At 63.6% G+C, this 56,761-nt stretch carries 52 protein-coding genes; 25 read left to right on the forward strand and 27 right to left on the reverse strand.

The genetic code is table 11. From position 1 onward, the window contains the following. Window positions 1-131 precede the first annotated feature (131 nt). Together FJ967_RS29420 and FJ967_RS29425 are read left to right on the forward strand one after the other, a co-directional pair. A complete protein-coding gene (locus FJ967_RS29420) occupies window positions 132-1,715 on the forward strand; it encodes a glycosyltransferase (protein ID WP_181176193.1) in 1,584 nt (527 codons plus the stop codon). Continuing rightward, complete coding sequence (locus tag FJ967_RS29425; protein WP_140735820.1) at window positions 1,712-3,220, forward strand: glycosyltransferase; 1,509 nt, start codon at window positions 1,712-1,714, stop codon at window positions 3,218-3,220. Before FJ967_RS29420 ends, FJ967_RS29425 begins: the two co-directional genes overlap by 4 nt. A 31-nt stretch (window positions 3,221-3,251) precedes the next feature. On the opposite strand, the gene FJ967_RS29430 is transcribed toward FJ967_RS29425, so the two are convergent. The 3 genes from FJ967_RS29430 to FJ967_RS29440 all read right to left on the reverse strand — a co-directional run bounded on the left by FJ967_RS29430 (window position 3,252) and on the right by FJ967_RS29440 (window position 4,784). Next, window positions 3,252-3,722 (reverse strand): VOC family protein, encoded by a 471-nt coding sequence (locus FJ967_RS29430; protein ID WP_140735821.1) that lies wholly within the window; start codon window positions 3,720-3,722, stop codon window positions 3,252-3,254. 90 nt (window positions 3,723-3,812) lie between these two features. Then, the gene (locus tag FJ967_RS29435) at window positions 3,813-4,340 is read right to left on the reverse strand and encodes an SRPBCC family protein (protein ID WP_246675432.1); all 528 of its coding nucleotides are present in this window, start codon (window positions 4,338-4,340) and stop codon (window positions 3,813-3,815) included. Between the two features lie 99 nt (window positions 4,341-4,439). Next, window positions 4,440-4,784 (reverse strand): metalloregulator ArsR/SmtB family transcription factor, encoded by a 345-nt coding sequence (locus FJ967_RS29440; RefSeq protein WP_140735823.1) that lies wholly within the window; start codon window positions 4,782-4,784, stop codon window positions 4,440-4,442. A gap of 197 nt (window positions 4,785-4,981) precedes the next feature. Here FJ967_RS29440 and ilvD point away from each other — a divergent pair, with 197 nt between their 5' ends. Further along, window positions 4,982-6,826 (forward strand): dihydroxy-acid dehydratase, encoded by a 1,845-nt coding sequence (ilvD, locus tag FJ967_RS29445; RefSeq protein ID WP_140735824.1) that lies wholly within the window; start codon window positions 4,982-4,984, stop codon window positions 6,824-6,826. A gap of 42 nt (window positions 6,827-6,868) precedes the next feature. Here the strand turns inward: ilvD and FJ967_RS29450 are convergent, their stop codons facing one another. Beyond that, a complete protein-coding gene (locus FJ967_RS29450; RefSeq protein WP_140735825.1) occupies window positions 6,869-8,623 on the reverse strand; it encodes an ABC transporter ATP-binding protein in 1,755 nt (584 codons plus the stop codon). Between the two features lie 151 nt (window positions 8,624-8,774). Between FJ967_RS29450 and FJ967_RS29455 the strand changes: the two genes are divergently transcribed. The 3 genes from FJ967_RS29455 to FJ967_RS29465 all read left to right on the forward strand — a co-directional run bounded on the left by FJ967_RS29455 (window position 8,775) and on the right by FJ967_RS29465 (window position 11,447). Then, window positions 8,775-10,055, forward strand: coding sequence for an amidohydrolase family protein (locus FJ967_RS29455; protein ID WP_140735826.1), 1,281 nt, complete (start codon window positions 8,775-8,777; stop codon window positions 10,053-10,055). A gap of 87 nt (window positions 10,056-10,142) precedes the next feature. Then, window positions 10,143-10,403, forward strand: a complete 261-nt coding sequence (locus FJ967_RS29460; RefSeq protein ID WP_140735827.1) for a hypothetical protein — start codon at window positions 10,143-10,145, stop codon at window positions 10,401-10,403. Between the two features lie 120 nt (window positions 10,404-10,523). Further along, window positions 10,524-11,447 (forward strand): DMT family transporter, encoded by a 924-nt coding sequence (locus FJ967_RS29465; protein WP_140735828.1) that lies wholly within the window; start codon window positions 10,524-10,526, stop codon window positions 11,445-11,447. A 24-nt stretch (window positions 11,448-11,471) separates the two neighbouring features. Here FJ967_RS29465 and FJ967_RS29470 read toward each other — a convergent pair whose 3' ends face one another. Continuing rightward, complete coding sequence (locus FJ967_RS29470; RefSeq protein ID WP_140735829.1) at window positions 11,472-12,380, reverse strand: LysR substrate-binding domain-containing protein; 909 nt, start codon at window positions 12,378-12,380, stop codon at window positions 11,472-11,474. A 126-nt stretch (window positions 12,381-12,506) separates the two neighbouring features. Here FJ967_RS29470 and FJ967_RS29475 point away from each other — a divergent pair, with 126 nt between their 5' ends. Further along, window positions 12,507-12,953 carry an ester cyclase gene (locus FJ967_RS29475; RefSeq protein ID WP_140735830.1) on the forward strand — a complete coding sequence of 149 codons (447 nt, stop codon included), beginning with the start codon at window positions 12,507-12,509 and terminating at the stop codon, window positions 12,951-12,953. Between the two features lie 44 nt (window positions 12,954-12,997). On the opposite strand, the gene FJ967_RS29480 is transcribed toward FJ967_RS29475, so the two are convergent. Then, window positions 12,998-13,900 (reverse strand): phosphotransferase family protein, encoded by a 903-nt coding sequence (locus FJ967_RS29480; RefSeq protein ID WP_140735831.1) that lies wholly within the window; start codon window positions 13,898-13,900, stop codon window positions 12,998-13,000. A 96-nt stretch (window positions 13,901-13,996) separates the two neighbouring features. Between FJ967_RS29480 and FJ967_RS29485 the strand changes: the two genes are divergently transcribed. Then, a complete protein-coding gene (locus FJ967_RS29485) occupies window positions 13,997-14,629 on the forward strand; it encodes a class I SAM-dependent methyltransferase (RefSeq protein WP_140735832.1) in 633 nt (210 codons plus the stop codon). On the opposite strand, the gene FJ967_RS29490 is transcribed toward FJ967_RS29485, so the two are convergent. After that, window positions 14,626-17,067 carry an FAD-dependent oxidoreductase gene (locus FJ967_RS29490; protein ID WP_140735833.1) on the reverse strand — a complete coding sequence of 814 codons (2,442 nt, stop codon included), beginning with the start codon at window positions 17,065-17,067 and terminating at the stop codon, window positions 14,626-14,628. The genes FJ967_RS29485 and FJ967_RS29490 overlap by 4 nt on opposite strands. Then, window positions 17,064-17,951 carry a phosphotransferase family protein gene (locus FJ967_RS29495; RefSeq protein WP_140735834.1) on the reverse strand — a complete coding sequence of 296 codons (888 nt, stop codon included), beginning with the start codon at window positions 17,949-17,951 and terminating at the stop codon, window positions 17,064-17,066. The genes FJ967_RS29490 and FJ967_RS29495 overlap by 4 nt, the downstream gene beginning before the upstream one ends. 416 nt (window positions 17,952-18,367) lie before the next feature. Here FJ967_RS29495 and FJ967_RS29500 point away from each other — a divergent pair, with 416 nt between their 5' ends. Beyond that, window positions 18,368-19,144, forward strand: a complete 777-nt coding sequence (locus tag FJ967_RS29500) for a DeoR/GlpR family DNA-binding transcription regulator (protein ID WP_140735835.1) — start codon at window positions 18,368-18,370, stop codon at window positions 19,142-19,144. Here FJ967_RS29500 and FJ967_RS29505 read toward each other — a convergent pair. The 4 genes from FJ967_RS29505 to FJ967_RS29520 form a co-directional block, all read right to left on the reverse strand. After that, window positions 19,141-20,055 carry an NAD(P)/FAD-dependent oxidoreductase gene (locus FJ967_RS29505; RefSeq protein ID WP_140735836.1) on the reverse strand — a complete coding sequence of 305 codons (915 nt, stop codon included), beginning with the start codon at window positions 20,053-20,055 and terminating at the stop codon, window positions 19,141-19,143. The genes FJ967_RS29500 and FJ967_RS29505 overlap by 4 nt on opposite strands. Continuing rightward, the gene (locus FJ967_RS29510) at window positions 20,045-20,494 is read right to left on the reverse strand and encodes an Rrf2 family transcriptional regulator (protein ID WP_140735837.1); all 450 of its coding nucleotides are present in this window, start codon (window positions 20,492-20,494) and stop codon (window positions 20,045-20,047) included. The genes FJ967_RS29505 and FJ967_RS29510 overlap by 11 nt, the downstream gene beginning before the upstream one ends. 65 nt (window positions 20,495-20,559) lie before the next feature. Then, window positions 20,560-21,921 carry a HAMP domain-containing sensor histidine kinase gene (locus FJ967_RS29515; protein WP_140735838.1) on the reverse strand — a complete coding sequence of 454 codons (1,362 nt, stop codon included), beginning with the start codon at window positions 21,919-21,921 and terminating at the stop codon, window positions 20,560-20,562. A 9-nt stretch (window positions 21,922-21,930) separates the two neighbouring features. Further along, a complete protein-coding gene (locus tag FJ967_RS29520) occupies window positions 21,931-22,605 on the reverse strand; it encodes a response regulator transcription factor (protein WP_140735839.1) in 675 nt (224 codons plus the stop codon). A 287-nt stretch (window positions 22,606-22,892) separates the two neighbouring features. On the opposite strand from FJ967_RS29520, the gene FJ967_RS29525 reads away from it, so the two are divergent. From FJ967_RS29525 to FJ967_RS29560, 8 genes are all read left to right on the forward strand, one after another. Then, window positions 22,893-23,492, forward strand: a complete 600-nt coding sequence (locus FJ967_RS29525) for a methyltransferase domain-containing protein (protein WP_140735840.1) — start codon at window positions 22,893-22,895, stop codon at window positions 23,490-23,492. Continuing rightward, window positions 23,489-24,106 (forward strand): DedA family protein, encoded by a 618-nt coding sequence (locus tag FJ967_RS29530; protein ID WP_140735841.1) that lies wholly within the window; start codon window positions 23,489-23,491, stop codon window positions 24,104-24,106. The genes FJ967_RS29525 and FJ967_RS29530 overlap by 4 nt, the downstream gene beginning before the upstream one ends. A gap of 70 nt (window positions 24,107-24,176) precedes the next feature. Beyond that, window positions 24,177-25,088 carry a LysR substrate-binding domain-containing protein gene (locus tag FJ967_RS29535; RefSeq protein ID WP_140735842.1) on the forward strand — a complete coding sequence of 304 codons (912 nt, stop codon included), beginning with the start codon at window positions 24,177-24,179 and terminating at the stop codon, window positions 25,086-25,088. Between the two features lie 214 nt (window positions 25,089-25,302). Then, on the forward strand, window positions 25,303-26,457 hold the full coding sequence (locus FJ967_RS29540) for an ABC transporter substrate-binding protein (protein WP_140735843.1): 1,155 nt from the start codon (window positions 25,303-25,305) through the stop codon (window positions 26,455-26,457). 125 nt (window positions 26,458-26,582) lie between these two features. After that, window positions 26,583-27,581: an ABC transporter ATP-binding protein gene (locus FJ967_RS29545; RefSeq protein WP_140735844.1), complete on the forward strand. Its 999-nt coding sequence runs from the start codon at window positions 26,583-26,585 to the stop codon at window positions 27,579-27,581. A gap of 58 nt (window positions 27,582-27,639) precedes the next feature. After that, the gene (locus tag FJ967_RS29550; RefSeq protein ID WP_140735845.1) at window positions 27,640-28,605 is read left to right on the forward strand and encodes an ABC transporter permease; all 966 of its coding nucleotides are present in this window, start codon (window positions 27,640-27,642) and stop codon (window positions 28,603-28,605) included. Beyond that, window positions 28,595-29,410, forward strand: a complete 816-nt coding sequence (locus FJ967_RS29555) for an ABC transporter permease (RefSeq protein WP_140735846.1) — start codon at window positions 28,595-28,597, stop codon at window positions 29,408-29,410. Before FJ967_RS29550 ends, FJ967_RS29555 begins: the two co-directional genes overlap by 11 nt. Before the next feature lie 107 nt (window positions 29,411-29,517). Next, window positions 29,518-30,945 (forward strand): gamma-aminobutyraldehyde dehydrogenase, encoded by a 1,428-nt coding sequence (locus FJ967_RS29560; protein WP_140735847.1) that lies wholly within the window; start codon window positions 29,518-29,520, stop codon window positions 30,943-30,945. Window positions 30,946-31,050: 105 nt separating this feature from the next. Here the strand turns inward: FJ967_RS29560 and FJ967_RS29565 are convergent, their stop codons facing one another. The 12 genes from FJ967_RS29565 to FJ967_RS29620 form a co-directional block, all read right to left on the reverse strand. Then, entirely contained in the window at window positions 31,051-31,365 is a 315-nt protein-coding gene (locus tag FJ967_RS29565) for a hypothetical protein (RefSeq protein WP_140735848.1), read from the reverse strand. Window positions 31,366-31,409: 44 nt separating this feature from the next. Next, window positions 31,410-31,772 (reverse strand): nuclear transport factor 2 family protein, encoded by a 363-nt coding sequence (locus tag FJ967_RS29570; protein ID WP_140735849.1) that lies wholly within the window; start codon window positions 31,770-31,772, stop codon window positions 31,410-31,412. Window positions 31,773-31,856: 84 nt separating this feature from the next. Beyond that, window positions 31,857-32,363: a carboxymuconolactone decarboxylase family protein gene (locus tag FJ967_RS29575; protein ID WP_246675433.1), complete on the reverse strand. Its 507-nt coding sequence runs from the start codon at window positions 32,361-32,363 to the stop codon at window positions 31,857-31,859. An 80-nt stretch (window positions 32,364-32,443) separates the two neighbouring features. Then, window positions 32,444-33,997: an alpha/beta fold hydrolase gene (locus tag FJ967_RS29580; RefSeq protein WP_140735850.1), complete on the reverse strand. Its 1,554-nt coding sequence runs from the start codon at window positions 33,995-33,997 to the stop codon at window positions 32,444-32,446. 103 nt (window positions 33,998-34,100) lie between these two features. Next, complete coding sequence (locus FJ967_RS29585) at window positions 34,101-34,412, reverse strand: formate dehydrogenase subunit delta (RefSeq protein ID WP_140735851.1); 312 nt, start codon at window positions 34,410-34,412, stop codon at window positions 34,101-34,103. Beyond that, window positions 34,402-35,229 carry a formate dehydrogenase accessory sulfurtransferase FdhD gene (gene fdhD / locus FJ967_RS29590; RefSeq protein WP_140735852.1) on the reverse strand — a complete coding sequence of 276 codons (828 nt, stop codon included), beginning with the start codon at window positions 35,227-35,229 and terminating at the stop codon, window positions 34,402-34,404. The genes FJ967_RS29585 and fdhD overlap by 11 nt, the downstream gene beginning before the upstream one ends. After that, on the reverse strand, window positions 35,229-35,453 hold the full coding sequence (locus FJ967_RS29595; RefSeq protein ID WP_140735853.1) for a hypothetical protein: 225 nt from the start codon (window positions 35,451-35,453) through the stop codon (window positions 35,229-35,231). The genes fdhD and FJ967_RS29595 overlap by 1 nt, the downstream gene beginning before the upstream one ends. A gap of 58 nt (window positions 35,454-35,511) precedes the next feature. Continuing rightward, window positions 35,512-38,388, reverse strand: a complete 2,877-nt coding sequence (gene fdhF / locus FJ967_RS29600) for a formate dehydrogenase subunit alpha (protein ID WP_140735854.1) — start codon at window positions 38,386-38,388, stop codon at window positions 35,512-35,514. A gap of 10 nt (window positions 38,389-38,398) precedes the next feature. Then, window positions 38,399-39,955, reverse strand: coding sequence for an NADH-quinone oxidoreductase subunit NuoF (locus tag FJ967_RS29605; protein WP_140735855.1), 1,557 nt, complete (start codon window positions 39,953-39,955; stop codon window positions 38,399-38,401). Continuing rightward, window positions 39,952-40,431, reverse strand: coding sequence for a formate dehydrogenase subunit gamma (locus FJ967_RS29610; RefSeq protein ID WP_140735856.1), 480 nt, complete (start codon window positions 40,429-40,431; stop codon window positions 39,952-39,954). Before FJ967_RS29610 ends, FJ967_RS29605 begins: the two co-directional genes overlap by 4 nt. 134 nt (window positions 40,432-40,565) lie before the next feature. Beyond that, window positions 40,566-41,465 carry a LysR family transcriptional regulator gene (locus FJ967_RS29615; RefSeq protein WP_140735857.1) on the reverse strand — a complete coding sequence of 300 codons (900 nt, stop codon included), beginning with the start codon at window positions 41,463-41,465 and terminating at the stop codon, window positions 40,566-40,568. Window positions 41,466-41,553: 88 nt separating this feature from the next. Continuing rightward, window positions 41,554-41,931, reverse strand: coding sequence for a VOC family protein (locus tag FJ967_RS29620; protein ID WP_140735858.1), 378 nt, complete (start codon window positions 41,929-41,931; stop codon window positions 41,554-41,556). Between the two features lie 138 nt (window positions 41,932-42,069). On the opposite strand from FJ967_RS29620, the gene FJ967_RS29625 reads away from it, so the two are divergent. Beyond that, window positions 42,070-43,239 carry an Mrp/NBP35 family ATP-binding protein gene (locus tag FJ967_RS29625; RefSeq protein WP_140735859.1) on the forward strand — a complete coding sequence of 390 codons (1,170 nt, stop codon included), beginning with the start codon at window positions 42,070-42,072 and terminating at the stop codon, window positions 43,237-43,239. Between the two features lie 25 nt (window positions 43,240-43,264). Here the strand turns inward: FJ967_RS29625 and FJ967_RS29630 are convergent, their stop codons facing one another. Continuing rightward, the gene (locus FJ967_RS29630) at window positions 43,265-43,714 is read right to left on the reverse strand and encodes a carbon monoxide dehydrogenase subunit G (RefSeq protein ID WP_140735860.1); all 450 of its coding nucleotides are present in this window, start codon (window positions 43,712-43,714) and stop codon (window positions 43,265-43,267) included. Between the two features lie 147 nt (window positions 43,715-43,861). On the opposite strand from FJ967_RS29630, the gene FJ967_RS29635 reads away from it, so the two are divergent. The 4 genes from FJ967_RS29635 to FJ967_RS29650 all read left to right on the forward strand — a co-directional run bounded on the left by FJ967_RS29635 (window position 43,862) and on the right by FJ967_RS29650 (window position 48,535). Then, the gene (locus FJ967_RS29635) at window positions 43,862-45,667 is read left to right on the forward strand and encodes an IlvD/Edd family dehydratase (RefSeq protein WP_140735861.1); all 1,806 of its coding nucleotides are present in this window, start codon (window positions 43,862-43,864) and stop codon (window positions 45,665-45,667) included. 208 nt (window positions 45,668-45,875) lie between these two features. Beyond that, window positions 45,876-46,694, forward strand: coding sequence for a chromate resistance protein ChrB domain-containing protein (locus FJ967_RS29640; RefSeq protein WP_140735862.1), 819 nt, complete (start codon window positions 45,876-45,878; stop codon window positions 46,692-46,694). Then, window positions 46,691-48,073, forward strand: coding sequence for a chromate efflux transporter (gene chrA, locus FJ967_RS29645; RefSeq protein ID WP_140735863.1), 1,383 nt, complete (start codon window positions 46,691-46,693; stop codon window positions 48,071-48,073). Before FJ967_RS29640 ends, chrA begins: the two co-directional genes overlap by 4 nt. Before the next feature lie 63 nt (window positions 48,074-48,136). Further along, window positions 48,137-48,535, forward strand: coding sequence for a hypothetical protein (locus FJ967_RS29650; RefSeq protein ID WP_140735864.1), 399 nt, complete (start codon window positions 48,137-48,139; stop codon window positions 48,533-48,535). A 21-nt stretch (window positions 48,536-48,556) separates the two neighbouring features. Here the strand turns inward: FJ967_RS29650 and FJ967_RS29655 are convergent, their stop codons facing one another. Next, window positions 48,557-50,143 (reverse strand): trimethylamine methyltransferase family protein, encoded by a 1,587-nt coding sequence (locus FJ967_RS29655; RefSeq protein WP_140735865.1) that lies wholly within the window; start codon window positions 50,141-50,143, stop codon window positions 48,557-48,559. A 190-nt stretch (window positions 50,144-50,333) separates the two neighbouring features. Then, a complete protein-coding gene (locus FJ967_RS29660) occupies window positions 50,334-51,827 on the reverse strand; it encodes a PLP-dependent aminotransferase family protein (RefSeq protein WP_006202854.1) in 1,494 nt (497 codons plus the stop codon). 324 nt (window positions 51,828-52,151) lie between these two features. Here FJ967_RS29660 and pgi point away from each other — a divergent pair, with 324 nt between their 5' ends. From pgi to FJ967_RS29675, 3 genes are all read left to right on the forward strand, one after another. After that, window positions 52,152-53,795 (forward strand): glucose-6-phosphate isomerase, encoded by a 1,644-nt coding sequence (gene pgi, locus FJ967_RS29665; protein ID WP_140735866.1) that lies wholly within the window; start codon window positions 52,152-52,154, stop codon window positions 53,793-53,795. Window positions 53,796-53,800: 5 nt separating this feature from the next. After that, window positions 53,801-54,523 (forward strand): HAD family hydrolase, encoded by a 723-nt coding sequence (locus FJ967_RS29670; protein WP_140735867.1) that lies wholly within the window; start codon window positions 53,801-53,803, stop codon window positions 54,521-54,523. Between the two features lie 467 nt (window positions 54,524-54,990). Then, window positions 54,991-56,406, forward strand: a complete 1,416-nt coding sequence (locus FJ967_RS29675) for a hypothetical protein (RefSeq protein ID WP_140735868.1) — start codon at window positions 54,991-54,993, stop codon at window positions 56,404-56,406. Window positions 56,407-56,761 lie beyond the last annotated feature (355 nt).

A 56,761-nucleotide genomic window follows, 5' to 3' on the forward strand; every position in this document is an offset into this window, starting at 1 on the left:
GGGATGGAGGGGACGCCTGACAAGGGGACTGATGGCGCCGTGGGCGGGCAGGCATCCCTGCGAATTCCGTTGAATGGATCGCATCATCATCGGCGGTCGAGCGAATGAGCGGGCGCCGGGACGATGCCCTCATGGCGGGCTACGAGGACTGGCGGCAATCCAGGCTGATCGAAAGGAAAAGGTCGCCTCGCGGGCGAGGCGCCTGGAACCACCTGATCACGGTTTTCGTCTACCCGGAAGCGTCGTCGTCCGCGACCGCCATGTCGCAAACCCTGTCGGCCTTGCTCGATCAGACTTACCGCAACATCGAGATCGTGGTGATTGGTGCCCGCGAACAGGACCTGCCGGATTCCAGCCGGTTTGTGGGCCTGCGGGGCCTGTTCGCCGAGCCGGCGCTCGATGTGCTCGACATCTTGTCGGATCCGGCGGCCGACCATGCCTGGCGCGGCAGTCATCTTGTCCTTGCGGCCGCGGGAACGACGTTCGATCCGGACACTTTCGATCTGCTGAACGAAATGCTCTCGCGATCGCCGGGAAAGCCGGCACTCGAGCTCGTCGTCTGCGATCACGACCGTGCCGCGGCGACCGGAACCGGACGGTCGCCCTGTTTTCTGCCTGGCTGGGATCCAGACCTGATCGTCGCGATGGATTACATCGGCACCGCATTCATGGCATCTCGCCGACTGGTCCTCGCCCGGCGGTCATCGCGTCCGGCGTCCCTGCATGACTGGCTCCGGTCTCTTGCCGGCGGCTCGCTGGTGACAGCTCATCTCACCGAGCCGGTCATGCATCTCCCGGCAATTCCACCGCATCCTTCGGCGGAGACGCTCATCAGCGAATTCCCGGCCGCAAAATCGGTGGCGATCATCATCCCCAACCGTGACAAGCCGGAACTGCTGAGACGCTGCGTCAGGTTTCTGGAGTTCACGGAAATCGCCGGACTTGAGCTGGTCATAGTCGACCACGCCAGTACCGACCCCGAGACATTGGCGCTCTACGCATGGCTGAAGCAGCGGTACAGCGCCCGCATCCTCAGGATCGACGGCCGCTTCAATTTCTCGCGCATGGTCAATCTGGGTGTTGCGGCAACCACCGCGCAGATGGTGCTGCTGCTCAACAATGACATCGAGGTGACGAAGCCGCACGAGATCGACATGATGGTGAGCCATGCCATGCGCCCCGAAGTGGGGGTGGCCGGCGCGCGCCTGCTCTACCCAGATGGCAGGGTTCAACACGCGGGCGTCATCCTGCGACCCGGCCCGGGCCAGGAGCAAACCGTGGTGTCGCAGCACGTTCTGCGCGGCGCCGCCAGCCATTCCGATGGGTATCTTCATGCGCTGCGCACGGTTCGCAATTATCAGGCGGTAACCGGCGCCATCATCGCGACCAGGCGAGACGTCTTTGACAAGGCTGGCGGATTTGACGAGGTCAACCTGCCGGTCGAGCACAGCGACATCGATTATTGCCTGCGTGTCCGCGCGGCCGGATTTCGCGTCATTTCGCTGCCGACGGCAGGGATCGTCCATTCCGAGTCCTCCACAAGAGGGCTGGACACCACGCCGGAGGTGTCGCGCATGCGCGTGGCAGCCGGGGAGTTGATGATCCGGCGTTGGCGGGATGCCGTGAACCATGATCCCTTCCGCAATCCGCATCTGGATTGGGGAGACCGCTCGCAAGCCCTGTTTCCCTGGACCAACTGGTCGGATGTGCAATGAAGGACGATCATTTCATTCGACGCACCTTGCGGCGTGCGCGCCGCGCCATCCCCTGGAGGGATCAGCTCAGGCGCGGACTGAGATCGACGTTCCGTCTCCAGTCGCGGCGCGACCCGCTTCGAGCCCTGGCGGAATTCGCCGGTGTCTTCGATGCCAGTTGGTATGCGCAAAAGTATGGGGACGTCGTGGCCAGCGGCCTCGATCCGTTTACCCACTACATGAAGCATGGCTGGCGGGCAAAGCGTGAGCCCGCGCCCGGCGTCGAAATCGAAAGCCGCGCGGCCATGGTCCCGGGCTTTCGGCCTGGCCAGGACAATCCGATGTCCTATCTGCTGCAAAACCTTGGACGGCTCGACACCCGGCAAGAGAAGCTGTCCGAGTCTGCTCCACTCGTTCGGATCCTGGATGACGGCCTGTGCGTGAGCGGATATTTTCGTTCGGAGGTCGGGCTCGGCCAGTCGGCGCGCAATATCGTTTATGCCTGTGACGCCGCCCGTCTGCCGGTCTCCGCCCGCGCCCAGGCTTTGCCGGGACGCGAAAATGACGACGAGTTTGCGAGCAAATGCAATTCAATCGTCGACCGTAAGGCCCAGCTCATCGTTCTGGGGTTGGCTTCCATCGACCGCTATCGTCTCGACATTGCTCCAGGCCGGCTCAACATCGTGTACCCGTTCTGGGAACTTCTGAAGATTCCCAAGGAGTGGCATGCCGGTATCCGGGATTTCGACGAAGTCTGGGCTCCTTCGCGATTTGTCGCCTCGGCCCTTGCTTCCGTGCCGGGTGTCACGCCGCGCTATGTGCCGCACCCCATTCGTCTTCCCGACCAGCAGCCAGGGCCGCGAGCCGATCGTACGAAATTGCGCTTCTTTACGTTTCTGGATTTTGACTCGTATGGCGAGCGGAAAAATCCGCAAGCCGCCGTCAATGCCTTCAGCGCCGCCTTCCAGCCAACGAAGCGCGACGTCGAACTCGTCATCAAGACGCGTGGCGAGCGGGACCGGGGACTGCGCGCCTGGCTCGGGGAGGCCGCGGCGCGGGACAATCGGATTCACGTCGTGGATCGTACTCTCGATCGTGCCGGCATGGATGCGCTGATGATGCAATGCGATGCATTCGTCTCGCTCCACCGTTCCGAAGGCCTTGGCCTTGGCGCCGCCGAGGCTCTCGCCGCCGGCAAGGCCGTCGTGGCCACCGACTATGGCGGCACGACCGACTTCATCAATGAATCGACCGGATATCCTGTCGCCTATGCGTTGCAGCCGGTTCAAGATGGCGCATATGTTCACACCGAGGGCCAGGTCTGGGCGACCGCGGACAAGGATGCCGCGGTCGAGGCGATGCGTGCGATCCATGCCTCGCCGCAAGACGCCGAGGCGCGTGCCCGAAATGGCTTCCTGCTGTTGAAGAAACAGCAATCATTGGCCGCGGTGGGCAACCGCATCGGACAAATCCTCGCGGAGCGCGGGGCGATGCCGCAGGGGTGGCAAAGCCGCGCCGACCCATAGCGCCAATGCCGGGGCCGCCGCCTGGCACAGATCAGCCTTTGGCGGCTTCCTCGATCTTGGCGATGTCGATCTTGCCCATCTGCATCATCGCCGACATCACTCGTCCGGCCTTGGCCTTGTCAGGGTCCTGAAGCAATCTCGGCAACTGCTCCGGCACGACCTGCCAGGAAACACCGAACTTGTCCTTCAGCCAGCTGCATCGGCCAGGCTCGCCGCCGCCTTCGGTGAGTTTGCTCCAGAAATGATCCACCTCGTCCTGCGTCTTGCAATCGATCGACAGCGACATGGCCTCGGTGAACTTGTATTGCGGGCCGCCATTGAGCGCCTGGAATTGCACGCCGTCGAGCTCGAACGATGCCACCAGGACCTTGCCCTCCGATGCATGGCCCTGCGGCCAGCGCGTGACGCTCAGCACCTTCGAATTCTTGAAGATGGAGACGTAATGGTTCATGGCCTCTTCGGCCTGGTCGTCGAACCACAGGAAGGTGGTGATCTTTTGCATTGTCGTGCTCCTCATTTTTCTCTCTTCGGATGAAGAAGTTCAGGGGGGAAGAAGGCTCGGGGGTGAAGAAGGCTTAGGGGGTGAAGAAGGTCAGGCCGCGCCCTTGGCGGCGTCCTGCAGGGAAGCGAGATAGGCATCGAGTTGGGCGTAGCTTTGGGCCATGCCGCTCGTCATGCCGGTGCCGAGCGCACCATCGCGGGCTGCCTGGGAGGCGTAGAGCACGGTCTGCGTCAGCAGTGTCTTTCCGCCTTGCTCGGTGAAGACCACGGTCCCGATCGTCTCGCCACCGGTCCAGTCCTCGTCGAACAGTTCGGTGGCAACGAGCCGGCTCGGGCGCACGATCTCACGATAGGCACCGCTCATGCCCATGATCTGGCCGTCCCGATGCTGCCAGACATAGCGAGTTGCGCCGCCGACCCTGAGGTCAATTTCGCAAACTGCCAGCCGCCACCCGTCGGGGCCATGCAGCCAGCCCTTCAACAGCTCCGGTATGGTCCAGCAGTCGAACACCATCGGGCGCGGCGCATCGAAGATCCGGGTGACCTGAACTTCGCGGTCGCTAGGCGTGCTTACAGTCAATGTCGCGACGGTCGAACCGGGCAATGTTGTGGTGCTCACGATGATCCTCCTGCTGTTTGTCCAAGGACGTTGCCGCAACCGGCGATCCGACACGGTTTCCTGATTTTTTCTCGTCGGGGCTGATACGCCGGGTTCCGGCTATTGTTCCGCGTCGCCGGCCGCTTTCGTGGCCTGCATGGCAGAGAGCAAGACGTCTAGACGTTGGAAATTGCCTTCCCAGATCTTGCGATAACGCTCCAGCCAGTCAGTCGCCTCGGCCAAAGGCTTTGCCTCCAGCCGGCAGGGCCGGCGCTGCGCGTCGCGTCCGCGAGAGATCAGGCCGGCGTTCTCAAGCACCTTGAGGTGCTTGGATATCGATGGCTGGCTCATGGCAAAGGGCTCAGCCAGTTCCATCACCGACGCCTCACCATCCATGAGCCGCGCAAGGATGGCGCGCCGCGTTGGATCGGCAAGCGCGGCGAAGGTGGCGTCTAGTTGAGTCATGCGCACTCCATAGCCAATAAGCTATATACCCATTTGGCTATATATAGCTCGGCCCCGTCCGTCAACCCGCGCGGGCAAATTTCTGGCGCATTGCAAAAATGTGGTCAGACCATACTTGCCGGTCTATAAACCCTGCGATCGAAATTCAGCGCCGCCGCGCTCCGCACCGAGCGCAGCCAGCCAGCCAAGGAATGCTCATGCCTGCCTATCGCTCCCGCACCACCACCCACGGCCGCAACATGGCCGGCGCCCGCGGCCTGTGGCGCGCCACCGGCATGAAGGATTCGGATTTCGGCAAGCCGATCATCGCGGTGGTCAACTCCTTCACCCAGTTCGTGCCCGGCCATGTCCACCTGAAGGACCTTGGCCAGCTCGTCGCGCGCGAGATCGAAAAGGCCGGCGGCGTCGCCAAGGAATTCAACACCATCGCCGTCGATGACGGCATCGCCATGGGCCATGACGGGATGCTCTATTCGCTGCCGTCGCGTGAATTGATCGCCGATTCCGTCGAATACATGGTCAACGCGCACTGCGCCGACGCCATGGTCTGCATCTCCAATTGCGACAAGATCACGCCCGGCATGCTGATGGCGTCGCTGCGCCTCAACATCCCGACCGTCTTCGTCTCCGGCGGGCCGATGGAAGCCGGCAAGGTCGTGCTGGCCGGCAAGACGCAGGCGCTCGATCTCGTCGACGCCATGGTCGCGGCCGCCGACGACAAGATTTCCGACGAGGACGTCAAGGTAATCGAGCGCTCCGCCTGCCCGACCTGCGGCTCCTGCTCGGGCATGTTCACCGCCAATTCGATGAACTGCCTGACCGAGGCGCTCGGTCTTTCCTTGCCGGGCAACGGCTCGACGCTCGCCACCCATGCCGACCGCAAGAGGCTGTTCGTCGAGGCCGGCCATCTCGTCGTCGATCTCGCCCAGCGCTATTACGAACAGGACGACGAGAGCGCGTTGCCGCGCAGCATCGCCTCCAAGGGCGCCTTCGAGAACGCCATGACGCTCGACATCGCCATGGGCGGCTCGACCAACACCGTGCTGCACATACTGGCGGCCGCGCATGAAGGCGAGGTCGATTTCACCATGGAGGATATCGACCGGCTGTCGCGCAGGGTGCCGGTTCTCTGCAAGGTGGCGCCGGCGAAGTCCGACGTGCACATGGAAGACGTCCACCGCGCCGGGGGCATCATGGCCATCCTGGGTCAGCTCGACAATGCCGGCCTGATCAACCGCGACCTGCCGACCGTGCACACGGCGAGCCTTGGCGAAGCGCTCGACCATTGGGATATTTCGCGCACCTCCAGCCAGAATGTCCGCGATTTCTTCCTCGCCGCTCCCGGTGGCGTGCCGACACAGGTCGCCTTCAGCCAGGACCGTCGCTGGGACGAGCTGGATGTGGACCGTGAAAAAGGCGTCATTCGTTCGGCCAAGACGCCTTTCTCGAAGGACGGCGGCCTCGCCGTGTTGAAGGGCAATCTGGCGCTCGACGGCTGCATCGTGAAGACCGCCGGCGTCGACGAGTCGATCCTGAAATTCACCGGCCCGGCCCGGGTGTTCGAAAGCCAGGATGCCTCGGTCAAGGCGATCCTGGCCAATGAGATCAAGGCCGGCGACGTCGTCGTCATCCGCTATGAGGGTCCGCGCGGCGGGCCCGGCATGCAGGAAATGCTCTACCCGACCAGCTATCTGAAATCGAAAGGGCTGGGCAAGGCTTGCGCGCTGGTCACTGACGGCCGCTTCTCCGGCGGCACGTCGGGCCTGTCGATCGGCCACGCTTCGCCGGAAGCTGCCGAGGGCGGCACGATCGGGCTGGTGCAGGAAGGTGACACGATCGAGATCGACATTCCCAACCGCACCATCCGCCTGGCTGTCAGCGACGCCGAACTGGACGCGCGCCGCGCGGCGATGGAGGCCAAGGGCACTTTGGCCTGGAAGCCCGAGGAAAAGCGCAAGCGCAAGGTGACGACCGCGTTGCGCGCCTACGCCGCCTTAGCCACCAGCGCGGACAAGGGCGCAGTGCGGCACGTGCCGGAGTAGCGGCGTTTTTCCCTTCTCCCCACAAGGGGAGAAGGGAGGAGCTCATGGCATCAGCTGATACTCATAAAGCTTCTGGTACAGCCCGCCCTGCTTGAGCAGGCTCCTGTGCGGGCCGCTTTCCACCACCTTGCCGGCCTCCAGAACCACGATCGTGTCGGCCTGGTGTACCGTCGAGAGCCGGTGCGCGATGACGATCGTCGTGCGCCCCTCGGTCAGCTGCTGCAGCGCGTCGCGGAACAAAGCCTCGGACTCGGCATCGAGCGCGCTGGTCGCTTCGTCGAGTAGCAGGATTTCGGCGTTGCGCAGCATGGCGCGCGCGATCGAGATGCGCTGGCGCTGGCCGCCTGACAAAAGGCCGCCATTCTCGCCGACATCGGTCTCGTAGCCCTTCGCCTGCGCGACGATGAAGTCATGGGCGTTGGCCGCCTTGGCGGCGGCGATCACCTCTTCATCGGTCGCGCCCTCGCGGCCAAGGCGGATATTGTGCATGATCGTGCCGGCAAACAGGAATGTGTCCTGGCTGACATAGGCGATCTTTTCCCTGAGCGAGGCCAGCGTTGCATGGGAAATATCCTGGCCGTCGAGCAGCACCTGACCGCTCTTGGGGTCATACATGCGCATGATCAGGTTCAGGATCGTCGACTTGCCGCCACCGGAAGGCCCGACCAGCGCCGTCATTTTGCCGGGCGCGAGCGTGAGGTCGAACCCCTCCAGCACCGGCGGGCCATTCTGGTAGGCGAAGCTGACGGCATCGAACCTTATCTCGCCAGGCCCGGCCAGAAGCGGCCTCGCATCCGGCTTCTCGGCCAGCGTCAGCGGCTCGTCGGCGAGCTGGAACATCATGCGCACGCCGACAATGCCGCTTTCCAGCGCGATGCGCACGCGCGCGAGGCGCTTGGCCGGCTCATAGGCAAGCAGCAGCGCGGCGATGAAAGCCATGATGTTGCCGGGCATCTGGCCGCCCTGCAGAACCAGCAGGCCGCTGACCATGACCGCACCGGCGATCGCCAGTCCGGCGAGCGTCTCCATCACCGGGCTGGTCACCGCCTCCAGCGCGGCGATGTTGTTGGCCCTGTCCTCGACGTCCGCCACCGCCCTGTACATGCGTTTGCGCATCAGGCCTTCCAGGTTGAAGGATTTGACCACGCGCACGCCGATCGCGGTTTCCTGCATCACCTGCACGATCTGGCCGACCGAGCGGAATTCCATGGCGGCGAACTTGCGCACGCGCTTCAGGATGCGGTTGACACCGTATATGGCCAGCGGGCCGACGACGAAGCAGATCAGCGACAGCGCCGGCTGCTGCCAGACCATGACCCCGATCAGCGCAACCAGCGTCACCAGGTCGCGTACGTAAGAGGTGACGATGAGGTCGAGCACGTTGCGCGCCGCCTGGGCATTGTTGGTCATGCGGGTTATCAGGTCCGATGACGAGGTCGAATGGTAGAACTCGATGCCTTGCGCCAGGATGCGATCGTAGATCTTGCGTTGCCGGTCGGCGATGATGGCGTTGCCGACCCGGCTCATGAAATAGGCCTGGACGAAATTGGCGATGCCCTTGACGATGAAGATTCCGGCGACCGCCAGGGCGATCTGGTTGACGCGGTCGATCCTCTTGTCGATCACGAATTCATTGGTGATTTCGCGCAGTATCCAGGCGCTGGCGGCCGTCATGCCGGCCACCACCAGCATCGAAAGGATGGCGGCGCCATAGCCGGCCCTGTGCTCCCGGAACGATTCCCTGAGCAGTCTTGCGACGAGGCGCTGGTTTTCCGTCGAGCGGAAGAAGCGGAACAACGGCTGATCCTTGATGCCGGGATGACGAAGGCGGCTTATAGAGTGAGTTGGCGCCGGAGGGAACCGTTCGCCGCCGCGGAAAGAAACCGCTGCGGCGGGCTGCCTTTTGCGACACGATGGAATTGTGATTCTTCAAGCGGGATGATGACAGATGGATTTCGACCTTATTGTTCGTGGCGGCACGCTTCCTGAGGGCGGCACCGCCGACATCGGCATCAGCGGCGAGACCATCGTGGCGATCGAGCCGAGGCTCGAGGGGGCCGCGCGGGCCGAAATCGATGCACGCGGCAATCTGGTGTCGGCGCCCTTCGTCGATCCGCATTTCCATATGGACGCCACACTCTCCTACGGCATTCCGCGCATCAACGCGTCGGGCACGCTGCTCGAAGGCATTGCGCTGTGGGGTGAGCTGAAGCCGCTCTTGACGCATGAGGCGGTGCGCGACCGGGCGCTCGCCTATTGCGACTGGGCGGTGTCGATGGGCCTGCTCGCCATCCGTACCCATGTCGATGTCTGCGACGACAGGCTGCTGGCGGTCGAGGCGCTGCTTGAGGTCAAGAAGATCGTCGCGCCCTATATCGATCTGCAGCTCGTGGCCTTCCCGCAGGACGGCCTATACCGCTCGCCGACAGCGCGCCAGAACACCATCCGCGCTCTCGACATGGGCGTCGACATCGTCGGCGGCATACCGCATTTCGAACGCACCATGGCCGACGGCACGCGCTCGGTGACAGAACTGTGCGAGATCGCGGCAAAACGTGGCTTGATGGTCGACCTGCATTGCGACGAGACCGACGATCCCTTGTCGCGCCACATCGAGCAGCTCGCCTTTGAAACGCATCGCCTCGGCCTGCAGGGCAGGGTGGCCGGCTCGCATCTCACCTCCATGCATTCGATGGACAATTACTATGTCTCGAAGCTTCTGCCGCTGATTGCCGAAGCCGGCGTTTCCGCTATCCCCAATCCGTTGATCAACATCATGCTGCAGGGCCGCCACGACACCTTCCCGAAGCGTCGCGGCATGACCCGGGTGAAGGAGATGCTGGCGCTCGGCATCCGTGTCGGCTGGGGTCAGGATTGCGTGCTCGATCCCTGGTATTCGCTGGGCACGGCCGACATGCTCGACGTCGCCTTCATGGGCCTGCATGTCGCCCAGATGTCGAGCCCCGCCGACATGGCGCGCTGTTTCGACATGGTCACCAACGTCAATGCCGCGATCATGGGCCTCGATCATCTCGGGCTCGCCGTCGGCAAGCGCGCCAGCCTTGTGATCCTCGACGCCGGTAACCCGATAGAGGCGATCAGGCTGCGTCCCGAGCGCATCTGCGTCATTGCCCGAGGCAAGGTCGTGGCGGAACGGACGAGGCAGGACACAAGGCTGTCCATCGACGGCAGGCCGGCGCTGGTGAACCGCAGGCATCAGGCCCAATAGCACGCTGGCACTGCATCAAGGCGCATGCTTCGCCTTCTCAGCGAATAAGTCTACGGTAAATCTCCACTTTAATCCGAGGAGGTTTTCATGTGGCGCAGGATTGTGATGGCGGTCGCATTGGCGGCGATAAGCGCGGGCTGCACGGCCGTGTCAGCTGAAGATCGGCGCGCCGCCGATGAAGCCAAATGCCGCTCCTACGGTTTCCTCAAGAAGAACGATGCCTTCGCCGAATGCCTGCAGCGCATCGATCTCGACCGGCGCGCGGAGCTGAGGAGCGCGCCGACCTTCGATCCCTGGGACCGGCCGGTGATCTATCGTCCGATCATCGTCAGGCCGCAGCCGAAGTAGCAAAACCGGTCAGAACCAGTCGATTTCTGACCCTGGTCTTGCGCTTTTCCGGATTTCTCCTCGTCAAAGCCGCCGCTTCCGTCTACGAGGCGGCTCGAACAAAGAGGAATCGGGATTGGCATGACGCAACCCGTGACGCGGTACTTCACAATCAGGAACGCGCTTCTGGCCGGCATCTTGCTGATGCTGGCTGGCGACTTCATGTTCGCGCTCAACGATGCGATGGGCAAATGGCTGGTCGCCAGCTTTTCCGTCGGCCAGGTGGTGCTGATCCGTTCGATCGGTGCCTTTATCGTACTCGGCCCGATGATCGCCAACCAGGGCGCCGGCAGGCTGTTCCGGATGGAACGGCCTGGGCTGCAGATCCTGCGCGTGGCGGCGACGACGCTGGACACCGCTTTGTTCTATGCCGCCGTTGTCTATCTACCGCTTGCCGACGTGATGAGTTTTTACATGGCCGGGCCGATCTATGTGGCCGCGCTGTCGCATTTCCTGCTGGGTGAAAAGGTCGGTTGGCGCCGCTGGCTGGCGATCCTGCTCGGTTTCTGCGGCGTACTCATCATGCTGAAGCCATCGTCCGCCGCACTCTCCCTGTCGTCGGGCTTTGCGCTGGTCGGCAGCATCGCCTTCGCCTTCGCCATCATCCTCAGCCGGCGCTTGCGTGGCACCAGTGACACCAATCTGGTGACTTGGCAGACGATCGGTACGCTGGTTGTCGGCGGCGTGCTGACCATCGGCGCCTGGCAGACGCCGTCAGCGCTCGATTTCGGCGCCATGCTGCTGCTCGGCATCGTCTCCTGCGGCGCGCACCTGATGATCACGCGGGCGCTGAAACTGGCGCCGGCCTCGACGCTGGCGCCGCTGCACTACACGCTGCTCCTGTGGGCCGTGGTGTTCGGGCTGGTGTTTTTCGGCGACGTGCCCAGCCCGCGCATCCTGATCGGCTCCGGCATCGTCGTGCTCGCCGGCCTGTTCATCTTCCATCGCCAGAAGGTGGTCGACACGACTGTGCCGCCCGAGAACGTGCCGAAGGGTGTCAACTGAGAACGGACGGCGACCGGGGCCTTCTTATCGTGCCTTCGCATCGCGCTGATGGTGTCGGATCGCGTCGATGAAGGCGCGCAGGGTCGAAGGCACGTGGCGATAGCCGGGATAGTACAGGGCCAGGCCCGGTATCGAGGGGCACCAGTCGGTGAGAACGGTCACGAGCTGGCCGTTGCGAAGTTCATCTTCGGCGAAGGATTGGGGCACATAGGCGATCCCCATGCCGTTTACCGCCGCCTGGACCATCAGGCTGTTATCGTCGAGCGACAGGACGCCCGGAACATCGACCGACAACTCCTGATCGCCCTTGCCGAACTCCCAGAGATATCTCTTGCCGCTGGGCAACCTCTGGCGGATGCAGACGTGACGCTTCAGATCCTCGGGCGTGACCGGCGGCTTGTTGGCGGCCAGATACGCCGGTGCGGCAACCGCGACAAAGCGCGTGGGGCCGCCGAGCGGCACCGCGATCATGTCTTGGGGTATGGCGTCGGCCAGCCTCACGCCGGCGTCGAACCCATCATGGACGATGTCGACGAGCCGTCCCTCCGACACCAGATCGAGCTCGATCCCGGGATGCCGTGACAGGAAGCCCGGCACGATGCGGCTCAACAGCCACATGGCCGCCGCCTTGTTCGCATTGATCCGCAACGTTCCATTCGGCGCACCGCGGTCCTCGGCAAGCTCATCCAGCGCCGCATCCAGGTCGTGCATGATCGGCTCCAGCAGCCGGAGCAGCCGCGCGCCCGCGTCGGTGGGAGAGACGCTGCGCGTCGTGCGGTTGAGAAGCCGCACGCCCAGCGTCTTCTCAAGCCCGATGATTGTGTGGCTGAGCGCCGAGCGCGATACGCCAATGGCGTCGGCGGCGTGGCGAAAGCTGCGGTGGGCGGCGACAGCGCGGAATGCTTCCAGCTCATTGAAAGTCGGCCGGGACATTGGTGAAAATCCTTCACGAACTCATGCCGGTTTATCCGCCTAATGAGACCAATAAGAAAGCCCTATCTCCCGTGAAGACACTTCGGACCGAAGCGTCGGATCCGGTCAAAACAGGAGGATATCGTCATGACCATCAAACTCACACGGGACGAACTCGTCGCGCGGCTCGTCAAGGCGGGAGAACTTGAAGTCGCCGGTGCGCCGGCCGATGAAATCGCCAGCTATTTCGATGTCGAAAACTTCCGCTTTCACGGACCGGATGGCTTTGAGAGTGATTTTGGCGGGTTGAGCAGCTATTTCGCGGCGATCCGCGCGGCATTCGAGAACCGCGCGATCCGGCGCGGCATCGTCGTCGTGGAAGGAAATACGGTCGCGTGCCAGACATGGATCACCGGACGCTTTGTCCATGAATTCTCGATGTCGCCGGCCGGGCCGCTGCCGCCCAACGGCGCCGACATCACCATGGACCTGATCAACATATTCCTGTTCGACGACGAAGGCCGCCTGGTCGAGGAGTTCGTCCGAACGGATTACCGGAGCTTTCTCAGGCAACTGGGCGCCAAGAGCCGATAGGGCGAGCTTGTCGCCGTGGGCATTGCCAACCAGGATTCCGGGGCCTAGCCTGCTCTCACCGCCGCAAGGTGCCTGGAGAACTCAGGCGTCTCCATCAGCGCCTTGCAGCGCGCGAAGCGGCCATCGGCATAGGCGCGGAAATCGTCGGCCGGATTGTCGTTGGCGAGCTGGATAAGCCCCCATAGCGTCCACAAAAGGTCGCACATCGCCTTGTAGATGACGACGCGTCCCCGTTGCGCCGGCCTCGCCTCGCCGCCGAAATAGGCGCGCATCAACTCCTCGTCCTGCGCGGCGTCGAACTTGCCTTCGACGCTGAGATCGCCGAGGTCCCAGAGCGGGTCGTTCATTCCGGAATATTCCCAGTCGACGATCCACATCCGCTCGCCTGTATCGAGGAAGTTCTCGCACAGCGGATCGCAATGGCAGGCAACGACCGGCAACGGATGCGCGACAAGGGCCGAGCGCACGGAGCCTGCCTCGCGCACCACATCGTGGTAGCCGGCGGGCAGGGCGACGTCCTTGGTCGAAAGCACCTTGAGATAGTCGTCGATCATCGCAAACAGCTCGAAGCGGAAGGGGAAGACCGCGCCGGACGCGTGCAGCTTGCGAAAGGCCTCGGCCGCACGGGCCGGACTTCCCTGCCGGTCCCGGAATTTTTCCGGCGACATCGTCTCTGCGCCGGCAATGTAGCGGGTCACCATCAGGCCGGTGGCCGCGTCCGCATGCAGCACCTGCGGGCTGACGCCGGCTCTTGCCGCCTCGCGCGACGCCACCGCTTCGTTGGCGCGGTTGATGTATTCCTCTGTGCCTTTGCCTGGAATGCGCAGGCAGAGATCGCCGGCTCGGAAAACGAGGTTGGTGAGGCCGCCGAGCCGATCCAGCGGTCCGGTGTAGCCGGCCAGCGCCGGAATGGCGGCAAGTTTTGCCCGCGCCTCGTCTGTCGCCATGCCCGCGCCCCCCACGCCGTTATTTCTTTGCCGCAACGGTTCCACAATTTTCCCCGTTTGGCTATCATCCCTATCAGACAGGCAACGGGTGGAACCGTGACGGACAGCAAACATCAGGGCGCGCTCGGCGCTGTCTACGCCGCCAAGCGCCCTGAAGAGGTGGCGGAACTCTACGATCGCTGGTCGCAGACCTACGATGCAGACATGTCGGCCGCCGGCTACCGCCACCCGACCATCTGCCTGGCCTTGCTCGCCCGCCACCTGCCACGCGGCTCGGTCCCCCTGCTCGACGCCGGCGCGGGCACAGGGCTGATCGGTGAATGGCTTCACATTGCAGGCTATCCCGAGGTCGAGGCGCTCGACATCTCGCAAGGCATGCTGGACCAGGCCGCGCGCAAGGGCGTCTATTCGGCGCTGCATTGCCTGGCGCTTGGCGGCGCCTTGCCTTTTGCCGACGACGCCTATGCCGGCATCATTTCCGCCGGTGTATTCACGTCTGGCCATGTCGGCGCCGAGGGACTGGACGAACTGATCCGCATCTGCCGGCCGGGCGGGGTGGTCGTGCTCACCGTCAAGAACACCCTATGGGATCAGGGTTTCGCCGCGCGCATCACGGAACTCGAAACGCAAGGCCGCATCGCTCGGGTCGAGGAGACACGGCCATACGTCTCCATGCCTGGCGAGGCCGACACGGTGCCGAGCCGTGGTCTCGCACTGCGGGTGCGCTAGGCCTTCACGCGCTGCATTGCCGGATCGTATAGCGGCTCGATATGGATTGTGGCCGGTGTCCGCTGTGTCGCGACCACCAGTTCATAGCGGCCCGAAGCGAGGAAATCATCGCTGACCCCGTCGGCGTTGCGCACATAGCCATAGCCGATATTCCTGCCTATCGTGTAGCCATAGCCGCCGCTGGTCAGATAGCCGACCGGCTCGCCATCGCGCAGGATGGTCTCGCGCCCGACCAGCACGATCTCCGGATCGTCGACCGTGAAGCCGGCAAAGCGTTTCTTCAGCGCCGCGCCGCCGGACATTTCCAAGGCCCGCCGTCCGACGAAATCCGTGTTCTTCCTGAGCTTGACAGCCCAGCCCAGTCCGGCTTCCAGCGGCGTGTCGTTGGGTGTGATGTCGGAGCCCCAGGCGCGATAGCCCTTTTCCAGCCGCAGCGATTCCAGCGCCCGGTAGCCGACCGGGCGGATATCGTGTGTCCCGCCGGCCGCCATCAGCGCGTCGAAGACTTCGCCGGTCACGGCAATCGGCACATGCAATTCCCAGCCGAGTTCGCCGACATAGGTGACGCGCAGCGCCCGGACCGCGTGCCCGGCGATGACGATCTCCCTGACATGGCCGAACGGGAAGCCGGCATTCGACACGTCGCTGCCGGTCACCGCGGACAGCACGTCGCGGGCGCGCGGCCCCATCAGCGACAGCGTGCCGAAATCCTCGGTGACGTCGGTCAGCCTGGCATCGAGGCCTTCCCCGATATGGTCGCCGATCCACGAGGCATCGTGGGTACGGAACCCAGTGCCGGTGACGATGTAGAATTTGTCCTCGGCCAGCCGCGACACGGTCAGGTCGGCCTCGATGCCGCCTCGGCTGTTGAGAAGCTGGGTATAGGTCAGCCTTCCCACGGGCTTGCTGACATCGTTGGCGCAGATCCAGTCTAGCGCCTTGGCCGCGTCGGGCCCGGTCAATTCGTATTTGGCGAAGGACGACTGGTCGAAAATGCCGACATGCTCGCGTACATGCCGGTGCTCGTCGCCGACGGCGTCGAACCAGTTCTGCCTGCCCATCGAATAGAGGTCCTTGGGCTCGACGCCCTCCGGCGCGAACCAGTTCGGGCGCTCCCATCCGAGCTTGGATCCGAATACGGCGCGGTGGCCCTTCAGCCTGTCATAGAGCGGCGAGACGATGCGCGGCCGGCCGCTGGTGTATTCCTCATGCGGGAAGCCGATCGTGTAATGCTTGCCATAGGCTTCCAGCGTACGCTCGCACACCCATTGCCGGTCGCGGTGCAGGTTGGAAAACCGTCTGATGTCGACCACCCACAGGTCGAGCGGCGCCTCGCCGTCGACCACCCATTGCGCCAGCACCCAGCCGGCGCCGCCGCCGGAGGCGATGCCGAAGGCGTTGAAGCCGGCGCCGACGAACATGTTGGCGCATTCGGGCGCCACGCCGAGGATGAAATTGCCGTCCGGCGTGAAGCTCTCCGGCCCGTTGATCATCTGCTTGACGCCGACCGTCTCCAGTGCCGGCACTCGGGCGATGGCCTGGCTCATATGCTGTTCGAAATGGTCGTAATCGTCGTCGAACAGCCGGAACTCCCAGTCATTGGGCACGTCCCCCGTCGTCCAGGCCTGTGGGTTCGGCTCATAGCCGCCCATCACCAGGCCGCCGACCTCTTCCTTGAAATAGGTGCGCCGGTCCGGATCGCGCAGCGTCGGCGCGTCGGTCGCCAACCCGTCGATCTTCTCGGTGATGATGTACTGGTGCTTGACCGGCTGCAGCGGCACGTTGATGCCGGCCATGGCGCCGACCTGCCGTGCCCATTGTCCGGCGCAGTTCACCACCTTGTCGCAGGCGATGTCGCCCTGGTCGGTCTTCACCGCCGTGATGCGGCCGCCCTTCATCTCGAAGCCGGTGACGCGCACGTTCTCGTAGAGCTTGGCGCCATGCATGCGCGCGCCCTTGGCCAGCGACTGGGTAATGTCGGACGGGCTTGCTTGGCCGTCGGTCGGCAGCCATGAGGCGCCGACGAGATCGCCAGTCTCCATCAGCGGCCACATCGCCTTCACCTCCGCCGGCGACAATAGATGCATGTCCATGCCGAAGCTTTTCGCCGTGGTCGCCAGCCTTTTGTACTCGGTCCAGCGGTCGGCATTGGTGGCGAGCCGCAGGCAGCCGGTCATCTTCCAGCCGGTGGCGAGCCCGGTCTCGGCCTCCAGCCCCTTGTAGAGGTCGACGGAGTATTTCAGCACTCGCGTGATCGAGGCCGACGAGCGCAATTGCCCGACCAGGCCCGCCGCATGCCAGGTCGAGCCCGACGTCAGCTTGCCCTGTTCGAGCAGAACCACGTCGGCTTTGTGGTCGCGCGCCAGATGATAGGCCGTCGAACAGCCGATGATGCCGCCGCCGATGACGACGATCGCGGCCTGGCTAGGCAAGGTCATGATTTCAGGATCCCGTACTTTGTCCGGTAGTTTTCCAGCGCCGCGCCGAGCCGCGCCAGGTTTTCTTCCGTATAGGCGACGTAGTCGATGCCCGGCGCATCGAGATAGAGCTCCGACACCATGCTCCACATCGCCTCGCGCAGCAGCGAGGCGCATTGCATGGCGGCGTGCGAGCGGCGGATGGCATCGTCCGGCTCCTTCATGAAATAGGCGGTCAGGAAGGCGAAGGATTCATCGTCGCTCATGCCGGCGTTCGAGGCGACGCCGGCCAGGTCGAACATCGCCGTGTTGAAGCCGGCATATTCGAAATCGATCAGCCACAGCCTGCTGCCGTCGTCGAGGATATTGGCCGGCAAAAGATCATTGTGGCCAAAGACGATCGGCAGCAGTTTCTGCGCCCGTTCCAGTTCGTCGGCCAGCGCCAGGAAACGCGGCAGCTCGTCGCGCTTGCGGCTGCCGCCTTCGTCCAGCGTGCGCGCATAGTCGCGGATGACGTGGAACACCCAGAACATGAAGCCGGCGCCGGAGACATGGTTGGGCATCTCGCGGTGGAAGCCGCGCATCAACGCCGCGACACGGCCGAGATTGGCGCGCACGTCCTGCGCCAGATAGGTCTTGGCGCCGAGAAACGCCGTCACCAGGATTCCCGGCTCGGCATAAAGGACCGCCGGCGCGAAGCCGGCGGCGTGGGCCGCCCGCGCCGTCATCACCTCGCGCTCGCGATAGACATGGTGGAACGGATAGTCCTGGCCGAAGCGCACGACATGTTTGCCGGCCGCGTCGGAGACCACATAATTGGCGTTGCTCAGGCCGCCCGGCAACGGCGCGATTTCGATGGCGCCGGTCCAGCAGGGCAGGGCGCGGATGCGGTCTTCGGCAGTCACGGAATCACACCTGCTGGCTGGTCTGGTTTGCGGGGCTTCGATAAGGCGCCGTGAGCGGCGCAACGACGGCGGGGAGAAGCGTGAATGATCTCGTCGGTGCGGGACGCCAGGATCGGTATCCCGCACCGCACCGACGAGCCCCTTGGCCAGGTTTTTGAGCCCGGCATCCGCCCCCGCGGATCTGAAAATCTCTTGCGCCAGACACCTCGCAGGTAAGCCTGGCCAGTGAGTTGCGGCTCTGCCATTGCCCTCCCGTTGCAGCTCCGAAACCCTGTTGCGGTGGGATTTCACGCCCTGGTTGCTCTCCTGTCAATGAAAAGATGTGACTTTTTCTGGGTATTTTGCCCGAAAGCATGGGCAATTCCTTTAAAAGCGTTAGGAATGCCCTAGAATCGGTCAATTTACTGGACGCCCCTATGATCCACTCGAAACGGCATGGCGAAATCCTGCGGCTGTTGCAGGAAGAGGGAACCGTCACCATCGCCAGCCTGGCCGATCGGCTCGGCGTTTCGCTCGAAACCGTGCGCCGTGACGTCAAGCCGCTGACCAGCGACGGGTCGGTTCTGAAGATGCATGGCGCCATCGGCCTGCCGTCGATGATCGGCGAGGCGCCTTTCGAGCGGCGCATGCGCGAGCATGCCGACGCCAAGCGCAGCATTGCGCGCTCGGTTGCGGCCACCATCCGTGACGGCGAGTCGATCATGCTCGATACCGGCACCACGACGTCATTCCTGGCGCGTGAACTGCTCGGCCACCGGCGCCTGACGGTCGTCACCAATTCGTCCGACATCGCCCGCACGCTGGCCACCATCAACGGCAATAAGGTCTATATGGCCGGGGGCGAGCTGCGCAGCGATTCAGGTGCGGCGTTCGGAGCTTCGGCCATCGAGTTCGTCAGCCGATTTTCGGTCAGCCATGCCATCATCTCCACCGGCGCCGTCGATGCCGTCACGGGCGTCATGGACTACGATCTGGACGAGGCCGAATTTGCCCGCATGGTGCTGTCGCGTGGCCAGCGTTCCCTCGTCATCACCGACCACACGAAGTTCGGCCGCCAGGGCCTGGTCCAGGTTTGCGGTTTCGACGGTTTTTCCGAGCTTGCCACCGACCGCGCGCCGCCGCACGACATCGAAGCGGCGCTGGCGCAAGCCGGAGCGCGGCTCAGCATCGCCGGCGGCGCAAGCGGTATCTAGCCGGACGACGTCTGGCCAAAGACCAGCGACTGATGGGCGCACACGCCCGCGAAGGTCCCGCCCGACACGGCGAAGGCGATGTTATGCATCGCGCGTGCCGCGTCGCCGGCGGCATAGACACCGGGAACCGTCGTCTGCTGCCTGTCGTCGACCGTGATGATCGGGCCCAGAAGCCCATCCGTGAAGCGGCAGCCGAGCTGTTCGGCAAGCGGGCTGGCCATGGTGTTGCGCGGCGCGGTGAAGATCGCCCTGACTCCGGCCTTTCGGTCGCCATCGAGACGGACCGTCAATCCGCCGGAACCGTCTTCCTCGAGCGCTTGGACCGTCGCAGGCTCAAAGCGGATATTCTTGCCATGAAGGGCGGCCATCTCCTCGGCGCCGGGCTCCAGCAGGCCGTTGCCGAACAGCGTGACGTCGCCCCAGTCGGAAATCAGTTGCGCCTGATGCAAGGACATCGGTCCGGTCGCCAGCACGCCGAGCGGTCCGCCGGAAACCTCGTAGCCATGGCAATAGGGGCAATGCAGCACGGTCCTGCCCCATTGTTCGGCAAGCCCGGGAACCTCCGGCAAGACATCGCGCACGCCGGTCGCAAGCACCAGGCGTGCCGCGCCGAATGTGTCGCCGCCATCGGTGGCGATTTCGAAATCGCTGCTGCTGTTGGCTCTAGCCCTCTCGGCACGCGCTTTGACGAGCCTTGCGTTCGGATAGGCAAGCAATTGCCGCCTTGCATCGTCCAGGATCGCTCCGGGCGTACGGCCGTCCTGGCCGAGAAAGCCGTGCGAATGCGCGGCGAAGCGGTTGCGCGGCAGTCCGGCGTCGATCACCAGCACCTTGCGCCGCGCGCGCGCCGCCTGGATTGCGGCGGACAGGCCGGCAAAGCTGCCGCCGACGACGGCAAGATCATACTGCATGACTTGAAACTCCAATGAGATCGTAACGGCGGCGGAAATCGGCGGTCAGGTCGGCCAGCGTGATGTGGCTGAGCTTCTCCGCCAGCAGCCTTTCTGCCGCGATGCGAAAATCGTCGAGCACGGCGATCACCGCTTGCTCGACGAGGCAGCCGGGGCTTTCCGGCTCGGTGCTGAACGGCAGCAGCGTCTCGCCAAGGGCGGCGCTGATCTCGGCCAGCGAGATGTCTTTGGGCGCACGTCCGAGCTGCCAGCCGCCGCCATGCCCGCGTGAGGAGGTGACGATGCCGGCATCGCGCAAGCCCGCGATAGTGCGGCGCACCACCACCGGATTGGTATGGACAAAGGTGGCAAGCTGCTCGGAGGTCAGCGCCTGCTCGGGCTTCTCGGCTATGTGGACGAGAATGTGCAGGATTGAGGACAGTCGACTGTTGCGTTTCATGTAACTTAATTAGTTACGATAAATGGCTATGTCAAACACCGCGTCGTCGATTTGTGGTGCAGGCGCTATGCCGGCAAGGCGCGAAAACTCATCCTGAAGCAGGCGCCGCTCGGCTTGCCGTCGAGGATATCGATGCGCCCGCCATGCAACTGCATGATTTCCTGCACGAGGTTGAGGCCGAGCCCCGCGCCGTGATCCTGCGGGCGCAGCCGGTAGAACGGCTCGAAGATGCGCTCCCGCTCGGCTGATGGCACGCCGTCGCCTTCGTCACGCACCTCGATGACAGCGGGCGTCGTGACGCTGACGGTGATCTTGCCGGCGCGGCCGCCATGCTCGATGGCGTTCTGCACGATGTTGGTTACCGCACGTTCGATCGCAGTTCGGTCGCCGGTGGCGAAGACGGTGTCTCCTTGCGGTTCGAACGCCATTTCGTATCCGGCCGAGAACGCCATCGGCGCGAGGTCGACGACGACGCCGCGCGTGATCGCCACCAGATCGACCTTTTCGAAAGAGGCCGCCTGCCGGTCCAGCCGTTGCAGGTCGAGCAACTGGTCGGTCAGTGTCGAGAGCCGCGCCGCGTCCTGCAGCAACCGCGCCCGCTCAGGCGTTGCCGGCCACGAAGCCAGGCGCGTGTTGAGGATGGCGACCGGTGTCCTCAGTTCATGCGCGGCGTCGGTCAGGAATCGCTTGTGGCGCTCATAACCCTTGTCGAGGCGCTCCAGCGCCGCGTTCACCGCCTTGACCAGGGGCGTGACTTCCTTTGGCACATCCTTCAGCGGCAACCGGACGCCGTGCTGGTCGATGTCTATGCGCTCGGCCTCGGCGGCCGCATGGCCAAGACCTGAAAGCGCGCCGCGCACCACCCAGGGCGTGGCAAACAGCGTGGCCAGCGCCATCAACCCGGCAAGCGGCAATATCCCCCAGAGGAAGAGGTTGGGCATCTGCCCGAGCAGGCGCAGCAGCGAAAGCCCGCCCTTGGTGCCGGTAAAAATCTGGACGTTGCCCGCGGCCGTGTCGGTCCAGCGGATCTTTGCATCCGGCGGTGCGCTCTCGCCCAACGAATTGTCGATGCGGGCGTCGCTGATGTTGTCCAGCAGTCCGACGAAGGGCCGGAAAATGACCGGCACCGTGCCCTCCTGAAGCCGCTGCCCTTGCTTGTCGCGGACGATGAACCAGAGGTCGGGAACCCCGGCGCGCAGCTTCGTGATGTCAGCGGTTTCGCGCAGGACCAGCTTGCCGCCGGCATCGCGTGCGATTGCGTCCGCCAGCACGTCCATTGTGCCGTCCTCGTAGTCGTGCGGGATAAGGCCGGTGGCCAGCATGGCGCCGAGGATGCCGGCGATGATCAAGGTCAGCATCGCGCATTGCAGCAAGGCGATGCGCAGCACCAGGCTCCATTTCAGCGAACGCGGGCGTTTGAGGTTCATTGCTGGCGCTCACGTCGTTTCGCGCAGCAAATAGCCGACGCCGCGGATGCCGTTGATCGTCACCCCGGCATCGGCGTCGGCGAGCTTGCGGCGCAGCCGCGAGACATGGGTGTCGAGCGCATTGGACTGGATCTCGTCGTCGAGGCCGAACACCGCCTCCATTAGCGCCTCGCGCTGCACCATGCGCCCGGTCCGCCGCATCAGCGCCTCCAGAACCAGGAGTTCACGACGTGGCAGGCTGAGCGGCTCGGCACGGATCGATGCTTCGCGATGCCCGACATCGAGCACCAGATGGCCGGCGCGAATAAACTGCGACTGCAGCGGTGCCGGGCGCCTGAGCAGCGCGCGCAGACGGGCGAGCAATTCCTCGAAGGCGAACGGTTTCGCCAGATAGTCGTCCGCGCCCATGTCCAGCCCGTCGACCTTGTCCGACGTATCGCCTCTCGCCGTCAGCACCAGCACGGGTGTCGTATTGTTGGCCGAACGCAGTCTCGGCACCAGCGACAGCCCGTCGCCATCCGGCAATTGGCGGTCGAGCAGGATGGCGTCGTAGCTGTCGGTTGCAACGAAGCCTTCCGCCTCGCCGAGCGAGCCGGCGTGATCGACCACCATGTCGTGGCGCTTCAGCGCGGCACGCAAGGCCGAGGCCATTTCAGGCTCGTCCTCGACCAGCAATATACGCATCGTCATTTCCTTTGGCGGCTATCCGTCCGGCGGCGCTACATCGCCAACATTGCGCAAGCATGGCAAAACCCGATGGGCTGAAACAGGCGAACCTTTCTTTCATGTCGCCACATTGCGCAATGTCTATGCAATCCAGTCACGGCAAACAGCGACGGTCGGCACGCCCCCCTGTGCCGGCGCCAAGGCGTCGGGCTCGATTATGCAACAGGGTCGGGTCCGGCGCCCACGTGAAACAAAATGGCCACGCCAGGCTGGCTGGCGTGCTGTCGTCCGGGATCGAGGCTACAATGTCTGCAAATGATGCTCTGTCTTTTCTTATGGCGTGGACCGTCGCGCCGTTCAGGATCGGCTCCGTCACCCCGTCCAGCTCCAGTCTGGCCGCGCTGATGACGCGCGACATCGGTCCGGAGACAGGCCCAGTGCTGGAGCTTGGCCCGGGAACCGGCCCCTTCACGCGCGCGCTGTTGTCGCGCGGCGTGAGGGAAGAGGATTTGACGCTGGTCGAATCCGATCCGGATTTCGCCGCGCTGCTGAAGCGTCGTTTTCCGTCGGCGCGAATATTCGAGATGGACGCGGTCGGCTTGCGCCACCTGTCGCTGTTTCCGGGCCTGCCGGCAGGCGCCGCCGTCAGCGGCCTGCCTTTCCGCCTGATTTCGCCACGCAAGACGCTTGCCATTCTCGAAGGTGTTTTTTCGAACCTTCGCCCCGGCGGCGCGCTCTACCAGTTCACGCTCGGCAGGCGCTGCCCGTTCGACCAGTCGCTGCTCGACAGGCTCGACCTGGAGGTCACGCGGGTTGGCCATACCTTCCGCAATTTTCCACCGGCGACGGTCTATCGTGTTTCGAGGATCAAGACCGTGAGTACCTATGACTGGCGCTTCGCATGACCGGTCCGCTGTCGGCCATTCTTGGCCTCGGCCTGCTCGGCGTCTTCTGCATCGCCCTCACCGAGAAGATCCTGCCGGTCCCGCCCTCGCACGTCTTTTTGCTGTTCCTCGGCATGACGGCGGCTCCGGATGCCACGACGCTGGCGATTCTGCTTGGTGTGACCACGCTGGCCTCCGCCAGCGGCTGCCTTGTCTGGTACACCGTCGGCCGCCGGATCGGCATTGATCGCGCCGACAGGCTGGTCGAGCGGTTCGGCCGGTACGTCTTCCTGCGTCCCGCCACCTACCACCGGCTCGGCCAGGCCTATCGCCGCTATCATGTCAGGGTTTCGCTGCTGGCGCAGTTCATTCCGACGGTGCGAAACTATCTGCCGATCGCGGCCGGCGCGCTCTGCCTGCCGGCCTTGCCCTTCGCGGCCGCGACGCTGACCGGAGCCATGCTCTGGAATGGCGGCTTTCTGCTGACCGGCTATGCAATGCACGGCAGCGGCAAGGATCCGCTGACCGTCGGCTTCCGCATCATCGTCATCGTGCTGGCGCTGGAAACGGTATTCATGCTTGCGCTGCGCTATGGTCCGGCATGCTGGCGGCGCATCCGGCCTATCTCTGGCTGAGCCATCCAGCCGTGGGATAAGCTTTGGCCATCGGCTTTTCTTCAGGGCCGTGCCGGTGTTTAGTCCGGCCATGGCCTTCACCATCCGCCAGTTGCAATTCTTCATCGCTGTCGCCGAGCAAGGCACGGTGTCGGGCGCCGCGCAGAACCTGTCCATCTCGCAATCGTCGGTCACCGAGGCGATCAAGGAGCTTGAAAGCGATCTCGGCGTCGAACTGTTCGAACGTCATCCGCGCGGCTTGAACATCACCCACAAGGGGCACCAGTTCCTGCGTCACGCCACCAAGATCCTCGCTGACGTGTCGGACGCGCGGCGCTCCTTTTCCGCCGAGCAGGCGTCGGCCGGCGGCCGGCTGCAACTCGGCGTCACTTCGCTGGTCGCCGGCTATGTGCTGTCGGACCTGCTCGCGCGCTACCGCCGCGCCTATCCCGGCGTCGAGGTTTCGGCCATCGAGGACAATGGCGACTATCTCGAACATCTGCTGATCGGCGGCAAGCTCGACATTGCTGTCATGGTCACCTCCAATTTGCGCGACCGCACCGCGCTGCAATCGGAAATCCTCGAAGTGTCGGCCTACCGCCTGTGGCTGCCGCTTGGCCACCCACTCGCCAGCGCCGACATCATCGGTATGGGCGACATCGCCGGCGAACCGCTGATCATGCTCACCGTCGACGAGATCGAGGAGAATACCGGCAAGCTCCTGGCGGCGATCGGCGCCAGGCCGCATGTCGCCTTTCGCACCCGTTCGGTCGAGGCGGTGCGCAGCCTGGTCGCCACCGGCGCCGGCGTGGCGCTGCTGCCCGACCTCGTCTATCGCCCTTGGTCGCTGGAAGGCGACCGCATCGAGTCGCGCGACATTTCCGGCTCGCTTCCGGTCGTTCAGGTCGGCATGGTCTGGCGACGTGGCTCGGGCCTGCCGCAGGCGTCGCGTGATTTCATCGGCCTTGCCCAGTCGCAGCGAACGGTCCGCCAGCGCCCCTGACCTGGCGGCAAGGATATATCGGTAAAACCGATATCGCCTTTCTGATAAATGAATTTGCGAAACCGGAATTTTCCAAGCACCTTCGCATTCAGGGAGCGAAAGCCGTCGTCAGAGCGGCATCGGTCCATGGACGAACTGACGTTTTTCAGTCCGCGCATGGCGCCAGCGAAGACCGGCATCGGCTTCAGGGCCAGCGCCAAATGGGAGATCGACGATGAATTCATTCCTGAAGTCATGCACTGCCTTGACGGTCGCGCTGACCTTCTCCGGCCAGGCCATTGCCCAGGTCAAGGAGCTCGGCAAGGGCGAAGGCGAGGTCAATATCGTTGCCTGGCCGGGCTATATCGAGCGCGGCGAAACCGACAAGGGTTATGATTGGGTCACCGCCTTCGAGAAGGAGAGCGGCTGCAAGGTCAACGTCAAGACCGCCAACACGTCGGACGAGATGGTCTCGCTGATGAACGAAGGCGGCTTCGACCTCGTTACAGCGTCGGGCGACGCCTCGCTGCGCCTCGTTGCCGGCAAGCGTGTGCAGCCGATCAACACCGATCTCATCCCGAGCTGGAAGAACGTCGACGACCGGCTCAAGGACGCGCCCTGGTTCACCGTCGACAAGGTGCATTACGGCGTCCCCTACCAGTGGGGTCCGAACATCCTGATGTACAACACCGAAGTGTTCAAGGAAGCGCCGAAGAGCTGGAACGTCGTCTTCGAAGAGATGAAGCTGCCCGACGGCAAGTCCAACAAGGGCCGCGTCCAGGCTTATGACGGGCCGATCCACATTGCCGATGCCGCTAACTATCTGATGTTCCATAAGCCGGAACTCGGCATCAAGGATCCTTACGAACTGAACGAGGATCAGTACAAGGCCGCGCTCGAATTGCTGCGCGTCCAGCGCACGCTGGTCGGCCGCTACTGGCATGACGCGGCCATCCAGGTCGACGACTTCCAAAACGAGGGCGTGGTCGCTTCCGGCTCATGGCCTTTCCAGGTGAACACGCTGGTTGCCGCCAAGAAGCCGATCGCCTCCACGGTGCCGGAAGAGGGCGTCACCGGCTGGGCCGACACCACCATGATGGAGGCCGACGCCGCTCATCCGAACTGCGCCTATATGTGGCTCGAACATTCGCTGGCGCCGAAGGTGCAGGGCGATGTTTCGGCCTGGTTCGGTTCGCTGCCGGTCGTTCCCGCCGCCTGCAAGGGCAATGAGCTTTTGACCGACGAAGGCTGCAAGACCAACGGCTACGAGAATTTCGACAAGATCAAGTTCTGGAAGACGCCGGTGACCAAATGCGCCAGCCAGAACAACCAGTGCGTGCCTTACTACCGGTGGGTGTCGGACTATATCGGCGTCATCGGCGGCCGTTGATTGACAGGCGCGGGGCAGGCGCTCCTGCCTCGCGCCGACCCCCCATCCGACCGAGCTCCGCTCGGCCGAGCGGAGCTCGGTCGGATAAGGGGTAATTGCGATAATCTGTGTCTGAAAAAGCGCTCATGACCACTGCCGTTTCCTTCAAACAAGTCTCGCGCCATTTCGGCAGCGTTCGCGCGGTCGATGCGGTCGATCTCGACATCGCGCCGGGCGAATTCTTCGCCATGCTCGGGCCATCCGGTTCGGGCAAGACCACCTGTCTGCGCCTCATCGCCGGTTTCGAACAGCCGACGGCGGGTTCGATCTCGATCTTCGGCGAGCGGGCCGAGGGCGTCCCGCCCTATCGGCGCAACGTCAACACCGTTTTCCAGGACTACGCGCTGTTTCCGCACCTCAACGTGCTCGACAACGTCGCCTACGGGCTGATGGTCAAGCGCGTCGGCAAGGCCGAGCGGCACAAGGCGGCCGAGGAGGCGTTGTCGCTGGTGCGGTTGCCCGGCTACGGCGCGCGCCGTCCCGGCCAGCTTTCCGGCGGCCAGCGCCAGCGCGTCGCGCTCGCCCGCGCTCTGGTCAACCAGCCCAAGGTGCTGTTGCTCGACGAGCCGCTCGGCGCGCTCGACCTCAAGCTGCGCGAGAACATGCAGGAAGAACTGAAGTCGCTGCAGAAGGCGCTCGGCATCACCTTCGTCTTCGTCACCCACGACCAGGGCGAGGCGTTGTCGATGGCCGACCGCGTCGCCGTCTTCAATGACGGCAAGATCATGCAGATCGGCACACCGGAGGACATCTATCAGCGGCCGAGCACCCGCTTCGTCGCCGATTTCGTCGGCTCCTCCAACGTGCTGCCGCCGGACTTCGTCCAGCGCTACTCCGGCCAGCGCCGCTGGGGCAGTCTGCGCCCCGAATCCATTCGTGTCGGCCGCGCTGCGAGCGGCGAAGGCGTCGCCGCCCGCGTCGTCTCCACGAACTATCTTGGCGCCACGACCAGGCTGGCGCTCGACGCCGACGGGTTGAAGCTGCATGCCATCGTGCCGGCCGGGACTGCGCTGCCGGCGGAAGGCGAGGCTGTCGTGCTGACCTTCAATCGCGAAAGCCTGCATCTGATGGACGAGCCGGCATGAGAACGGTTTGCGCGAGGGGGGCGAAGGATCGCGGCCTCGGTCTGTATACGGTGGCCCCATGACATCGGCCGCGCTCAACACCAATCCCGCACCCGCCATCCTGCCCGGCAGCGGCGGCATGCGTGGGGCGCTGTCCGACCTGTTCTGGCGCCGGCCGCAACTGCTTCTGCTCCTCATGCTCGCGCCGCCGGTCCTGTGGCTCGGCATCGTCTATATCGGCTCGCTGTTCGCGCTTCTGGCGCAGAGTTTTTTCTCGATCGACGAGTTCTCCGGCCTCATCGATCGCCAGTTCACGCTGAAGACCTATGGCGACCTGTTCCAGGCCGCCAATCTCGACATTATCCTGCGCACGGTGACGATGGCCGCCCTTGTCACGATCGCCTCGGCCATTGTCGCCTTTCCCATCGCCTATTATGCGGCGCGCTATGCGCGTGGCCGCTGGAAGGCGCTGTTCTATCTCGGCGTCATGCTGCCGCTGTGGTCGAGCTATCTGGTCAAGATCTACGCCTGGAAGCTGATCCTGGCCAAGGAAGGCATTCTGACCTGGCTGCTCGCCAAGCTGCATTTGTTGTGGCTGCTCGACGCGTGGCTGTCGCTGCCCGTGGTCGGCGGCAATTCGCTGTCGGTGTCGTTCACCGGCACCTTCATCGTCTTCGTCTATGTCTGGCTGCCCTTCATGATCCTGCCGGTTCAGGCAGCCCTTGAGCGCGTGCCCGGCAATCTGGTCGAGGCCTCGTCCGATCTCGGCGCTTCGCCCGGCCAGACCTTCCGCAACGTTTTGTTCCCGCTGGCGATGCCCGGCATCGTCGCCGGCTCGATCTTCACCTTCTCGCTGACGCTGGGCGACTACATCATCCCGCAGATCATCGGCACATCGCGCCTGTTCATCGGCCAGGCCGTCTATTCGCAGCAAGGCACGGCCGGCAACATCCCGCTCGCCGCCGCCTTCACCGTGGTGCCCATAATCATCATGGGTTTCTACCTCTGGGGCGCCAAGCGCATGGGGGCCTTCGATGCGCTCTGACCGTGGCCAGTCCGCTCCTCTCGGCTTGAAGATCGCCGCCGCCTGCGGCCTGTTGTTCCTGCATCTGCCGATCCTTTTGATCTTCGTCTATGCCTTCACCACGGAGGAGAAGAGTTTCGTCTGGCCGCCGCCGGGGTTGACCACGCAATGGTTCGCCGTCACCTGGAACCGGCCCGATGTCTGGCAGGCGCTGTCGCTGTCGGTGCGCGTCGCCGCCATATCGACGGCGATCGCGCTGGTGCTCGGCACGCTGTGCGCGGCCGCCGTGTCGCGCACGAAATTCTTTGGCCGCGAGACCATCTCGCTGCTGGTCATCCTGCCCATCGCGCTCCCCGGCATCATTACCGGCATCGCGCTGCGTTCGGCTTTTTCGCTGGCCGACATCCCCTTCTCGTTCTGGACGATCGTGCTCGGCCACGCCACCTTCTGCGTGGTCGTTGTCTACAACAACGCCGTTGCCCGTTTCCGCCGCACCTCCGGCTCGATGATCGAGGCCTCGATGGACCTGGGCGCCGACGGCTTCCAGACCTTCAGGCACGTGGTGCTGCCCAACATCGCCACCGCATTGCTCGCCGGCGGCGTGCTCGCCTTCGCCCTTTCGTTCGATGAAGTCATCGTCACCACCTTCACCGCCGGCCAGCAGCAGACCGTGCCGATCTGGATGCTGGAGGAACTGATCCGTCCGCGTCAGCGCCCGGTCACCAATGTCGTGGCCATGGTCGTCGTGCTGGTGACGCTGCTGCCCATCCTGTTTGCCTATTACCTGACCCGCGACGGCGACCAGATCGCGGGAAGTGGAAAATGAAAACAGCGAATAGTGAGTAGCGAATAGCGAATAGGGAAGACCGACAGCCAACCTCCCTGTTTGCCACTCGCTATTCGCTGTTCGCTCCTGATCAAGGAGACACCCACATGGACACCCAGATGCTGATCGGCTCGAAATTCGAGAAGGGCACCGAGACCGAGGAGCCGATCCTCAATCCCAAGACCGGGGCGACTATTCTCAATCTGCCGGAGGCGAGCCAGGCCCAGATCGAGGCCGCGGTCACGGCGGCTGAGAAGGCGTTCGCGACGTGGTCGCGCACCACGCCGGCGCAGCGCTCCGGCTATCTCCTGAAGATCGCCGACCGTATCGAAGCCGAGGCCAAGGACTTCGCGACGCTGGAGGCGCTGAATTGCGGCAAGCCGATCAACGCCGTGCTCAATGACGAGATCCCGGCCATCGTCGACTGCTACCGCTTCTTCGCCGGTGCCGTCCGCTCCATGCCGGGCGTTGTCGCCGGCGAATATCTGCCCGGCCACACCTCGATGGTGCGGCGCGATCCGATCGGCATCGTCGCCTCCATCGCGCCCTGGAACTATCCGCTGATGATGATGGCCTGGAAGCTGGCGCCGGCCATCGCCAGCGGCAACACGGTGGTCTTCAAACCGTCCGAGCAGACGCCGCTGACCGCCCTGAAACTCTCGACCATTCTCGCTGACGTACTGCCTGAGGGCGTCGTCAATGTCGTGCTCGGCCGCGGCGACAGCGTCGGCAACACGCTGATCAACCACCCCAAGGTCAACATGATCTCGATCACCGGCGACGTCGCTACCGGCAAGAAGGTGCTGCAGGCGGCCGCCAAATCGGTCAAGCGCACGCATCTGGAACTCGGCGGCAAGGCGCCGGTCATCGTCTTCGACGATGCCGACCTCGGCGCCGTCGTCAGCGGCCTGCGCGCCTTCGGCTATTACAATGCCGGCCAGGACTGCACCGCCGCCTGCCGCATCTATGCCGGCAAGAAGGTCTACGACAAGCTGGTCGCCGACCTCTCCTCCGCCGTGTCGACGATCAAGTACAACCAGTCCGACGACACCGAAAACGAGATCGGACCGTTGATCTCGCGGCGCCAGCGCGACCGTGTGTCGAGCTTCGTCGAACGCGCCTCGGAACTGAAGCACATCGAGATCACCACCGGTGGCAAGCCGGGCGAGGGCACCGGCTTCTACTATCAGCCGACCGTCGTTGCCGGCGCGCTGCAGGAGGACGAGATCGTGCGCCGCGAGGTGTTCGGCCCGGTCGTCTCGATCACCCGATTCACGGAAGTCGACGAGGCTGTGAACTGGGCCAATGACAGCGACTATGGCCTTGCGTCGTCCGTGTGGACCAGGGACGTCTCGCGCGCCATGGCCACCGCCGCACGCCTGCAATATGGCTGCACCTGGATCAACACCCACTTCATGCTGACAAATGAAATGCCGCATGGCGGCCTGAAGCAGTCCGGCTACGGCAAGGACATGTCGCTCTACGCGCTGGAGGATTACACCGCCGTACGCCATGTCATGGTGGCGCACGGGTAGAAATTTCCTTCCCCCCGTTTACGGGGAGAAGGTGCCCGAAGGGCGGATGAGGGGCGGCGCAAACCTTGCGGAGGCTGGCTCCGCCCCTTATCGGTGAGAGGACAGCTACTCGACAATACGATAGATGTTCCACAGGCTGGTGCCCGATACGACATAGGGTTCGAGCTCCTTGCCCCATTTGGCGTGCGCATCGATCTTGCCGATCTTGGCGAAGAACTCTTCCAGCTGGGCCAGGCTCTCGACCTGGTGGTGGGTTTCGATCGTCGCCTCGCGCGCGCCGATCGAACCGGTCATGATCTGGAATTTGAGATCGGCGATACCGACCTGCGAGCCGATCTCGCGTTCCCATTTTCGCATCAGCTCGAGCACGGTCTGCTTGTGCCCGAACTTGGCGTCGATTTGCCATCTGGCGCTGAACATCGATGGTCCCTCCCTGTTTGGCGGCCCAAGCCGCCGCTGTTGATCTATTCGTCCCAGGCCTGCACGACGGTCTGGCGCGCGATCCGGCCGTCCTTCAGCTCCAGCATCGCGGCGCAGAACACCTTGGTGCCGTCGGGGTAGGCGCAGGCCTGGGTGAAAGCCAGGCTGTCGCCATCGGCGATCGTGGTGTCGACTTTGTGGGTCATCGCCCGGCTGCAGATATCGTCCCAGAAGGTGCTGATTGCCGCGCGGCCGCGTATCTCGCGCGGCTTGCTCGGTGGATTGTTGCGGTCGATCACCCGCACCAGCGCATCCTCGTTGTAGAAGCTCGACAGCGTCTTGCCGTCACGGCCCTCGATCGCCTTCTTGATCGCCGCGCCGTCCACAGTCTGGGTCTTGGTCAGCATTTCGTCCTCCATTGGCCCGTCTTCACGACCGGGCGGTTGATGATCGGAGTGCTGCCCGGCGTGCGCCGCCGGGCAGGGCTTTCTTCATTGCGACTTGGCCTTCACGGCGGCGAACACGTCATCGGTCTGCTTCTTGAAAGTGGCGAAATCGACCTGGCTGCCGTTGAGTATCGTCGACCAGTGGCGCACGATCCCGGCCATCGCGATGGTTTCCTTGATTTCCTCGTCCGATGCGCCGTTGAGCCTGGCCGCTTCGGTGTGGAAATAGATGCAATACTGGCAAGGGATCTGCGCGGCGACCGCGAGCCCCATCAGCTCCTTGGTCTTGCCGTCGAGCGCGGTCTTGGGGTTGAGCTGGACGCCCTTGATCTCGGCCCAGGCGCCGGCGATGGCGACGTCAGGCAATGTCTTGAACATGTCCGGCACCGAGCCGAGCGTGGCCTCGATGTCCTTGTAGGCGGCGGCCGCCGCGGCGTCCTCGGCCTTGGCCGGGACGACGGCGAACAGCATGCCGACGCTTGCCGCAATCATCAGTGACTTCAGTATCCGGTTCGACTTCTCCATCTCATCCTCCATTCGCAGTACCGTCATGGCGACAACGCCTGGCCTGCATGGGAAGATTCGTACCGCCTATGGTGCTCTGGCCGCTTCGCCCGAAAGCGCCATGGCTCTCATGGCCCGTCCGGGCCAGCATGCCTGGCCGAAAACGCCGCCGCCGCCGCCCGTGACGGCAAGTCGAGCTTGAGCAGTATGTTGGCCACGTGCCGCTTGACTGTATGCTCGCTGAGCCTGAGCTCGCCGGCGATGGCCGCATTGCTCTTGCCGTCCGCGATCAGGTTCACCACCTCGCTCTCGCGTGCGGTCAACACGGCGGGTTCGTCCGGCCTTGGCTTCGGCCGGCAGGCCGGCTCCAGATGCTGTTCCGACGTTGCGTGCACCACCGGCAATGGCTCGTCGAATTCGCCCAGGCTGACGCGGCCGGCGTCGACGAAATGCAGGCCGGACCCGATTGCCAGGTCGGCAACCAGCCGCGAGGCCATGATCTCACCGCGCCCGGCATGGTTCGCCAGTTGCATGGTGACGCGCGCTGTCAGTCCGACCGGCGGGCCGCGCGCCTCGATCTCGCCGACATGTGCTCCCTGAGCGCTCGCCACGCCGATCTGCTGCGCCGCCTCGCGTAGCGCTGCGGCGCAGCGTATGGCGCGCGCCGGTCCGTCGAAGCGCGAGATCATCAATTCGCCATGCGTGCCCGCCGCGCGGCCGCCATGGCGGCCGACCAGCAGCCGCCAGCTCTCCTGAAAGCGCTGGCTGCGCTCATGCCACATGCGGTCACCGAGCTTGGCGGTGTCGTATATGCGCGTCACCAGCAATGCGGCAAGCACACGTTCCGTGTCTGCCACTGCCGGCTGGCCGGTCAGGAATTCCTCGATCAGGTCGGCGACGCGGTCGACATCGCCGGTCCAGACCGGATGGTCACGCCCGGCGATCTCGACGAGCCGTGCCTGCGGGATTTTCCTCGCCAGGAAGCGGCTTGCCTCGGGATCGACGCGAACATCGTTGCGGCGGTGGATCAGCAGTGTCGGCGCGCCGATCGCGCCGAGAATGTCGCGCACGTCGATCCCGGCATTCATGCGGGCAAGCGCCGCGGCCGCCGTCGGACTGGCCGACAGGCGTTCGAACCGCCCCCACCACTGGGCAAAATGCGCGTCGTCGACCCGGCCCGGCGCGAAACTGGGCAAGGTGGCGCCGGTGCCCCAGGCCGTCTCGGCCGTTGCGATGAAGGCTTCCAGACGCTCCGGCGACATCACCCATTTGTGGAAATGCGCATAGCCGCCATAGAGCGCCAAGGCCCGCGTCCGCTCCGGATAGGTGGCTGCGAACAGCATCGCCAGCGGCGCGCCTTCCGAGGCGCCGAGGATCGCCGCGCGGCCGCTGCCGGCGGCATCCATCACCGCGCGCACGTCGTCCATGCGGGTCTCGAGGCTCGGCAGATCACGTGTATCGACACGGTCGGAAAGACCGGTGCCGCGCTTGTCGAACAGGATCAGCCGGGAGAAGGCCGAAAGCCGCCGCAAGAGCCTTGTATAGCCCTCGTCTTCCCAATGCAGATCGAGATTGGAAATGAAGCCCGGCACGAAGACAAGATCGAACGAGCCCTGACCGACCACCTGATAGGCGATCCGCACCTCGCCGCTAAGGGCGTATCGGGTCTCGATCGGCCTCACAAGGGTGCCCGCCCGGACTGACGATTTCTGGTCGCCGACCATAGCAGAGCCGCCCCGACTAAGGCAGCTTAAACTTTAGCAAAGAGAAATATAAGCTGCCGTTCTATCCCTGCGACGCGGCAATGTCGCCCGGCGAGGCCGCGACGCCGAGCTTGCGATCGGCCTCCGCCGAGGTGATCGGCCGCTTGATCCGGGCCGAAGCGGCCACGACCAGTTCGTCGAAGCCGTCGCCGCCGCTGTCCAGCATCTCGAAGAACTGGCGCCGCATCCTCGGCTCCCAGAACTTGTTGATGTGGTCGGCGACGCCTGCGACGCCTTCTTCGCGCGGCCGGGAGTGGAAGAAGGCGGCGATCTGGTTGGCCATGCGCACCAGCTTCTCGCTGGTGCTCATGATGTGATCTTCGTCATGCGACATGCTGGGCAACTCCGGATGCCACCCGGTCAGGGTGGGTGAAAATGTCGAAATCATCGCCGCGCACCAGCGCCACCAGCGTCATGCCGGCCTCTTGCGCGGTGCGGATGGCAAGAGCCGTCGGCGCGGAGACGGCGAGGATGAAGGCAGAGCCGATCGCCGCCGTCTTCTGCACCATCTCGACCGAGACGCGGCTGGTCACCACGACGGCACCCGACGCGCCATCGATACCGGCCTTGGCCAGCGCGCCCGCCAGCTTGTCGAGCGCATTGTGGCGGCCAACGTCTTCCCGCGCCATGACGACGCCCTTGCCGGGCACGTAGAAACCGGCGGCGTGCACGGCCCCGGTCTCGGTGTGCAGCGGCTGAACCTTCGACAGCAATTTGACCGAGCGGGTGATGTCGTCGGCGTCGAGCGTAAGTTTTGACGCACCAACCGCGTCGACCGACCGCATCGCTTCCTCGATCGATTCGATACCGCAAAGCCCGCAGCCGACCGGCCCGGCGAGCCGGCGCCGCCGCGCCTCGAAGCGTGTGTTGGCCTGATCCTTCAGCCGGATCTGGATATCGATGCCGGCGCCATGATCCTCGACCTCGATAGCCTCGATCTCTTGCGGCTCGGCGATGATCCCTTCGGTCAGCGAGAAGCCGAGCGCGAAATCCTCGAAATCGGCCGGGCTCGCCATCATCACCGCATGCGTGGTGCCGGCAAAGGAGAACGCCACCGGCGTCTCCTCGGGCACCATGCGGTTGGCAGCCGCCGTCCCGGTCGCGCGGTGTGCGAGACGGGAGATTTGGCTGATGGTGGGGCGCTTGTGCATCAGGCCCGATTCATCCAGCTCGGCGTTAACTCGGGAACGTCGCTGGCAATGGATACGAATGCTTCGTAATGTCCGTTGCCCATTATCTTGCCGACGATCCGTCGCAATTTGTCAAAGTCTTCCTTGACCGCGTGATTTTGGATATCGCTGAGGAAGCCGTCGAGTTCGGCGCCCTGCTTTTCGCAGAGGCGAAGAAGTTTCTCGTAAGCTTCCTTTCGTGTCACAGCGTTTCTCCGTCAGTGCAGCCTCGCTTGTCCCTTTCGAAAGCGAGGCTGTACTCGCCTACTCCGCTGCCTGCAGCGGAGCGATGCGGCGGCTGTTCTCGGCCTGCTCGTTATAGTCGCGCTGCCATTCGGTCGGGCCGTTGGACGCGCCGACCTGCACCGCCGTCACCTTGTACTCCGGACAATTGGTCGCCCAGTCCGAGAAGTCGGTGGTGATGACGTTGGCCTGCGTGTCCGGGTGATGGAACGTCGTGTAGACAACGCCGGGCGACACCTTGTCGGTGATCAGGGCGCGTAGCGTCGTCTCGCCCGAGCGGCTGGTCAGCCGCACCCAGTCGCCGTCGCGCAGGCCGCGGTTCTCGGCGTCGTGCGGATGGATCTCCAGCCGGTCCTCCGAGTGCCACATGACATTGTCGGTGCGCCTGGTCTGCGCGCCGACATTGTACTGGCTGAGGATGCGGCCGGTGGTGAGCAACAGCGGGAAGCGCGGTCCGGTCTTCTCGTCCGTCGCCACATATTCGGTGCGGATGAACTTGCCCTTGCCGCGCACGAAGCCGTCGACATGGACGATCGGCGTGCCCAGCGGCGCCTTGTCGTTGCAGGGCCACTGCACCGAGCCCATCTGCTCCAGGTAGTCGTAGGAAACCTTGGCGAAGCTCGGCGTCGTCTTGGCGATCTCGTCCATGATTTCGGACGGGTGCTGGTAATTCCAGTCGAGCCCCATCGTCTTGGCGAGGTTCTGCGTCACTTCCCAGTCGGCCAGGCCGTTCTTCGGCGCCATCACCTTGCGCACGCGGTTGATGCGGCGCTCGGCATTGGTGAACGTGCCGTCCTTCTCGAGGAAGGTCGAACCCGGCAGGAAGACGTGGGCGTAGTTGGCCGTCTCGTTGAGGAACAGGTCGTGCACCACGACGCATTCCATCGCGGCAAGGCCGGCGGCGACATGCTTGGTGTCGGGATCCGACTGCAGAATGTCCTCGCCCTGCACATAGAGGCCCTTGAACGAACCGTCGACGGCGGCGTCCAGCATGTTGGGGATACGCAGGCCCGGCTCGTCATCGAGCTTCACGCCCCACAGGCTCTCATAGATGTCGCGCACCGCGTCACCGGAGATATGGCGATAGCCCGGCAGTTCGTGCGGGAAAGAGCCCATGTCGCAGGAGCCCTGCACATTGTTCTGGCCGCGCAGCGGGTTCACGCCGACACCGGGCCGGCCGATATTGCCGGTGGCCATGGCGAGGTTGGCGATGGCGATGACTGTGGTCGAGCCCTGGCTGTGCTCGGTCACGCCGAGGCCGTAATAGATCGAGCCATTGCCGCCGCGCGCGTAGAGGCGTGCGGCGCCGCGGATCAGTTCCGGGTCGACATTGGCGAGCTTGCCGACGACCTCGGGGCTGTTTTCGGGCAGCGCCACGAACGACGCCCAGTCCTGGAATTCGTCCCAGTCGCAGCGTTCGCGGATGAAGGCTTCGTTGAACAGCCCCTCGGTGACGATCACATGCGCCAGCGAGGTGACCACGGCGACGTTGGTGCCGGGCTTCAGCGGCAAGTGATAGTCGGCCTGGATATGCGCCGACTTCACCATTTCGGTACGGCGCGGATCGAGCACAATCAGCTTGGCGCCCTTGCGCAGCCGCTTCTTCAGCCGCGAGGCGAACACCGGATGGGCGGAAGCCGGATTGGCGCCGATGACAACAACCACATCGGTCTCCTCGACCGAATCGAAATCCTGCGTGCCGGCCGAGGTGCCGAAGGTCTGGCCGAGGCCGTAGCCGGTCGGCGAGTGGCAGACGCGGGCGCAGGTGTCGACATTGTTGTTGCGGAAGCCCTGGCGGATCAGCTTCTGCACCAGATAGGTCTCCTCGTTCGTGCAGCGCGACGAGGTGATGCCGCCGATCGAGGTGCGGCCATACTGGTACTGGATGCGCCGGAATTCGTTGGCGGTATAGGTCAGCGCCTCTTCCCATGAAACTTCGCGCCAGGGATCGGTGATCTTCTCGCGGATCATCGGGTTGAGGATTCGGTCCTTGTGGGTCGAATAGCCGTAGGCGAAGCGGCCCTTGACGCAGCTATGGCCGCGATTGGCCTTGCCGTCCTTGTAGGGCACCATGCGCACCAGTTCGTCGCCGCGCATCTCGGCCTTGAACTGGCAGCCGACGCCGCAATAGGCGCAGGTCGTGACCTTCGAATTCTCGGGTTGGCCTATTCTGATCAGCGACTTCTCCGACAGCGTCGCCGTCGGGCAGGCCTGCACGCAGGCGCCGCAGGAAACGCATTCGCTGTCGATGAACGGCTGATGCATGCCGGGCGACACACGGCTGCCGAAGCCACGGCCCTCGATGGTCAGCGCGAACGTGCCCTGCACCTCTTCGCAGGCGCGCACGCAACGCGAACAGACGATGCATTTCGACGGATCATAGGTGAAGTACGGGTTGGATTCGTCCTTCGCCATCCATTTGAAGTTCTCGACGCCGTCCTTCTTCTTGAAGACGTGATTGTCGCCCTCATAGCCGTAGCGCACGTCGCGCAGGCCAACGACGCCGGCTTGCGTCTGCAATTCGCAGTCGCCATTGGCAGCGCAGGTCAGGCAATCCAGCGGATGGTCGGAGATGTAGAGCTCCATCACGCCGCGGCGAATGTCCTTCAGCTTGCCGGTCTGGGTGTGCACCACCATGCCCGGCGCCACCGGCGTCGTGCAGGAGGAGGGGGTGCCGTTGCGGCCATCGATCTCGACCAGGCAGAGCCGGCAGGAGCCGAAGGCGTCGACCATGTCGGTGGCGCACAGCTTCGGAATGGCGATGCCCGCCTCCATCGAGGCGCGCATGATCGAGGTGCCCTCGGGCACGGTGACGGTGAAGCCGTCGACCGTCAGCGTCACCTGCTTGGCGGACTTGGAAGCCGGTGTGCCGAAGTCGATTTCCTGAATGAGACCCATGAAGTGGCTCCTACTCTGCTGCTTCGGCAACCGGCGCCGGTTTGAAATCATCGCGGAAATGGGTGAGTGCGCTCATGACCGGATAGGGCGTGAAGCCGCCCAGCGCGCAGAGCGAACCGAACTTCATCGTGTTGCAGAGGTCGGTGACCAGCGCGATGTTCTTTTCCGGCTCGATGCCGCCTGCGATCTTGTCGATGGTCTCGACGCCGCGCGTCGAACCGATGCGGCAGGGCGTGCACTTGCCGCAGCTTTCTATGGCGCAGAATTCCATGGCGAAGCGCGCTTGCTTCAGCATGTCGGCGGTATCGTCGAACACGGTGATGCCGGCATGGCCGATCAGCCCGTCGCGCTTGGCGAATTCCTCATAGTCGAACGGCGTGTCGAAAAGCGCGCGGGGAAAATAAGCGCCCAAGGGCCCGCCGACCTGAACCGCCTTGACCGGACGTCCGGTCGCCGTGCCGGCGCCGATGTCGTCGACGATCTCGCCCAGCGTCATGCCGAAGGCAGCCTCGAACAGGCCGCCCTGCTTGACGTTGCCGGCGATCTGGATCGGGATCGTGCCGCGCGAGCGGCCCATGCCGAAATCCTTGTAGAAGGCGGCGCCCTTGTCCATGATGACAGGCACGGAAGCGAGCGAAATGACGTTGTTGATCACCGTGGGCTTGCCGAACAGGCCTTGAATCGCCGGCAGCGGCGGCTTGGCGCGCACCACGCCGCGCTTGCCTTCCAGGCTGTTCAGGAGCGAGGTCTCCTCGCCGCAGACATAGGCGCCGGCGCCGACGCGGATTTCCATGTCGAAGGCGTTGGGAGAACCCAGCACATTGACGCCGAGCACGCCGGCCTTGCGGGCGACCTCGACCGCCTTGTTCATCATTGCCACCGCGTGCGGATATTCCGAGCGGATATAGACGAAACCCTTGGTCGCGCCGGTGGCGATGCCGGCAATCGCCATGCCTTCGATGAGCACGAAGGGGTCGCCCTCCATGATCATGCGGTCGGCGAAAGTGGCGCTGTCGCCCTCGTCTGCATTGCAGACGATGTATTTGCGCTCATCCGCGGTATCGAGCACCGTCTTCCACTTGATGCCGGTCGGGAAGCCGGCGCCGCCGCGTCCGCGCAGGCCCGATTCGGTGACCTGCTTGACGATATCGGCCGGCGCCATGGCGACGGCATTCTGCAAGCCCTTCAAGCCGCCGAGCGATTTGTAGGCATCGAGCGACAGCGGGTCGTTGATGCCGCAGCGGGCGAAGGTCAACCTTGTCTGCTTGGCCAGGAACGGGATCTTGTCCGGCGCGCCGAGCCAGCGCTTGTGGTGGCCGCCCTTGAGGAAACCGCTGTCGAACAGGCTCTTGACGTCCGATGGCTTCACCGGCCCGTAGGCGACACGGCCCGCTGCCGTCGCAACCTCGACCATCGGCTCGAGAAAATAGGCGCCGCGCGAGCCGTTGCGCACGATCTTGGCTTCGATGCCGCGCTCGGCGAGCTCATTGGCGATCGCTTTGGCGACCTTTTCGGCGCCCAGTGCCAGCGCGCCGGAATCGCCGGGAATGTAGATGCGCGGGATCATGAGCGTACCTCCGCGACGATCTCGTCGAGTTTCTCGTCGTCGAGCCGGCCGATCACTTCGCCGTCCAGCATCGCCGAAGGCGCGCAGGCGCACAGCCCCAGGCAATAGACAGGCTCCAGCGTCACCGAACCGTCCTTGGTGGTCTCGTGGAAGCCGATGCCCAGCAACTGCTTGAGCTTGGCTGCAACGGCGTCAGAGCCCATCGACTGGCAGGCCTCGGCCTGGCAGACCTTCAGCACGTGCCGGCCCGCCGGATGGCTGCGGTAATCATGATAGAAGGTGACGACGCCGTGGACTTCGGCATTGGAGATGTTCAGCGCCTCGGCGATGATCGGCAGCGAGGCCTGCGGCACATGGCCGAATTCTTCCTGGATGCCGTGCAGGATCGGCAGCAACGGCCCTTCGAGGCCTTTCATGTCCTGAACAATCGCGGCGGTGCGCGATGCGATCTCGGTACTTGCGGCCTGCATCGTCATGCAGTGCCCTCCCTGGGTCGTGGCGTCTAGCGCTAAGTGCTTAAGAAATCAGAGGAAACCTCTGAAATCAATAAAGCTGTTCCGTTGCTCGATAGAAAATCTCTATCGATTGTCGTCCGCCATCATGTGTAGTCCTAGTGATGGGCGCGGAAATCGTCTGCCAGCGCCATCGCCTCGTCCAGCAGCGCCTGCACCAGCGGCGTGTGCGGTTCGCGCGGCGCAGCCACCAGGCCGACCGTGTGGCTGGCGTCGGGTTCGACGATCGGTATGGCCCGGATCGGCTCGGAAAAGCCGAATGTTTCCGCAAGGTTGAGCGGCATGATCGACGACCATTTGCCGGTCCGGATATGCGAGAACAAGACAATCATCGAATTGGATTCCAGCGTTGGCCGCACCTGCACGCCAGCTTCGGCCAGATGCTGGTCGATGATGCGTCGGTTCTGCATGTCCGGCGTCAAAAGGCAGAGCGGCAGCTGGCTGATCTCGGCCCATGTCACTTTGTCGCGGTCGGAATAGGGGTTTCCAACGGCGGTGATCAATTGGTAGCGCTCGTCATAAAGCGGCACGCTGGTCACGCGTCCGAGCGGCTCGTTGTCGAGATAGGTGATGCCGGCGTCGACATCGAAATTGCCAAGCAGCGACAGCACTTCGATCGAAGTCCGCGACAGGATCGAGAATGTCACGCCCGGATGCTTGTCGCGAAACGGCGTCGTCAGCCGCGCCACCATGGCGAGCGCGGTGGGAATGGCGGCGATGCGGATGCGCCCGGACAGGCCGTGGCGGGCTGCGCGCATCTCTTCGCGCATGGTCCTGGAATCGCCGACGATGCGGCGCGCCCAGACCAGCACCTGCTTGCCCTCCGGCGTCAGTCCCTGGAACCGCGACCCGCGATTGACCAGCATGACGCCGAGCTGGCCTTCGAGCTGCTTGATGCCGGCCGACAGGGTCGGCTGGGTGACGCCGCACACTTCCGCCGCGCGCCCGAAATGCTCTTCCCTGGCCAGCGCGATGAAGAATTCGAGTTTGTCGATCATTGGCGGACGTTATCCGGCGCGCCGGCACCGCGCCAGATAGTGCTGTGTTCGATCTTGTAGCACCGGACGCGCCATCCGATCGCAGGGCTTATCGGTCCACGAGATTGAGGATGTTGCCGTCCGGATCCTTGAACCATGCGACTTTCATGCCGTGGCCGACATGGATGTCCCCCTCCATCGTCAAGCCGGGCATATCGTAATGCTCGAAGGCAACGCCCTTCGACTTGAGGCCATTGACGACATTGCCGATTTCGTCGCCGACCATCCAGGTCACCGCCGTCGCCTTGTTGGTCCCGGCGAATTCGGAATGATAAACATTGATGGTGGTGCTGCCGCTTCTGTACACGATCAGTTCGCCGCCCTCATCGTGCACCTGCTCCAGGCCGAGTGTTCCCGCATAGAAGGCCTTGGCCTTCGCCAGGTCCTTCACGGCGAGGTTTGCTGTTGCATTGCTGTTTGCAAGCATGGTCGTCTCCTGCGTGGTTGTGGTGGTCATGGAAATAGGTCAACTCGGCCGCTTGACGACCGTCACCTTGCCTGGCGCTTGGAGCCGCCGGCGTTCTGCACTATGTGAGCTGCAGCTGAAAGCCAGGGAACATCAACCATGTCCGTTACCAAGGAAATCGTCACCGAGCGTCTGAAGACGGTCAACGGGCCTGACTTCACCGGCAACATTGTCGATCTCGGCATGGTTTCGGAGATTTTCATTGCCGATTCGAAAGTGTTCTTCTCGATCACCGTTCCCGCTGCGCGAGCCCAGGAGATGGAACCGCTGCGTGCCGCCGCCGAGCGGGTGGTGAAGGCCATTCCCGGCGTCGCCGGTGCGGTCGTCGCGCTGACGGCCGAAAAGAAAGGCGGCGGCATGGAAGCGCCGGTTCCGGCGCGTCCGGTGCCGAAGCCCGCACCGCCGGCTGCGCCGCAGCGCCCCGTGCCGCAGGCGCCCGCCTCGCAAAGCCAAGGCAAGCGCGGCGTGCCCGGCATCGACGCCATCATCGCGGTTGCCTCCGGCAAGGGCGGCGTCGGCAAGTCGACCACGGCCGTCAACCTGGCGCTTGGCCTCGCCGCCAACGGCTTGCGGGTCGGCGTGCTCGACGCCGACATCTATGGCCCGTCCATGCCGAGGCTCCTCGACATTCACGGCCGCCCGCAGACGGTCGACGGCAAGATCCTGAAACCGATGGAGAATTATGGCCTCAAGGTAATGTCGATGGGCTTCCTCGTCGATGAGGAGACCCCGATGATCTGGCGCGGGCCGATGGTGATGTCGGCGCTGACCCAGATGCTGCGCGAGGTCGAATGGGGGCGGCTTGACGTGCTCGTCGTCGACATGCCGCCCGGCACCGGCGACGCCCAGCTCACCATGGCCCAGCAGGTGCCGCTGGCCGGGGCGGTCATCGTCTCGACGCCACAGGACCTGGCGCTGATCGATGCCCGCAAGGGTCTCAATATGTTCAGGAAGGTTGATGTGCCGTTGCTCGGCATCATCGAGAATATGAGCTACTTCATCGCCCCCGATACCGGCAAGCGCTACGACATTTTCGGCCATGGCGGCGCGCGCCGCGAGGCCGAGAGGCTGGGCGTCACCTTCCTCGGCGAGGTGCCGCTGGAAATGGGCATCCGCGAAAGCTCGGATGCCGGTGCGCCGGTGGTCGTCTCGAAATCCGACGGCGCCGAGGCGAAGATCTATCGCGATATCGCCACCAAGGTCTGGGACAGGGTCAATGAGGAGCGGGGCGCTGCCGAAGCGGCGGTGCCGAGCATCGTCTTCGAGTGATCCATCGTCTTCGTGATCCCGGGGATCAGCCGCCGACCTTCTCTCCGAATGTCGAAAAGAACTGTCCTGCGAGTTTCTTCGAGGTCGATTCGATCAGCCGGCTGCCAAGTTGCGCGATCTTGCCGCCGACTTCGGCCCTGGCCGCGTATTTGAGGATTGTGGCATCCGGGCCGTCCTCGGTCAGCGTCACGTCGGCACCGCCCTTGGCGAAGCCGGCAATGCCGCCCTTGCCCTCGCCTTGGATGGTGTAGGCGTGCGGCGGCTTCAGGTTCTTCAGCGTCACCTCGCCCTTGAAGGTCGCCTTGATCGGCCCGATCTTCAGCACCACGGTCGCCGCCATTTCGGTCGGCGAACTCATCTCCAGGCTCTGGCAGCCAGGAATGGCCCGCTTCAGGATCTCGGGATCATTCAGCGCCTCCCAGACCTTCTGGACAGGGGCCGCGATGTGTTCTTCGCCTTCCATCACCAAAGCCATCAATATCTCCCAGCGCTATTCCAAAAAGGCGTAACGTAGGGTCCAACGCAAGTCCACCGGCACCAAAGTCCTGATTCGGGCAGTACCTCCTCTTGCCTGTATCAGCGCGTTGTCATAGGGATTTGTCATACAAATGCGGAGACCACGATGGCAGGCGCCCCCACCAGGAATAAGAAATTTCGCTCGCAGGAGTGGTTCGACAACCCCGACAATCCGGGCATGACGGCGCTGTACCTGGAGCGCTACCTGAATTACGGCCTGACGCGCGCCGAGCTGATGTCGGGCAAGCCGCTGATCGGCATCGCCCAGACTGGCTCGGATCTGTCGCCCTGCAACCGGCACCATATCGAGCTCGCCAAGCGCGTGCGCGAAGGCATCGTCTCGATGGGCGGCATTCCGTTCGAGTTCCCCTGCCATCCGATCCAGGAGACCGGCAAGCGCCCGACAGCGGCACTCGACCGCAATCTCGCCTATCTCAGCCTCGTCGAGGTGCTCTATGGCTATCCGTTGGACGGCGTGGTGCTGACCATCGGCTGCGACAAGACCACGCCGGCGCTCTTGATGGCGGCGGCCACCGTCAACATCCCAGCCATCGCGCTGTCGGTCGGCCCGATGCTGAATGGCTGGCACAAGGGCAAGCGCACCGGCTCGGGCACCATCGTCTGGGAATCGCGCCAACGCCTTTCGGCCGGCGAGATCGACTATGACGAATTCATGGACATCGTCGCCTCCTCGGCACCTTCGACCGGCTATTGCAACACCATGGGCACCGCCACCACCATGAACTCGCTGGCCGAGGCACTCGGCATGCAATTGCCAGGTTCGGCCGCCATCCCCGCGCCCTATCGCGAGCGCGGCCAGATCGCCTACGAGACGGGCAAGCGCATCGTCGACATGGTGCATGAGGATCTGAAGCCGTCCGACATCATGACACGCGAAGCCTTCGAGAACGCCATCGTCGTCAATTCGGCGATCGGCGGCTCGACCAACGCGCCGATCCATCTCAACGCCATCGCTCGCCATTTGGGCGTGCCGCTTACCAATGACGACTGGCAGGAGATCGGCCTCAAAGTGCCGCTCATCGTCAATCTGCAGCCGTCGGGCGAATATCTCGGTGAGGACTATCATCACGCCGGCGGCGTGCCGGCCGTTGTGGCCGAACTGATGAAGGCCGGCGTGCTGCCGCATCCCGATGCGTTGACCGCCAACGGCAAATCGATCGGCGACAATTGCAAGGGGGTCGCCAACGAGAACACCGATGTCATCCGTACCGTCGACAAGCCGTTGAAGACCAATGCCGGCTTCATCAATTTCAAGGGCAATCTGTTCGATTCCGCGATCATGAAGATGAGCGGCATCTCGCCGGAATTCCGCGAGCGCTATCTGTCCAATCCGAACGACCCGGAAGCCTTCGAGGGCAACGCCATGGTCTTCGATGGCCCGGAGGATTACCACGCCCGCATCGACGATCCGGCGCAAGGCATCGACGAGCACACGATCCTCTTCATGCGCGGCGCCGGCCCGGTCGGCTATCCCGGCGGCGCCGAGGTCGTCAACATGCAGCCGCCGGCCTACCTCATCAAGAAGGGCATCCATTCGCTGGCCTGCATCGGCGATGGCCGCCAGTCGGGTACGTCGGGCTCGCCCTCGATCCTGAACGCCTCGCCGGAAGCCGCCGTCGGCGGCGGTCTGGCACTGCTCAGGAGCGGTGATCGCGTCCGCATCGACCTGAGGAAGGGCACCGCGAACATCCTGGTCAGCGATGACGAGATCGCCCGGCGTCGCGCCGAACTGCAAAGCGATGGCGGCTATCACTATCCCAAGCACCAGACGCCGTGGCAGGAAATCCAGCGCGGCATGGTCGACCAGTTCTCGGCCGGCATGGTGCTGAAGCCGGCGGTGAAATACCAGGACGTCGCTCACACAATGGGCGTGCCGAGGGACAATCACTGATTGTCGCGGGACACTCGTCGAGTGTCCCGCGACCAGGTGCCCGCATGAACGACAGACGGCGACTTGATTCGGATCGGGCCGCCGTTCGTCATCCTTGACAAGCGTGGCCGACAATTCCACGATGGCGGCAAGGGGTGTATCGCGACGACCCCGTGAGGCGTCAGCCCAACGTTCGCGTCCAGGCTTCTCTTTTCAGGAGGTGGACGCCATGCCGTCAACAACCGCTATCACCGTATCGCAACTATCCCGCCTGGTCGGTTTGCCGGGCGCGCCCGTGATCGTCGATGTTCGCATCGATGAGGATTTCGCCGCCGATCCGCGGCTGCTGCCGGGCGCGATCCGGCGCGATTTCAAAACCGTTTCGACCTGGGCGGCGGCATTGGCCGGCAAGCCGGTGGCCGTCATCTGCCAGAAAGGCCAGAAGCTCTCGCAAGGCGTGGCCGCTTGGCTACGGCACGAAGGACGCCCCGCCGAATCCCTCGAAGGCGGGTTTGAAGCTTGGCGCGACGGCAAGGGGCTTCTCGTCGACACCGGCAACGTGCCGCCGCGCGACGAAAAGGGCCGCACCACATGGGTGACGCGGGCCCGGCCGAAAGTCGACCGCATCGCCTGCCCATGGCTGATCCGGCGTTTCGTTGACCCCGAGGCGGTGTTCCTGTTCGTCGAAGCCGCCGAGGTCCTGGCAGTTGCCGACCGCTTTCAGGCGGTGCCTTTCGACATCGACAATGTGTTCTGGAGCCATCGTGGCGAACGCTGCACCTTCGACACCATGATCGAGGAGTTCGGGCTGGACTCCCGGCCGCTCGATCGCCTCGCCGCGATCGTGCGCGCGGCCGACACGGCGCGCCTCGATCTGGTTCCCCAGGCGGCAGGGTTTCTCGCCGCCTCGCTTGGCCTGTCACGCATGTTCCGCGACGACCTGGAACAGCTGGAGGCCGGCATGCTGCTCTATGACGCGTTCTTCCGCTGGTGCCGCGATGCCACCGACGAAACCCACAATTGGCCGGCGGCGGGCAAGGTGTCATGAGCGCCATGGTATCCGGGGAGAATGTGGTGGAGCCGGCTGCGCCGAGTTTCCGGGAGGCGCTGAAGCTGTGGGCGACGATCGGATTGCTGAGCTTCGGCGGGCCGGCCGGCCAGATAGCGCTCATGCACAAGGAATTGGTCGAGGACCGGCGCTGGATCGGCGAACAGCGTTTCCTGCATGCCTTGAACTACTGCATGCTGTTGCCGGGCCCGGAAGCCCAGCAACTCGCCATCTACATCGGCTGGCTGCTGCACAGGACGATCGGTGGGCTTGTCGCCGGCATCCTGTTCGTCGTGCCGGGCGCTCTCGTCATGCTCGCCTTGAGCATGCTTTATGCGCTCTATGGCGATATCCCTTTGGTCGCGGCGCTGTTTTTCGGGATCAAGGCGGCGGTGCTTGCCGTTGTCGTCGAGGCGCTCATCCGGATCGGACGACGAGCGCTGAAGAACCGGGTGATGACAGCGGTCGCGGTGTCGGCCTTCATCGCCATCTACGCGTTGAACGTGCCGTTTCCGCTTATCGTCCTGCTCGCGGGCCTGGCAGGTTGGCTCGGCAACCATATTGTCCCCGGCCTGTTTTCCGGTTCCGCGCACGCCAAGGACGACGCCGCCGCGTCCAAGGGCGTGGTAGACCTGATGTTCGAGCGCGGTGAACTGACCCATGTCAGACCAACGACATGGCATGCGCCGCGCACCATCGCCATCTGGCTGCCGATCTGGCTCGGGCCGGTCCTTGTCATCGGGTTGTTCACCGGCTCGGCCAGCGTCTGGACCGAGATCGGCCGGTTCTTCAGTTTTATGGCCGTCGTCACCTTCGGCGGCGCCTATGCGGTCCTTGCCTATGTCGCGCAGGCCGCCGTCCAGTCGTTTGGCTGGCTCGCTCCAGGTGAAATGGTCGATGGACTAGGACTTGCGGAAACGACGCCGGGTCCGCTCATCCTGGTGCTGCAGTTCGTCGGCTTCCTGGCGGCGTTCCGCCATTCCGGGTCGCTCGAACCGTTGCTTGCCGGATCGCTCGGCGCCTTGCTCACGCTCTGGGTCACGTTCACGCCCTGCTTCTTCTGGATATTCCTCGGCGCGCCCTATATCGAGGCGCTGCGCGGCAACAAGGCGTTGTCGGCAGCCCTCGGCGCCATCACCGCCGCTGTCGTCGGCGTCATCATGAACCTCGCTTTGTGGTTCGCCCTGCACGTCGTCTTCCGCGAGGTGCACGTGACGGGCTACGGCATGAGCGTGCCGGTGCTTTCATCGATCGACTGGCGCGCGGCGCTGCTCTCCTGCGCCGCCATGGTCGCTGTGCTGAAGCTGAAGACCGGCATGCTGCCGGCGCTTGCGGGATGCGCCCTTGCAGGCGTGCTGCTGCTGGCCGCTGGCAGCTAGATCCAGGCTTGCTTTGTATTCCGCCGCCTGACCACCTAAGTGGTTGGAAACGGATGGATCATCATGGCGGGACGACGCTCTTCCCTCGGCTTTCTCGGCATGTTCGGCCGCTCGGGCGATCTGCGACAGCTCGACGCGGCCTTGCGCGGCGCCGACCTGCATCCGGCCCTGGTGCCGGAAGGGGTAAAACTCACCATCGTCAATCTGATGAAGGATCATTGGCCCGAGGAGCCGCCGCAGCAGGCCTATCCGCAGGTGGCGAGCCTGTTCAGCTACTGCATCGCCGGGCCGGAGACCTTTGAACGTTCGCAAGGTCAGCAGCAGCGGCTGGAGGCCGAGCGGCGGATCGAGGCGGCGCTCGAAACCGGCGACGGTTTCGACGCGCGGATCGTGCTGATGGCGCTGCACGCCAAGCTGATCAACGCCGAGGTGGTCGAGCGCTACGGGCTCAGCGTCGGCTGATTGTGGTTGGGGAAGGCGGCTTTAGCCGCCCATGCCGTTGCGCGGCAGCTTGATCATCTCGCCGAAGCGGGCGCGCAATTTGTCGTCGAGCATCTTGGGTACATGCCGCGGAAAACGCTCGGCCAGCACGCGCTTCTTTTCGATGATCGCCCGCTGCAATATATCAGGCCGGCCTTTCTCGTTCCATTCCTTGGGCGAGAACCTGTCGCCGACGGCGGGATAGAAATATTCGGTCTGCATCAGGCGCAGCGTCTGCTCGTTGCCGAGATAGTGCCCTGGGCCGTTCAGGCAGACCTCGGCAATGGTGTCGATCGACAGCGCTTCGTCGGTCACCTCGATGCCGCGCACGCAGCGCAGGCAATGGCCGAGCATGTCGTTGTCGATGATCAGGCTTTCCAGGCAGAAGCCGAGCAGCGAGGCGTGCATGCCGGCCGATTCGTAGACCAGGTTGAGCCCGGCAAGGCCGGCCATCACGTCGGTGATGCCCTTTTCGTAGCCGGACTGGATGTCGGGCAGTTTCGAATCAGTCATGCCGGCTGCGGAGCCGCCCGGCAGGTCGTAATACTGCGCCATCTGCGCGCAGGCGGCGGTCAGCACGGCCTGCTCGGCCGAGCCGCCGGACATGGCGCCGGTCCTCAGATCCGACACGAACGGCCAGGTGCCGAAGATCGCCGGATGCCCCGGCTTGATGGCGTTGACATAGACCAGACCGGCCAGCACTTCGGCCACCGCCTGCACGACCGCGCCGGCAATCGCCGCCGGCGCCGTCGCGCCGGCCTGTCCGGCCGACAGGAGCAGGATCGGGATGCCGCCCTCGACGCAGGCTTCGAGCACGCCACAGGCGTCCTCGGCGAATTTCATCGGCGGTACGACGAAGCAGTTGGAATTGGAGACGAAGGGCCGGGCGCGGAAATTCTCCTCGCCACCGGCGATCGCATAGAGCATTTCCAGCGCCGGCTGCACGTTCTCGCGCACCGTGAACGAGGTGCCGACATGCTTGGACGTGCCCATCACGCAGGCGTAAAGCGTGTTGAAGTCCATCTCGAGCGGATCGGGAATGTCGCGCGGCACCATCGGCCGCTGGAAGAAATGGATGTTGTCGAGCCCGTCGACGATGCGGGCGGCGTCATAGATGTCCTGCAGCAGCGATTCGCGGTATTGGCGCTTCTCGACATCGACCAGATGCACGGCGGCACCTGCGGTGCCGTAATGCACGCGCTTACCCTGGATCACCATGTCGTGTTTGGGGTCCTGGCCGTGCAAGGTGAAATTGCGCGCAGCCTTCTTGATCGTGTCGAGCACCAGCGCGCGCGGAAAGCGAATGCGGCCGTCGTCGCCATAGGTGGCGCCGGCCTTGGTCAGCGCCTCGATGCAGGAGGGGATGGCGTTGGCGAAGCCGACCGTCTCCAGGAGGGTCAGCACCGCTTCGTGGATGCGCTCCTGGTCATTGCCCTTGAGCGGTCCGTAGCTGCCGCCCTCGAGCCCCGGGCGCACCGGCCTGATGTCGTCGGCGAGCGGCGCTGCCCGCATGGCGCGGCGCGCTTCGCGTCCGCCGGAGCGGCGTGAACGCTGGTCCGCCGCATCCTGCTTTTCAAGAACCACTGACATGGAGGCACTCCACCTTTTGCGAGAAACAGGGCGGCGGTTGGTCCACCATCGGCTGCTTCTTCCCCTTTGGTGCTCGACTATGCCAACGGCATTGGTACAGCCTATGAGCCAGCAGGAGGGGTCGAGTATGCCAGAAAAACAGAGCGGGAGCCGCTTGGCAGCGGCTCCCGTCAAAGTCCCGGAGGATGGATCAGGCGGCGGCGGGCCTGCGTCCGGCAGCCGTGGCGAGTTCACGGATGCCGGGCTCGATGTGCTGCAGCGCGATCGAGGAAATGCCCAAGCGCATGAAACGCGAAGGCTTTTCGGTGCGGTCGAAGAACCGATCGCCTGGCTCGATGATGACGCTGCGCGAGGCCGCGGCTTCAGCCAAACCGCGGGAATCGGTACCGCGCGGCCCCTCCAGCCAGAGCGACGTGCCGCCGGCCGAGTCGGTCGAGCGCCATTCGGGCAGGAAAGCGGAAATCGCATGGACCAGACGCTTGCGCCGCTCGTCGAAGGCGCTCGACAGCCGCCGCACCAGCGCCTCGTGATGGCCGAGCGACAGGAACAGCGCCACGGCGCGCTGGTTGTTGGCCGGCGGATGGCGCAGCATGAAACGGCGCAGCGCCCGCAATTCGGCGATTAGGCCAGCGGAAGCCACGATGTAGCCAAGCCGCAGGCCGGGAGCCAGCGTCTTCGACATCGAGCCGACATAGACGACGCGACCGGAGCGGTCGAGGCTCTTCAGCGCCTGCTGCGGCGCCTCGTCGAGAAGCTGGCTGTCATAGCCGTCCTCGATGATGATCTGGTTGTGCCGGTTGGCGCGCGCCAGGAGGTCCTGACGGCGTTCGGCCGACAAGGGCACCATGGTCGGGCAATGATGGCTGGGGGTGACGAACACGAAGCCGGAATCACTGGGAATTGAGGAGGTTACGATGCCGGATTGGTCGACCGGAACCGGCTGGATATCGGCCCCCGCGAGCCGGAAGATTGAGCGCGCGTCGGGATAGCCCGGATCCTCCATCGCGACTTTCGAGCCCTTGGTCATCAGCAGCGACGCCAGCATGTAGAGCGCGTTCTGGGCGCCAAGCGTGACGATGATCTCGTCGGGATTGGCGAAGATGCCGCGCCGGGGCAGGAGTCGCGCCTGGATCTGCTCGATCAGCAGCGGATCGTCCCGGTCGACCATGTCGGACGCCCAGTTGCGGATCTCCAGCACGGCCAGCGCCATGCGGTTGCACTCGCGCCATTCGGCGGTGGGGAACAGCGCCGGGTCGAACTGGCCATAGACGAAGGGGTAGGACGACTTGATCCAGTTGTCGTGCTTGGCCGGCGGCGGCATGTCGCTGGCCGCGATCTGGCGGCGTGCCTTCCAGTCGATCTCGTTGGCCTGGTCGGGTGCCTTCTGGTGCGGCTTGGCCGGCGTCGCCAGCACATCGGGATTGACGAAATGGCCGCGCCGCTCGCGCGCCACCAGGAAACCCTGGTCGACGAGCTGCTGGAAGGCCAGCACCACCGTTCCGCGCGCCACGCCGAGTTTTTCGGCCAGGATCCGGCAGGAGGGGAGCGGCATCGAGGCGGCGATCTGGCGGTCGAGAATGGCGGCCACGATGGCTTGGCGGATCTGCGCCTGCAGGGTCTGGCCGGATTCGGCCGAAATCCGGAACAGGCCGGACCATATCGCCGTGTCGTTTCTCTGTGGCATGGAGAATCTTCCTTGATGGCCAGCCTTTTTCGCTTGGCTGGACCAGCCGAACGTAACCGTGGCACAAGGGGTTGCGCCAATCAATTTTTCTGATCTTTGGGATTTATGCCAGTGATCCTTCAAGCTCGAAAAGTAATCCTTCAAGCTCGAACGAGGCGCTGACCTGCCGGCCGGCCGATACATTGTGTCATGGCATCGTGATGCGCTGCGGCATCGCCGCGTATTGACCGGATGGAATTCGGCTCAATAGTTGTTGCGCGACGACACGCGCCGGAAACATCCGGTCTGATATGGTGCGTCCAAAACGCCAGGAGTCCCCCGCCAGTGGATCAGTCAGCCTTCAAGAAACAGCTCGCCGCCTTGCGCGATCATCGCGCCGCGGCGCCTGGCGATATGCGCCAGGCCTTTGCCGCCGATCCCCAGCGGTTCAAGACATTCTCCGCCACCGATGACGACCTGCTGCTCGACTGGTCGAAATGCGCCGTCGACGCAGCGACAATGGATCTCCTGGAAAAGCTGGCCTCGGCCGCCGATCTCGAAGGCCGCCGCGCCGCCATGTTCGCCGGCAAGAAGATCAACATCACCGAAGACCGCGCCGTGCTGCATACGGCACTGCGCAATCTGAGCGGCAAGGGGGTCACGGTCGACGGCCAGGATGTCAAGGCGGACGTCCTTTCCGTGCTCGACGCGATGGGTGCCTTCGCCGATGCCATCCGCTCCGGCAAGGCAACAGGCGCCACCGGCAAGAAGATCACCGACATCGTCAACATAGGCATCGGCGGTTCGGACCTCGGTCCGGCCATGGCGACGCTGGCGCTGGCGCCCTACCATGACGGTCCCCGCGCGCACTACGTCTCCAACATCGACGGCGCCCATATCCACGACACGTTGAAGGGCCTGTCCGCCGAAACCACGCTGTTCATCATCGCCTCCAAGACCTTCACCACGGTCGAGACGATGACCAATGCGCAGACGGCGCGCGACTGGGTGCAGAAGGCGCTCGGCAAGGCAGCGGTCGGCAAGCATTTCGCCGCCGTCTCGACGGCGCTCGACCTGGTGGCCAAATTCGGCATCGAGCAGGACCGCGTCTTCGGTTTCTGGGACTGGGTCGGCGGCCGCTATTCGGTCTGGGGCGCAATCGGCCTGCCGGTCATGATCGCCATCGGCCCGAAGAGTTTCCGCGCCTTTCTCGACGGCGCGCACGAGATGGACGAGCACTTCCGCACCGCGCCGCTCCAGAAGAACCTGCCGGCGCTGCTGGGGCTGGTCGGCTGGTGGCACCGCGTGATCTGCGGCTATCCGGCCCGCGCGGTCATCCCTTACGACCAGCGCCTGTCCAGGCTGCCGGCCTATCTGCAGCAGCTCGATATGGAATCGAACGGCAAGAGCGTCACCCTGGACGGCACGCCGGTGACGACGCCGACCGGGCCGCTGGTCTGGGGCGAGCCGGGCACCAACGGCCAGCACGCCTTCTTCCAGTTGCTGCACCAGGGCACCGATCTGATCCCGGTCGAGTTCCTCGCCGCCGCGGTCGGCCACGAACCCGATCTCAAGCACCAGCATGATTTGCTGCTCGCCAACTGCCTGGCGCAATCGGAAGCCCTGATGAAGGGCCGCACGCTGGAGGAAGCGCGCACGCAGATGCTGGCCAAGGGCATGAAGCCGGCCGATGTCGACAAAATAGCGCCGCATCGTGTCTTCTCCGGCAACCGGCCCTCGGTGACCATCCTCTACCGCAAGCTCGACCCACGCACCTTTGGCCGGCTGATCGCTCTCTACGAGCACCGGGTCTTCGTCGAGGGGACGCTGTTCAACATCAACTCCTTCGACCAGTGGGGCGTCGAGCTCGGCAAGGAACTGGCCACCGGCCTGCTGCCTGTCGTTGAGGGCAAGGAAAGTGCCGCCAGGCGGGATGCATCGACGGCTGGCCTGGTGGGATACATCCACAAATTGCGTGGTTCGGAGTGACTGATTTGGCAGACATCAAGGGGATATTGTTCGACAAGGACGGGACACTTGTCGACTTCAACGCCACCTGGCTCGGCGTCGCCGATTTCATGGCCATGGACGCATCCGACGGCGATCGCTGGAAGGCCGACAGGCTGCTCGCGGCGGCCGGCTTCGATTTCGCCAACCGGCGTTTCAAGCCGGACTCCATCTTTGCCTCCGGCACCAATCTCGACGTCGTCGAACTGTGGTTCCCGCGCCTGTCGAACGAAGACCAGATGCTGGCGGTGGCCCGTTTCAACGAGATCACCTCGGTGAAGGGTTCGGCGATGGCGGTGGCGCTGCCCGGCATCGTCGACACGCTGGCCCTGCTGCACAAGCGATCCTATCGTCTCGGCGTCGCCACCAACGATTCGACCAGCGGCGCCGAAAAGACGCTGGTCACGCTCGGCGTCGCGCAATTGTTCGTCGCCGCTTACGGATACGACGCCGTCGCCAACCCCAAGCCTGCCCCCGACACCATCCAGGCCTTCTGCGATCTTACCGGGCTGAAGCCAGCCGAGATCGCCATGGTCGGTGACAACAGGCACGATCTCGAAATGGCCCGCGCCGGCGGCTGCGGCCTGGCGGTCGGCGTGCTGTCGGGTACGGGCACGCGTGAATCGCTGGCCGAGATCGCGGATGTCATCCTGGATTCGGTGGCGGATTTGCCGGATTTTTTGGCGGCTAGGGTGAAGGAGACGGCGTAGGAGGGGAGGAAGGTGGTTTGCGATTAGTGGCCGAGGTGGAGCCGAGTGCTGACTGGCCGGTAGTGGAAAAGCTTGGTGCTAAGCTGACGTTCTCCAACCGACCCCGTTGTCGCCATTTCTGATCACTTGACGATCACCCAGAACCCATTACCGAAGAGCAATTCCATTTCAGGCTTGTCCCGAGCACGGGCTCCGCAACAATTGCGAACTCTCCGTCACTTTTTAAACACCATCATCGCGGCTTTTGATAGAGCGGCAAAAAACGGGGCGAGTGAACGGAGTTCTCAAAGGAAGTAGATATAGCGCAGAAAGCACTTTTACTCCGATTTAGGAAGACGGCGCGTGCCCTCCCTCGATTCGAGATTCAATGTCGACATGGCCGGTAGGTAGAAAAGAATATTTTATTTACTCGTATCCGCACTGATAGAGAATACGAATGCAGCCCGTGGTTCTTGAGGAGGGTATCAATGAGGAATTCGGCGAGGTTTTGGTACGATTTTATCAAGCAATATCTTCCGGGCGCTGTCGAGTCAGAGCAGAAAATAAAAGCTCTTTTAGGTATGTATATTAAAGACAGCAAACATCATCGTGAGGCTGATCAATTATTATCGGAGATGGCAGGCGAGGAGTTCGGAGGGCTAGGAATTACTCGGCGCCGACTTATATTTCTAGCGGCAACAGCGGCGGCAACATCGTCAACGGTGATCAATGCGAAGAATCTGTTTGGGCTCGCTGTTGATGGGATCGATGGTGCCAGCGATTTCATCCTAGGCGAGGGCTCAGACGTAACAGAAGAAGTCTTGCACTTCATTGAAAGGCAGGGGTTCGGGACAGGGTTCACCGAGATACCGCCTTTCGCAGAAACTTCCGACGCGATCAAGCTATGGCAAGCTGCGCGAGCCTTCCAGATAAACTCACCTGAAACAAGGAGCCATCTCCAGTTTCTAAAGTCCCTTCAATTCCGTCGCGGTGCTGAGAACGCGGTGCATGCTTATGCTGCGTTTCTGCGCTCGGCTATCGTTAACCGCCTGGGGGCATTTGCAGACGCTCAACCTATTCTCCTCGATGGATACAATGCGGACGAGCTTCCGCACTGGTTGTTTCTGACAAATTTAGTGGAAGATGCATCACAAAAGTTCATAGCAATCAATCCTGAGCATATTGGCAATCCGAGTGGATGGTCAGCCACTCCAGTCATAAACAAAATCAATGCTCGCTTCGGTGCAGAGCTCTCTCATAACGTTTCCGCGTTCGGAGACGCCGGCAGCCGCAAAAGACTACGGGATAACCTGTCTACATTCCAAACGCCTTTTCTTAGAGCAATTTGGCTGAACACAATTTCCTACACGGCGGATAGCAAACTTAACATAACGGAACGTCGGGAAGCGTGGGATAGCCAGATTGCCTTGTATAAAGTTGCTCTGGAGACGAGTATTGGTGGGTATAAATACCGGCGAGGAATTTGGAATGAATGTATGGCTATGGCGATTCAGGCACATCGTCACGGAGATTTTGATTACAGAGATATATTCGTAACCGCGTGTCTCGACCCAGATGTTCTTGGAATACCGGGTTCAATGTTTCAAGAGGATATGCAGCGGCGTAGTGCCAATATGGATCACTCGTTTGTTATGCTAATGATTTTTATTCAGAGATTGAAGTTAGATGGGATTAATTATCAGAGTAGCGTAGATTTGGATCTAGAGTTCACCTCGATACTTGAAAATCCGGATCGAGGCGGTAACTTCCAAATAAGGACGGCGCTAGATGCATTTCGTAAAAAGAAGAGTATAGAAATCAGCCCTGACGATGGGATATCCATATATGCGGGATCGAATTCGAGTTTCGCATCTTACATAATAGATGTGCCGTTTGATGGTTAGTCGCCAAGGGGATCAAATGATAGGCAGGAGCTATCTCTAAAGTTTTGAATGCAGAAATCTCTATGCCGAGTTAGCGGCAGTCCGCGTAATTCAAAGGAGTTGAATTGGAGGCCATTCAACAGGTCAAACCGTACTCGCATGTCGAGAAGGGGTTTTATACCCCCGCTTGGGCCGCAAGGAAATTCGGGCGTAGCAGGCAACTCTTGGCGCCACTCTAGGTGGCAGATAGCACGCGTCCCGGTTGAAGCGCAGCGACCACCTGAATGGCCGCTTTCCAAATTCCGCCGCCCAGAAGCCGTCGGGCAGCAATCCACCCCATTGCTGACACTGCCGGCATATTTCCATGGATCGAAGC

The sequence above is a fragment of the Mesorhizobium sp. B2-3-4 genome (genome assembly GCF_006442315.1).
Taxonomy (GTDB): Bacteria; Pseudomonadota; Alphaproteobacteria; order Rhizobiales; family Rhizobiaceae; genus Mesorhizobium.

Coding starts and splice junctions, on each gene's coding strand:
- FJ967_RS29420 (WP_181176193.1), top strand. CDS start 132: ATGGCGGGCTACGAGGACTGGCGGCAATCCAGGCTGATCGAAAGGAAA.
- FJ967_RS29425 (WP_140735820.1), top strand. CDS start 1,712: ATGAAGGACGATCATTTCATTCGACGCACCTTGCGGCGTGCGCGCCGC.
- FJ967_RS29430 (WP_140735821.1), bottom strand. CDS start 3,722: ATGCAAAAGATCACCACCTTCCTGTGGTTCGACGACCAGGCCGAAGAG.
- FJ967_RS29440 (WP_140735823.1), bottom strand. CDS start 4,784: ATGACTCAACTAGACGCCACCTTCGCCGCGCTTGCCGATCCAACGCGG.
- ilvD (WP_140735824.1), top strand. CDS start 4,982: ATGCCTGCCTATCGCTCCCGCACCACCACCCACGGCCGCAACATGGCC.
- FJ967_RS29455 (WP_140735826.1), top strand. CDS start 8,775: ATGGATTTCGACCTTATTGTTCGTGGCGGCACGCTTCCTGAGGGCGGC.
- FJ967_RS29460 (WP_140735827.1), top strand. CDS start 10,143: ATGTGGCGCAGGATTGTGATGGCGGTCGCATTGGCGGCGATAAGCGCG.
- FJ967_RS29465 (WP_140735828.1), top strand. CDS start 10,524: ATGACGCAACCCGTGACGCGGTACTTCACAATCAGGAACGCGCTTCTG.
- FJ967_RS29470 (WP_140735829.1), bottom strand. CDS start 12,380: ATGTCCCGGCCGACTTTCAATGAGCTGGAAGCATTCCGCGCTGTCGCC.
- FJ967_RS29475 (WP_140735830.1), top strand. CDS start 12,507: ATGACCATCAAACTCACACGGGACGAACTCGTCGCGCGGCTCGTCAAG.
- FJ967_RS29480 (WP_140735831.1), bottom strand. CDS start 13,900: ATGGCGACAGACGAGGCGCGGGCAAAACTTGCCGCCATTCCGGCGCTG.
- FJ967_RS29490 (WP_140735833.1), bottom strand. CDS start 17,067: ATGACCTTGCCTAGCCAGGCCGCGATCGTCGTCATCGGCGGCGGCATC.
- FJ967_RS29500 (WP_140735835.1), top strand. CDS start 18,368: ATGATCCACTCGAAACGGCATGGCGAAATCCTGCGGCTGTTGCAGGAA.
- FJ967_RS29505 (WP_140735836.1), bottom strand. CDS start 20,055: ATGCAGTATGATCTTGCCGTCGTCGGCGGCAGCTTTGCCGGCCTGTCC.
- FJ967_RS29510 (WP_140735837.1), bottom strand. CDS start 20,494: ATGAAACGCAACAGTCGACTGTCCTCAATCCTGCACATTCTCGTCCAC.
- FJ967_RS29515 (WP_140735838.1), bottom strand. CDS start 21,921: ATGAACCTCAAACGCCCGCGTTCGCTGAAATGGAGCCTGGTGCTGCGC.
- FJ967_RS29520 (WP_140735839.1), bottom strand. CDS start 22,605: ATGCGTATATTGCTGGTCGAGGACGAGCCTGAAATGGCCTCGGCCTTG.
- FJ967_RS29525 (WP_140735840.1), top strand. CDS start 22,893: ATGTCTGCAAATGATGCTCTGTCTTTTCTTATGGCGTGGACCGTCGCG.
- FJ967_RS29530 (WP_140735841.1), top strand. CDS start 23,489: ATGACCGGTCCGCTGTCGGCCATTCTTGGCCTCGGCCTGCTCGGCGTC.
- FJ967_RS29535 (WP_140735842.1), top strand. CDS start 24,177: ATGGCCTTCACCATCCGCCAGTTGCAATTCTTCATCGCTGTCGCCGAG.
- FJ967_RS29540 (WP_140735843.1), top strand. CDS start 25,303: ATGAATTCATTCCTGAAGTCATGCACTGCCTTGACGGTCGCGCTGACC.
- FJ967_RS29545 (WP_140735844.1), top strand. CDS start 26,583: ATGACCACTGCCGTTTCCTTCAAACAAGTCTCGCGCCATTTCGGCAGC.
- FJ967_RS29550 (WP_140735845.1), top strand. CDS start 27,640: ATGACATCGGCCGCGCTCAACACCAATCCCGCACCCGCCATCCTGCCC.
- FJ967_RS29555 (WP_140735846.1), top strand. CDS start 28,595: ATGCGCTCTGACCGTGGCCAGTCCGCTCCTCTCGGCTTGAAGATCGCC.
- FJ967_RS29560 (WP_140735847.1), top strand. CDS start 29,518: ATGGACACCCAGATGCTGATCGGCTCGAAATTCGAGAAGGGCACCGAG.
- FJ967_RS29565 (WP_140735848.1), bottom strand. CDS start 31,365: ATGTTCAGCGCCAGATGGCAAATCGACGCCAAGTTCGGGCACAAGCAG.
- FJ967_RS29570 (WP_140735849.1), bottom strand. CDS start 31,772: ATGCTGACCAAGACCCAGACTGTGGACGGCGCGGCGATCAAGAAGGCG.
- FJ967_RS29575 (WP_246675433.1), bottom strand. CDS start 32,363: ATGACGGTACTGCGAATGGAGGATGAGATGGAGAAGTCGAACCGGATA.
- FJ967_RS29585 (WP_140735851.1), bottom strand. CDS start 34,412: ATGTCGCATGACGAAGATCACATCATGAGCACCAGCGAGAAGCTGGTG.
- fdhD (WP_140735852.1), bottom strand. CDS start 35,229: ATGCACAAGCGCCCCACCATCAGCCAAATCTCCCGTCTCGCACACCGC.
- fdhF (WP_140735854.1), bottom strand. CDS start 38,388: ATGGGTCTCATTCAGGAAATCGACTTCGGCACACCGGCTTCCAAGTCC.
- FJ967_RS29605 (WP_140735855.1), bottom strand. CDS start 39,955: ATGATCCCGCGCATCTACATTCCCGGCGATTCCGGCGCGCTGGCACTG.
- FJ967_RS29610 (WP_140735856.1), bottom strand. CDS start 40,431: ATGACGATGCAGGCCGCAAGTACCGAGATCGCATCGCGCACCGCCGCG.
- FJ967_RS29615 (WP_140735857.1), bottom strand. CDS start 41,465: ATGATCGACAAACTCGAATTCTTCATCGCGCTGGCCAGGGAAGAGCAT.
- FJ967_RS29620 (WP_140735858.1), bottom strand. CDS start 41,931: ATGCTTGCAAACAGCAATGCAACAGCAAACCTCGCCGTGAAGGACCTG.
- FJ967_RS29625 (WP_140735859.1), top strand. CDS start 42,070: ATGTCCGTTACCAAGGAAATCGTCACCGAGCGTCTGAAGACGGTCAAC.
- FJ967_RS29630 (WP_140735860.1), bottom strand. CDS start 43,714: ATGGCTTTGGTGATGGAAGGCGAAGAACACATCGCGGCCCCTGTCCAG.
- FJ967_RS29635 (WP_140735861.1), top strand. CDS start 43,862: ATGGCAGGCGCCCCCACCAGGAATAAGAAATTTCGCTCGCAGGAGTGG.
- FJ967_RS29640 (WP_140735862.1), top strand. CDS start 45,876: ATGCCGTCAACAACCGCTATCACCGTATCGCAACTATCCCGCCTGGTC.
- chrA (WP_140735863.1), top strand. CDS start 46,691: ATGAGCGCCATGGTATCCGGGGAGAATGTGGTGGAGCCGGCTGCGCCG.
- FJ967_RS29650 (WP_140735864.1), top strand. CDS start 48,137: ATGGCGGGACGACGCTCTTCCCTCGGCTTTCTCGGCATGTTCGGCCGC.
- FJ967_RS29655 (WP_140735865.1), bottom strand. CDS start 50,143: ATGTCAGTGGTTCTTGAAAAGCAGGATGCGGCGGACCAGCGTTCACGC.
- FJ967_RS29660 (WP_006202854.1), bottom strand. CDS start 51,827: ATGCCACAGAGAAACGACACGGCGATATGGTCCGGCCTGTTCCGGATT.
- FJ967_RS29675 (WP_140735868.1), top strand. CDS start 54,991: ATGAGGAATTCGGCGAGGTTTTGGTACGATTTTATCAAGCAATATCTT.